This window comes from Dyadobacter sp. LHD-138, assembly GCF_030929615.1.
Classification (GTDB): Bacteria; Bacteroidota; Bacteroidia; order Cytophagales; family Spirosomataceae; genus Dyadobacter.
Genome location: NZ_JAVFVU010000007.1, coordinates 115,343 through 173,013, shown reverse-complemented (window position 1 = coordinate 173,013; position 57,671 = coordinate 115,343). Strand labels below are relative to the sequence as shown.

The following is a 57,671-nucleotide window of genomic DNA, read 5'->3' as shown; positions in this document are numbered from 1 at the left end:
AGTGTGTATGACAAAGTTTCGGCGAAAGGGAAGATCGATAAAGATTATGCCTTGTTCCAGAAAGCACGTGCCTATGTGTACATGAATAAGGAACAGGATGCCCGCCGTCAGTTTGAGCAGCTGATCAGCCAGTTTCCTGGCTCGCGTTATCTGGACGATACCTATTTCCAACTGGCCGATATCGATTTCAAAAACGGAAGTTATTCTGCTGCGGTTAAGGGTTTTACGCGTATGATCAACGAAAAACCGAAAAGTTATCTGATCCCGGCTGCTCTTTTACGCCGTGCGCAGTCCTACTATAACTTGCAGGTTTATGAGCAGGCGATCGTCGATTTCCGCAAGATCCTTTCTGAATATTCCGACTCTCCATCGGCGAGCAGCGCGTTGGAAGGTATCCAGGAAAGTTATACCGCAGTAGGCCGTCCGGAGGAATTCACGCAGATACTTGGTGTGGTTAGAAAAAATAATCCTGGTAACGACAAACTGGAAGAAGTTGAATTTGATAACGTGCGTAACCTTTATTATGCTGAAAAATACGAAAATGCAAAGCAGGCATTGCTTGAATTCCTGAACAGCTATCCATCCAGCAAACATCAGTATGATGCCCGTTATTTCGTGGCGGCTTCGTTTGACAAGACCGGAAATGTGGGAGAAGCTTTGAAGTATTACGGCAAGGTGGTTCAGGAAAACCGTTCACAATATGTGGCGGCCGCCGCGCAGCGTTCGGCAGAACTTGAAATTGGCCGTGGCAACTTTAACAATGCCGTTACCAATTTCAGAGTGCTTTTGCGTAATTCTGAAAACAAGAAGGAGCAGGCGCAGGCATGGATCGGGTTGATGGACACCTATTACAACTTAAAAAGCTACGATTCAACGCTTTATTATGCCAAAGAAGTGGTGAATGCAGGGAATGTCGTTCCGGGCGGATTGGGTAAAGCTCAACTTTATTTAGGTAAGGTTCCTTATGAAAAAGGGGATTTGAACAAAGCATTGGAAGAATTCAAGAAACTGGCGGGCAGCTCAAAAGATGAGTATGGAGCTGAAGCCAATTACATGGTTGCGACGATTTTATTTAAAAATAGGAAATATAAAGAGGCAGAAACGGCTATTCTGGACATGAGCAAGACCTTCGAGGGTTTTGATTTCTGGCGGGTTCGTTCATTTATATTGCTTGCGGATGTTTACATGGGCATGAAAGAAGTTGGGCAGGCAAAAGCAACGCTGACCTCCATTATTGAAAATTCAGATGATCAGGAAGCCGTGACCCTTGCAAAAGCGAAACTGGCCCAGTTTGAAAAACAAAAATGATAAAATCCTGTCGAAGCAAACAGCAAAAAATATTTCTTATGACGCATTCAAGAACAATTCGTACATCCATATTTTTATTGACACTGGGTTTTTCCGGTCCTTTGGCACTAGCCCAGAGAGGAGAAATCGAGAGTCAGACCTATGAAATCGTGAAGGAAAAGAGCATTGAGTTTGCCCCTGCAAACCGGCTTTTTGATAAAGTGCAGCCTTTTCCGGGAACGACTAAAGAGAAGAAAGTTAACTACCAGATCCTGGATCCGCAGATTAACATCGCTTCGCCGAAGCTGACGCCGACTGTGGCTACTTCATCTGATGAAAAAGAGCGTCAGGATAAGCCTGATGTTTTGAATAACTATATTAAACTAGGCGCCGGTAACTACGGCCGTTTCCTGGGCGAGGCCTTTGTAAGTGGAAAACGTGCAGAAGACCTGGTTTTCACGGGACAGGTAAAACATTTGTCGGCAGGCCACGGTCCGGTAGATGGTAAAAATTCAGCAAATGCCGCCACGAATATTAAGGTGGGAGGGAAATATATCATGAGCACCTACAAAGTGGACGGATCGCTCGAATATGACCGCAAGAATTATTACTTCTACGGGTACAAGCCGCAACCGGAATCTTATGTGGTAAAAAGAGACAGTCTGCGCCAGACGATCAACCAGTTTGGATTCAATCTGGGCTTTGAAAATACGGATCCTTCGGTTGCCGTAGATTATTCGGTAAAGACGAGTCTGAATACTTTGAAGGACCGTTATGAGGCTTCCGAGCTTGACTGGGGAACAACACTGCTAGCTTCTGTTCCAATCTCTGAGTCGTTTTACGCACAGCTTGAAGCCGGCGCGTTTATTTCGCAGCGCGTTGATGCTTTAACATACAACCGTAATTTATACCGTGTTAAACCGACCTTTAAATATACTTCTGACATATTTACCGTAACAGCGGGGGTGAATGCAGTAAACCAAACGGACAATCAGTTGAACATTAACAAAACCAGAGCCTATCCCGTATTGAACATTGATGTAAACCCGATCAGCGGAGTACATATCTTCGGGGGCTGGAATGGTGATGTGGTGCGTAATACGTTAAAGAGTATGCTGGGCGAAAATCAATGGCTGGGGCCTAACGTGTTGATTGTAAACACGGAAAAGACGGCTGATTTGTTTGCCGGGGTGAAGGGAGAGGTTGCCGGAGGGTTTAATTATGAAGGTAAAGTTTCTTATACCCATTATCGTAATTTTTACAACTTTAACAACGCTTTGGTTGATACGTCCAAGTTCTCGATCATCTACGATCCTGCGAAGACAAAGGTGTTAAACATTTCAGGACAAGCAGGTTATGCCTTTAATGATTTATTCAAGAGTTCGTTAAAGGTTAACTACTACGATTACGCGATGGGTTCTGTGGAAGAAGCATGGCACCGCCCGGACCTGACGTTAAACTGGTTTAACGCTTTGACGATTAGTAAAAAATTATTCGTTACCGCGGATTTTTATATGCTGAGAGGAATAAAAGCGAAAAATTTTCAGACCGGAGTTGTTACAAAATTGCCTGTAATTGCTGACCTGAATTTGAAGATTGATTATCTGTTAACCAGGAACTTCTCTGCCTTTGTAGCCATCAATAACCTGTTTGGAAAGGAGTACCAGCGTTACCAGTACTACCCGCAGCAGGGGTTGAACTTTGTTGGAGGATTGTCATTTTCTTTTTAACTTCGCTTTGTTCATCACAAAATACGCTTCATGATCGCTGTTGAAACTGTAATAAGAAAATTGGTAAGTGACTACGAATTTGTAATCATACCAGGCTTTGGGGCACTGCTTTCGCACCAGGCTCAGGCATTTTATAATGCCGAGACGGGTGTATTCTCTCCTCCTAACAAGAGGTTGGCATTCAACGAGTTCCTTAAACTGGATGATGGGTTACTGGCTAATTTCATTTCCCGCCATGAGCAGATCACCCACGCAGAAGCGGTGGCTTATGTAAGGAATTATACAGACAGGCTCCGTGCTTCTTTGCAGGCAACGGAACGTGCGATTATCGAAGGCATCGGTGAATTCAAAATGAATATTGAGGGTAAACTGGTTTTTGAGCCTAATACTGAAAAGTACTTTAAGGACGAATGGTACGGTTTCAGAAGCACAACAGCCAAACTGGCTGAGAAAAAGGCATCTGTTATCGCCATGCCGGTTGTGGACGTGCACGACGATCACGTTGAAGTACTGGAAGAAGAAGAAGTTAAAATGTTCAGAACAAACTGGATAGGATGGGCTTCTGCTGCCATGATCGCGGGTATCATGTGTTATTTTAGCTTGTTTTTTGTTTCATCGAATGGTGAAAACAAGAGTACGTTAAACCCTTTCACGAGTTTGTTTGAAAAAATGAGCTATGCTTCTGCGGAGAAAACGGTGAAAAAGGCCGCTCCTTTTGCTGAACGTAAAGTGGTGTATGTGGTTAAGAAAGCCGCTGTTCAGCCTGTCGTTGTGGAAGAGACGCCGGTAGTGAAGGAATCAGTGGCAATTGAAAAAACAGCACCGCCAGCCGAAGTTAAAAAAGAAACCGTGGCACCGATCGCAGCCGTTGCGCCGGTTGTTTCTGCCAGCAAACAGTATTTTCTGATCGCGGGAACTTTCAAAGGAAGCAGGCAAGCGAATGTATTGCTGGAAGATCTGAAGAAAAAAGGATTTACTGAGGCGGTGGTTATCGACGCAGATCAATACAGCAACAAGTACAAAGTTGCCGTTCAAAGTTTCGAGCTCGAGGGAGATGCCTACCGTGCTTCTTCAAAACTGAAAAAGGTGATTGGCGAAGAAGGCTGGGTTTTCAGAAAGAGACAATGAAAGTTTAAGATAGAAAATAGAAAGAAGGAGCCTCGAAAAGGCTCCTTCTTTTGTTATTATACGAAAATGACATAATTTTACGTTCAACACAAAATCACAAACGAATCAAATCAATGTTTGAATTACAAGCAGAAGATCGTCGGCGAATAGCAGTATCCTGGGCTATGTCTTTTGGTATTACCATTGCTTTGCTGGGTGTATTTTTCTTTATACGCCTGAGCAGCTCGGTACCGAAAGTTGAGCCGATGGAGCTTTTTGTTGAAGTTAATTATGGTACCAGTAAAGTGGGAAAAGGGGATATCCAGACCTACAACAAGCCGAGCAATTCCAAGGTGCGGGAGAATATGCGTGCGGAAGCGGAAGAGACGAAAGAAAGAAAATCTGTCGCTACGCCGAAACCAACGCCACCGACCCCACCGAAAATAGAGTCTGTTAAGCCGACTAAAACGGTTGCTGAAAAACCTGCGATCACATCGAAAGTGGAAAGCCCGGTAGAAGCGCCTGAAAAGACAGACGTGAAAAAATCGACAGGTAGTGTGTCTTCGTCGACACCGGTATCCAAACCGGCTCCCGAGAAGGCTGTTAACAAAGACGCCCTTTTTACGAAATCTTCCGGAAGCAAATCGGGGAGTAATGGCACCAACGGAACTAAAAGCGGGGTTGGCGGAAACAATAACGGCGACGATGCAGAAGGCCTTGGTGATAAAGGAGCCAAATCAGGCAGTTTATTTGCAAAAACATACAAAGGTGAAGGCGGTGGCGGTGGAACGGCTGTGGGGCTAAGTTTATCGGGCTGGAAGTGGTCCAGACGTCCGGTTGTGAATGATAAGTCTGATGCCACAGGATCAATCACTTTTAAAATCACCGTGGATAAGAATGGCCGGGTGAAAAATATCATCACGCAAAGCACTACGGTGACCGACTATGCGGTGGTTAACCAGTACCGGAGCGCAGTTCGTGAGCTTACTTTTATTTCCCAGTCATCCAATGTTCCGGAAGAGTCAACCGGCACGATCACTTTCAAAATCAGTTCGCAGTAATACGTAATGAATTATCAGGAAACAATCGACTATCTGTATAGTCGTTTACCAGTCTTTCAAAATATCGGGGCCCGTGCTTTCAAGCCGGGCCTTCATACTACCCTCCAACTCTGTAAACATCTGGGCGATCCGCAGGAAAAGTACAAAACGATTCATGTGGGCGGCACCAATGGCAAGGGCAGTACTTCGCATATGCTGGCCTCAGTTTTGCAGGAAGCCGGTTATAAGGTCGGTTTGTACACATCCCCTCATTTAAAGTCATTTACCGAACGTATAAAGATCAACGGGACCAGTATTGATGAAGATTTTATTTGCGAATTTACCGCTGTTAATAAATCTTACATCGAGCGTTTGAGTCCATCCTTCTTCGAGGTAACGGTGGCTATGGCTTTTGCTTATTTCGAAAAGTGCAATGTGGACATTGCGGTGATCGAAGTCGGGATGGGGGGCAGATTGGATTCGACCAACATTATCACACCGGTTTTATCGGTCATCACGAACGTCAGTTATGACCATACGCAGTTCCTGGGTGACACACTGGCCAAGATTGCTTTTGAAAAAGCGGGCATTATTAAACCGAACGTACCGGCGGTGATCAGCGAGCGGCAGGACGCAGAGATTACTGATGTCTTCGATCAGGCTTCTACGGAAAGAAGTTCCGGGATTCGTTACGGATCGGATCTGTTTGAAATGGTTCATGTGCATCATGATCAAGGGAAACTTTCACTGGATGTTCGGGACAAAGCAACTGGCAAGACCGTATATGAAAATGTGAAACTGGACCTGGCTGGGATTTACCAGCTGAAAAATATTGGTGGGGTGCTTGCTGCTATTGATTCGCTGCGCATGATAGGTCTTGAAATTTCAAAGGAAGCTGTTTACAATGGATTGTCTGCTGTGGTGGCCAATACCGGTTTGAAAGGCCGCTGGCAAAAGCTGCGCGAAAGCCCGCAGGTATTTTGTGATACTGCACACAATTACGCGGGTGTAAGTTATACGATGCAGCAGTTTAACAGCATCGCGGCCAATCAGAAGCGATTTGTGATCGGGTTTGTTGCGGATAAGGACATTTCAACCATTTTAAAGCTGTTTCCGGCGGATGGTAAATATTATTTTTGTCAGCCTTCCAACATGCGTGCATTAAATGCGTCAGATTTGCAACAGGAAGCACTTAAAGCCGGTTTGGAGGGGTCTGTTTATCCTGATGTCAATATCGCCCTGGAGGCGGCAATTTTAGAATCAAATCCGGATGATGCGATCTACGTAGGTGGGAGCACTTTTGTAGTGGCAGATCTGGATCAGTTATAGTTTGTTGAATTAATTTAAGATGTCGAGAAGAAAATTACACCATTACGAGTTCAGTGCCCAGGCAACCAATGTCATTGAAAGAGGGAAATCATTATATACTTCGGTTAAAGGGAAGTGGAATGAATTGTACTTTAATAACAGCAACCCCATAGTGCTCGAACTGGCTTGCGGAAAAGGCGAGTACACCATTGGCCTTGGCCAGGTTTTTCCGGATAAGAATTTTATTGGGATGGATATCAAGGGAGATCGTATTGCCAGAGGAAGCCAGTCCGCGAGTGAGGCGGGGTTGACCAATGTTGCTTTTTTAAGAGCCGGTATTCAGTATTCGGGGGAATTTTTCGAAGATAATGAACTCGATGAGATCTGGCTTATTCACCCGGACCCGCAGGTTCGTGACCGGGACGAAGCCAAGCGATTGACGAATCCGGACTTTCTAAGCAGTTATGCCAAATATTTGAAAAAGGACGGATTATTTTGTCTGAAAACCGACAGCACGTTTTTATACGAGTATAGTTTGGACACGATAGGGAATTCGGAGAAATATAAAATTGTTGAACATACGGATGACCTGTATCATTCTCCGCTGCTGGAAGAGCACCATGGCGTCAAGACACATTATGAAAAGATCTTCGTTGCAAAAGGTTACACGATCAAGTTCATTAAGTCGGTGATGATCGACTAGAATTTTACGGTTTTGATCGGGTCCTGTAAATTTGATGGGAAGCGTGATGACTACCGATAGGCTGTGAAGCAAAAAATCCCGGGTTGTCTTAGCGACGCCCGGGATTTTTTTAGCATTACTAAATACTAATTACTTACTCAAAAGAGTAGCAAAGTAGTTTACTGTACGAACCAATTGAGAAACGTAGGACATTTCGTTATCATACCAGCTCACCGTTCTTACCAACTGGGTATCTCCGATTTTCTGAACCTTTGTTTGTGTTGCATCGAATAGAGAACCGTAGCTGATGCCGATAATATCGCTGCTCACGATCTCATCTTCTGTATAACCGTAGCTTTCGTTCGCAGCAGCTTTCATCGCAGCATTGATCTCTTCTACGCTTGTTTCTTTACCCAGGATCACTGTTAATTCAGTAAGAGAACCTGTAAGAGTTGGTACACGCTGTGCTGATCCGTCCAATTTACCTTTCAATGAAGGCAATACAAGGCCGATCGCCTTTGCAGCACCAGTGCTGTTAGGTACGATGTTTTGTGCAGCAGCACGGGCTCTTCTCAAATCTCCTTTTGGATGTGGAGAATCCTGTGTATTCTGATCGTTTGTATAAGCATGGATTGTTGTCATCAATCCGTTAACGATACCAAATTTATCTTCTAAAACCTGTGCCATTGGAGCAAGACAGTTGGTTGTACAAGATGCTGCACTGATAATCGTCTCAGAACCGTCCAAAATGTTATGGTTAACATTAAATACGATTGTTTTAAGATCACCTGTTGCAGGAGCAGAGATAACAACTTTCTTAGCACCAGCTTTGATGTGTCCTTCTGCTGATTCTTTGCTTGTGAAGAACCCTGTACATTCAAGGACTACGTCAACATCATGAGATCCCCAAGGAATTAGGGTAGGGTCTTTCTGAGCATATATTACTACGTTTTCGCCGTTTACAACGATTGAATTCTCCGTAGAAGTTACTTCGGCATTGAATCTGCCTTGTGCTGTATCGTATTTAAGTAAGTGAGCTAATACTTTAGGGCTGGTTAGATCATTGATGGCTACGATATCAATGCCTTCCATGTTGTAGATTTGGCGATAAACAAGACGGCCAATACGTCCAAAACCATTGATTGCAACTTTAACTTTTGACATGTGCTTATAAGATTATGTTATTACAGGGCAATATTAAGAAAAATGAACGCGGTTTTAAAGAATTTACGAGAATAATTGCGGTTTCATAAGTAAAAGAAATAGAACTAAAAAATATAGCCTTAGGCATGAATTTTACGATTGAGTTTAGCAAATTACTAAGCTATCGGTTTTAGTAACTTTATTTTATTACTAATTTAGGTAGCTAGTAATTAGTTTATTTTCTGTTTACTTCTTTCTTGCATTCATTTTAATTACTGCGCCTAATCCTATATATTTGTGAGGATCGTTGGAAAGGTAGGGGTTTCTTATATGCTTAACAGTCTTCTTTTTAATAAAGTAGATCGTTAGAATAAAAGACCTAACTAAATTATAACTATCTATATTACAGTACTTTAAATACTTTTAATTAATTAACTACTTTAACATGAGCCTTAACACTCAGATTGAACAGTTCTGGTCAAACCGCGAATTATTGAAAGACCCGGCGAACATTGAGATCATTAAAAACATCATAGAAGAAGTTGACAAGGGGAGGCTTCGTGTAGCGGAACCCCAGGAAGATGGCTCCTGGTTAGTAAATGAGGCCTTGAAAAAAGCCATCATCTTGTATTTCCCAATCCAGCAAATGGAGGTTAGTGAAGTGGGCATTTTTGAATATCACGATAAAATGAAACTAAAAACGGGTTATGACAAGCTTGGTGTACGCGTGGTACCGCCAGCCGTTGCCCGTTATGGTGCATACATTTCAAAGGGTGTTGTATTGATGCCATCCTACGTAAACATCGGTGCCTATATAGACGAAGGAACCATGGTTGATACATGGGCGACTGTGGGGAGTTGTGCGCAGATCGGGAAGAATGTTCACCTGAGCGGCGGCGTTGGAATAGGCGGTGTTTTAGAGCCTGTACAGGCCGCTCCTGTAATCATTGAAGACGGTGCCTTCATTGGTTCCCGCTGTATCGTAGTAGAAGGCGCACATATTGGTAAAAGAGCCGTTCTTGGCGCTGGTGTAACCATCACGGGAAGCTCTAAAATAATCGATGTAACGGGTCCTGAACCAGTCGAATACAAAGGTTTTGTTCCAGCGGATTCTGTTGTTATTCCGGGAACGCTGCCTAAGCATTTCGCAGCTGGAACCTACCATGTTCCGTGCGCTTTGATCATTGGAAAGCGTAAAGCAAGTACAGATTTGAAGACTTCTTTAAACGAAGCGCTTCGTGAGAATAACGTTACAGTTTAGCTTTCTGTGTAGTATGTTAATTTTATAATTAACATTTCGATATTTAATTTATTAAAGTGCGATATCTGTTATGGGTATCGCACTTTTTTATGTTTACGTAAATAAACAGGAGATTAAATAGCTAAAATGTATTGAGTCAGATAGTTTACAATTGTAAATAGTGAAGTAAATTCACAATTGTGTTTTCTGTTTACATTTTTAAATTGTAAAATTTACTTTTATGTTGTTTACAAAAGTAAATTTATTTAGCTTTGTAAGTGCTGATTTACAAATGTGCAGCTGTTTAAGATTGTATACTATGGATCTGAATGAGAAAATAAAGCAAATACTGGTTGACAAAAATATATCGCCATCTCACTTCGCTGATGAGATCGGAATACAGCGATCCAGCATTTCTCACATCATCGCCGGTAGAAATAAACCAAGTTTGGACATTGTTCAGAAAATCATCCGAAGATTCCCGGATTTGGGTATTAATTGGATTTTGGAAGACGAAGATTTACCGGAATCCATTAGCGAAATAAAACCTTTTAAAGCAGATCATTATACCGTTTTTAATGGGCAGAAAAGCGGCATATCCAGCCACTCAGAATCGCGTAGAAATAATAGTAGCCAGCAGATTCCTACACATGAAAATCTCAGAGGCGAAAAAAATGCTCCCGGGGATGACAAAAAAGTCGAGCGAATTCTAATCTTTTATTCCGACGGAACATTCCAGGAATTCAAATAATTCCTGCGCTTTTCACAATAGAAAAATCGTCCGTTTTTTTCTGCTGACACTGTAAAATTGTTTTCCTCTTTTTTCGATATCCGTAATTCCCGCTTTGCAAAAGCCGCAGCAATGAAGCCTCACATTTTTGGAATGTCGGATAGCGGCATTACCATGTGGGATACGACTCCATCCAAATCTTTTAATTTTTAATGGATCCCTACGGAAATTAGAAGGGCTAGATTTAAACCACAGAATTTCCGATCCTGAATAATCATTTATGTATCAAAAAAGACAAACCCGATCTTCGTTAAGATCGGGTTTGTCTTTTTTGATACCGCTAGTATACCTAATTAGAGCTTAACCGCCTCTAACTCTCTCTTCACCTATAACCTTCGTTATAGATAATATCAAAAAATGCATATTTAATATCAAATGCAATATGTTTTAACATTGCACAATAACCTTACTTTGTTGTATTATAAATGAAAAATAGTTACATGCAACTGACAATCAATCCTTTATTATCATTATCCATCTCAGCAGCCAATATATCCTGAATACTCTGTAGATATTCCTTTGGGAGAACAATAAAATCGTCGGTTCATATCATGTACAAACTCTTAGCTGATGATTATAGATTTTACTAAAAACTTTGCCAGATTTCCCGCTTTACTATTTTTTGATGCTCGTTTCCCGCGTATCAGAAAATACAGTACCGGTGAAATTTATCCTTTTGAGCTCCATACGCCAACACCTTCTGATTCTGCTCAGAGTGGTGTTTTCTCATGTACAGTGAATCATGGCTGCCTATTGAAATTCATTCTCCAAGCTTTGACAGATACCGAAATCCTTCTCTGTCGGTCACTCAACTTTTGCAATAGATCCGTCGCAGGCATGGATGCTAATAAACATCCGCTTTACTAAAACCACTGCGATGATACCCGGCAAGCATTACAAATTCCATTATATAATTATTCATTTTAACCACTAACCCAGACATATGACATAAACAGAAGCAAACAAATCTGGTGTTGATTAGCCACAATTCAGCATTAGCACCTCTCTTTTTATCTACTAAAAGAACATGGTCAAAAACAGTAAAGCATGCAAGTTTTATTATTCCATCTCTTAAAATTTCATTTTCATGAAGCTAATTCGACTAAAAATGTACTTTGTCAGGCCCTGTAATCCATTCGGATCGGCGCTGTCCAGGGCATTGCTTGGTATCTTTTTATCAGCAACCAGCCTGACCAACAGCAATGCTGCCTCAAATTCAGGGCCATTGACGCATGTGTCTGCGGAAAAAAATATCACAGGAAAAGTTACCGACGACGCAGGTCAGGGACTTCCAGGGGTAAGTATTATCATCAAAGGCACCAGCACCGGAACAGTTTCTGACAGCGAAGGCGCTTATGCCATCAACGTACCGGACCAGGGAAATGCTGTTCTCGTATTCTCATTTGTTGGTTACATTTCAAAAGAAATAACGGTTGGTAGCCGGTCCACTTTGGACATACAGCTGGCCGTGGACTCCAAGGCTTTGGAAGAAGTCGTTGTCGTAGGTTATGGTACCCAGCGTAAGCGCGATATCACTTCGGCGGTTTCGGTAATCAACATGGATGATATCGGCGAAGTCCCTAAGTCAAACGTTACCAGAATGTTACAGGGACAGGCGCCAGGAGTAATCATCAAACAAAAAAGCGGAACACCGGGTCAGCAGTTTGAAGTAAAGGTGCGGGGCATCAGCTCACTTGGTGCCGGCAGTGACCCGCTTTATGTTATTGACGGTTTCCCCGTTGGTATCTCCGTTGGACAAAACCTGAACCCCAACGACATCGAGACGATTTCCATATTGAAAGATGCTGCTTCGACGGCCATTTATGGTGCAAGAGGTTCCAATGGTGTGGTTTTAATTACAACCAAAGCTGCCAAAGAAGGAAAAACCAGCCTAAATGTCTCGATCGATTATGGTATCCAGAACATACCGGATGGCAGAAAAACCCACGTTTTAAACGGCAAAGATTTTGCACAGTTTAAAAAAGAAGTTTTTATTGGCCGCTATGTACTTGCAAATGGTAAACAACCTACCAATGAGGACATTCCGGTAGATTTTCGCAATCCGGAGAATACAAAATACTCCACCAACTGGTTCGATCTCATTCTAAAAAACAACGCTCCTTACAAAGATGTGAACGTGACTTTGTCTTCCGGAAAAGGCCCTATAAAATCCGTCGTTTCGGTGGGTTATTACAAAGAAGACGGTTCGCTGCAATACACCGGATATGACCGCGCTTCCGTACGGACCAACCTGGCTGGGGACATCAACAAGTTCATAACCATGGGTTTCAATGTTGCGGGTAGTTACTCCAAATCAAATCTTGCCAGTACCGACGGACGCAGTGCGCTGGTTGGCTTGACGCTAATCGCCGATCCTAGATATCCGGCTTATGACGAAAAAGGCGAACTGATCCCTTATTACAATGGTGTTGGCGACATTTTCGGATTTCCGAATCCGTTGTTTTTACTTAAAAACCTCAAACGGACCCGGAACATTGCAGACATCCTTTCCAATGGTTATATCGAGCTGAATCTTGCCAAAGGCTTAAAGTTCAGATCTTCGTTAAATGCAAAAATCAATTACAATACCTACAAGGAATATGTACCTTCCACCATCGGGTTGGCTGTTGCTACGGGTAGTTCAGGAGCACCGCCAAGGATTGCATCAGAGCGGGACGATTCCGAAGAACTGAGAAACTATGCTGCGGATCAGCTGCTCACCTACAATACAAACTTTGGCGTGAATCATCACTTTGACGCCATGTTAGGTTATAGCGCCCAGCAGGAAACAACCAAAGGCCTGTACGGCTCTGCCAATACATTCCCGGATGACCTTGTGCCATACCTGGGCAGCGGGACAATCCGCTCATCCAATTCTATTGAAAGAAAATGGACCATGATCGCTTATCTGGCCAGGTTAAATTATTCATTCAAAGACAAATACCTGTTCTCTGCAACGATGCGTCGCGAGGGAAGTTCAAGATTCAGTGAGGGGAATAAGTATGGCAATTTCCCTGCGGCTTCGGTTGGCTGGAGAATTTCAGAAGAATCCTTTATCCCTAAAACACCCTGGCTGACCGACCTGAAACTGAGAGCGAGCTGGGGTAAAACCGGCAATAATACTTACCGTGTAAGCAGTAATAACAATTTCGGAGTGGGGCAAAATGCCGGAGACGATGGTAACTACGCAAGTTTGGCTTTCCTTGGAATAAATAACTATTTGTTTAACAATACGTTATCATCTGGAAAAACGGTATCAGGTTTTGCAAACTCTCAGCTAACCTGGGAAAAATCAGACCAATTGGATATTGGTTTCGACCTGGCCACATTCAACAACAAATTGATTTTTACGGTTGAGTATTACAAAAAAATAACCGATGATATGTTATTAGGCTACAATATTCCGGCAGTATCCGGGTTCACTTCAACCTTGAAAAATCTAGGAAAAGTACAAAACAAAGGTATCGAAGTTGCTGTGAATTACAGGATCAAAGTCGGCCAGGTTAATCTCCGAACCAACGGTAACATCACCTTTAACAGAAATAAAGTATTGGCGATTCGCGGTCAGAACGATTTCATTTTACAAGGAAGCCAATATGGAGGTTATAACATCCAGCAGGTTGGCCGACCTATCGGGATGATCTTCGGCTACCGTAAACTGGGAATTTTCAATACCCAGGATGAAATCAATGCAGCACCCAAACAGGATGGAGCGATTCCTGGTGCCATGAAATTCGCGGATTTGCATGGTGCTGCGGACGGCGGACCTGACGGAATCGTTTCATACGACACCAAAGACATGACCGAAATCGGAAACCCAAATCCTAAATTTAACTGGGCATGGAACGTTGGCGCCGACTATAAGCGCTTCGATATTAGCGTGTTATTGATGGGTGCATATAAATTTGATGTGTACCGTAACATTGAGGCCTCAACGATGAATATGGACGGCGTTTTCAACGTATTGGAAAAAGCAAAAGACAGATGGAGATCTCCTGAAAACCCGGGCTCAAACCCGAATGGCAAAAATTCTCAGGGTGGTACAGACTACTTCAAATGGTCGCGCGAAAGCAGTGAACGTTATGTGTATGACGGCACGCACATGTGGGTGAAAAACGTAACGATCGGCTATACACTTCCCAAGATCAACGGTATTTTGTCCGATGCGCGCATTTTTGTCAATGCAGCCAACTTACTGCTTGTCACCAAATACCCTGGAAACAATCCGGATGCGGGTGTGAGAGGTGGAACAGAGTTAAACAATGACGACGAGTCATATCCTGTTCCAAGAACATTTTCTGCGGGCCTTAAAGTTAACTTCTAAAAATGATGAAAATGAAAAATACAGCCATAATCGGTATCATAGTTCTGGGTCTTTTTCAGTCTTCATGCAGCGAAGATTTTCTGAATCAGACCGATCCCACGAAAGTAGGTGTTGATGTTTTTTACAAAGACGAATCTCAGCTAAAACAGGCGCTTAGCGGCGTTTACAGCCAGGTTCAGGCACTTACAAACACGGCCTATATTTTTGGAGAATTCCAGACCGACAATACCACCATTGATCTAAACCCGTCCGACCGTGGTGGTGCCGGTGGTTGGGAAGCCTTTGAATTCTCCACCGTCAACTCTGGCAACGGCGAAATCTCCAACCTCTGGAATGCGCATTATGCGGCGCTTTACAATGCCAACCTGACGCTTGAAAAAATGGCAAAAACGACGGTTGCGGATGCCCCTAAAAAGGAAATTGAGGGACAGCTTAAGTTCCTGAGAGCTTACCTGTATTTTAACCTCGTCCAGTACTTTGGTGACGTGGTTATTGTAACCTCCACCTTGACTGTTCCGGATCCAGCATTTGATCTCGTAAGATCACCACAGGCTGACGTCTGGGCTATGGTAGAAAAGGACCTCAAAGAGGCCATCGCGCTGCTTCCTGCGAAGTACGCCTCCGATGGTGACAAAGGGAGAGCGACAAAAGGTGCTGCACTTAGTTTATTAGGAAAAACCTACCTGATCAACAAGAAATATGCAGACGCAGTAACATTGTTAAAAGAAGTAACAACGTTAGGATATAGCCTTAACGCCAGCTACGCGGACAATTTCGATCCTTCCTCGTCAAAAAAGAATGGAAAGGAATCTGTTTTCGAAATCCAGTACCAAGGCGATAATGACCTGGGTGAATGGAGTAATTTCCAATATATTTTCGCCCCAAGGGTGTCGAAAGGCGCGGTTACCGGATTCTCTTCGGGGGGCAACGGCGGCAGAAATGTCCCTACCAATGATATCATGGCCGCTTACGAAACCGGCGATTTGAGGAAGGATATTTCCCTAAAACCCAGCTTCACACTGGACGGAAAAGTTTACCCGGTTCCCTTTGTAAGCAAGTACAATTATCCGCATACGATCGTTAACCGCACGAATACCAACTGGCCGATTCTTCGCTACGCGGATGTGTTATTGATGCTGGCCGAATCGATCAATGAACAGGCAGGGCCAACCGGTGAAGCACTGGGCTATCTTAACCAGATCAGAAAACGCGCCGGACTGGCGGATCTGGCAGGATTGGACAAAACTGCTTTCAGAACCGCCGTTTTAAAGGAACGCCGCCTGGAACTTGCTTTTGAGAATCAACGCTGGATTGATCTGAAACGCACGAAAACACCTGCTGAATGGGCCGCATTTATGAATGCTCACGGTGCAATGGAAAGAGCGAAACCAACGGTGGACAGGGGAAACGTTCCTTTCAATTCGACTGACTATGTTTATACGGAAAGCGAATACCTGCTACCAATTCCTGCTCCACAGATTTTGATTAATGCGAAACTGACTCAAAATCCAGGCTATTAATCCTGATTTTCGGGCAATATTGATTTAATCAATTTTAAATCAGAGAGATATGCACCTGGTTTTGTGCATATCTCTCTTTCAAATTATAAATATTAAACGAGATATTCGTTATTGATTACAATAGGTTTTGCATGAAACTGACTTATTGATAAATAATAAGTAACTCACAAATTATTTACAACCGTGCTATTACAAACAGTAGAAACATTTTGGCTTTGGCAATTCCTGGGAAGACTCCACCCCTTAATGGTGCATTTCCCCATAAGTTTACTCTGTGTTGCCCTTGTTTTAGAAATTATTGAGTGGAAAAGAAAGTCGGATAAACTCCGGGCGGGCATTTCCATATTGATCTGGATTGGAACCATCAGTGCCGTGGTTGCCGTGGCGCTGGGCTGGCTGCTTGCCAATGAAGGTGAGTACGGCGGCGACAGCTTAGAAATACACCGCTGGGCCGGCATAACCACCATGGTACTGGCATCACTGGCTTTGCTATGCCTGCACCGTAACAAGTTGCCGCTATACCGGACACTGCTCATCATTACAGTCTTTGGTGTTTCTTTTGCTGGCCATTACGGAGCCATGTTAACGCACGGAGACGATTATCTTTCCAGTGTACTACCCTTTAATCAAACACCCCAACTTGCTGCCTCTGAAACGCCGGATTTCATGTTGGCGAGCAATGGACAGGCCTTAACGCCGCAACAAGTCGAAGACCTGAATGTCGAAGTACGGACCATTCTGGCCCACAACTGTTACAGCTGCCACGGTGAAGCCAAAAAGAAAGGGGATTTAAGGCTGGACAGCAAAGATGCGATCATGAAAGGCGGTGAAAACGGCCTGGTGATTACCCCGAATCATCCGGATAAAAGTGAGTTAATCAGAAGGATCTCACTGCCTGTCGGTCATAAGGAAGCCATGCCAACCAAGGGAAAAAGATTGACCGCGCAAGAAGTTGCCGTACTCCGTTACTGGATTGAAAAAGGTGCGCAATGGCCGGCGGGTAAAATGAAATCCATTTACCGGGTCGCCGCACTGGAACCACGGACACCGGAGATTCCGGCGGTTACAGGCGATCTTACAAAACCAGTCGACTTATTTGTCAATGCTTACTTCCAAAAAAACAAACTGGCCTGGACCAAAGTCGTGGACGACCGCATATACATGCGTCGTGTCTATCTCGACATTATCGGCTTGCTTCCGCCTCCTGAAAAAATTGATGCATTTGTTCAGGATTCACGTCCGGACAAAAGAGAAATTCTGGCGAGAGAATTACTGAACAGAAACGACGACTACGCCCAGCACTGGATGTCATTTTGGAATGATGTGCTTCGCAATGATTATTCCGGTACAGGATATATCACCGGCGGACGTTTCGACATCACGAAATGGCTGTACACCTCTTTACAGGTTAACAAACCTTACAACTGGTTTGTCAAAGAACTGATAAGTCCGGGCAAAGATTCGGAAGGGTTCATCAAAGGAATCAAATGGCGCGGCACGATCAATTCCAGTCAGCGTACGGAAATGCAGGCGGCACAAAATGTATCTCAGGTTTTTCTGGGCCTTAACTTAAAATGTGCTTCCTGCCACGATAGTTTTATCAGCGACTGGAAACTTGAACAATCCTATGCCTTCGCCAATATCTTCGCAGACTCGCTGCTGGAAATAAACCACTGCGACAAACCGACCGGTAAAATGGCCGGTAGAAAAATCCTTTTCCCTGAACTTGGTGAGATCAGTGTTGACGCCAGTACTGAAAAGAGATTGCGTCAGCTTGCTGATTTTCTCGTACAACCAAAGGACGGCCGCCTGTATCGCACGGTCGTCAACCGCATCTGGGCGCAGCTTCTGGGACGTGGCATTGTGGAGCCCGTTGACATGATGGATAATGCGCCGTGGAGCGAAGATCTGCTGGACTGGCTGGCTTCGGATTTTGCAGCAAACGGGTATGATATGAAAAAACTTATTTTCACCATCGTCACCTCAAAGACCTATCAGCTGCCATCCACTTCGGTGAAAGAAGCGGGAGATATCATGGCCAACAATTACAAGTTTACGGGTATGGTACGCCGCCGACTTTCAGCAGAACAATTCTCTGATGCGATCAGCACTTCCTTCAATCCCATGTACGCTGATTCCGCCATTGTTGTCAAATTACTGACCGACGATATCAAGAAAAAACTACCTTTCGCCCGTGCCGGGTTTGTGAAAAATGATCCGTTCCTGACGGCACTTGGTCGCCCGAATCGTGAAACGGTCAGTACCAGCCGGACTTCGCAGGCCAATTTATTACAGGCCCTTGAACTAACGAACGGAGAAAAATTCACCGCAACATTAAAAAGAGGAGCCAAAGAATGGCGTGCAGCGTATCCAACTTCTGATTTACTGGTTACTGCATTATACCGAAAAGCACTGGGACGCGCACCGGTTCCGAAAGAACTGGCCGTGGCTAAGAAGATCCTGGGCGCTAATCCAAGCGAAGAAAGTATACAGGATCTGGTTTGGGCAATAGCGCTGATCCCGGAGTTTCAATTGATTTACTGAGTGTTACAATATCTATTATTATTGAACATTTAGAAAGTATAATATTTTAAATAATTAATGTATGAATATAGCATTCAGTAATTTCAATACATAATATATATTTAATATAATAAGTATTTAGTGAAAGTATAATATTTATATAAAGTACTAAGCATTTAAATTGTTTGATATTTTAAATACTATAATTAAAAATCAATAAGCTCAGTATTAATTTAAGTAATGATAAATATTAAACTTATTTAAAGAATTAAAAGCTTTAATAGTATTATAAATATTATTAGTCTGGATAGTAGGGCACAATTAAACAATACCAAAAGTCAGATACTGACGATTCTTTTAAAAAATATTAATCCCATGAATAAGAATTGGAATAGAAGAGAATTTTTACAGCGGGCCAGCGCCGCAACAATGGCCGCACTGGCGGCCGGAGCACCGGTTTCAAATATACTTTCAAGCTGTAAAGGTGTGGGCGGTTCGAATTCAAGTGCCGACACAGTGATCCTTTTATGGATGGCCGGTGGTATGGCGCATACTGAAACTTTTGACCCAAAACTTTACACGCCTTATACAACAGGCATGGAGGGAAACCGGGTGTTAAGTACCTTCAAATCGGTACCCACCATTCTGGATGGAATTCATTTTTCTGAGGGTTTGGAATCCATTGGGAAGGTGATGGACAAGGGCACTTTGATACGATCTTACGTGGCTGCCGACATGGGTCATATCCTCCACAGCCGCCATCAATACCACTGGCATACCTGTTATGAACCGCCGCAAACGGTTGCTGCGCCACATTTTGGCTCCTGGATCGCCAAGGAACTTGGACCTAAAAACCCGGTTATTCCGGCATTCATTGATATCGGGCAGCGCTTCAGCGTGGGCGAAGCGGAAGAACTGAAAGCATTTCATACGGCAGGTTTCCTTGGCAATGAATTCGGCCCGTTTTTTATCCCGGACCCTAGCCAGGGCCTGGAAAGCGTACGCCCGCCGGTGGGCATGGATGCCAAAAGATTTGAGAGAAGAAACCAGCTTTACAATGAGCTGATTAACAACAGCCCGGTTGGAGAATTCGGCAGTGATTACCAGCGCGAATCCCTGAAACGTTCGATGGAACAGGCTTATACCTTGCTGAATTCCCCCGAATCAAAGGCCTTCGACCTGAGTACAGAACCCAAAGAAAGCTACAATATCTACAACACCGGGCGTTTTGGTCTGGGTTGCCTGTTGGCCAGAAGACTAACGGAGCAAGGTGCAAGATTTATCAGCGTAACCACTGAATATGAGCCATTTAAAGGATGGGACACCCATGAAAACGGTCATACGCGTTTGAAGGATATGAAAAAGCAGATCGATGGCCCCATAGCCCAGTTGATTAAAGATCTTGACAAATCAGGGCGTCTTGACCGGACGATGGTGGTTTTAGCGAGCGAATTCAGCCGGGATATGATGGTGGAAGGACGCCCGGATCAGAAAGTTCAGGAGCAGGTGAACCAGCCGGATATTTTAAACGACCTGAAATTTTACGGCATGCACCGCCATTTTACCGACGGTTGTTCGATGCTGATGTTCGGGGGCGGGATCAAAAAAGGGTTTGTCTATGGCAAGACCGCCGATGAACGCCCTTGTAAAACGATCGAAAATCCTATTAAAATTGATCAGGTCCACCAGACCATTTATCAGGCATTGGGCATTTCTCCCGACACACAGTATGAAGTGGAAAAGCGTCCGTTTTACACGACACCGGACGGTAAAGGAAAAGCGGTGCCGGCGCTATTAGTATAACAAGACAAAGTATAAATTTTAATATTACCAGACACAGCAGGATAGTTGGAGGAGCTTTGAATGCTACTATTGTATAAATTATCTATTTAGTATAATTATTTGAAACTAAAAGGTAGTTGAACAGAATAGTATAAAGTACAGGTGTTGTACCAGTATTCAGAAAATATTTAACCCATGAGCTCATCTGCCCTTGCTGTGTCTGAAATGCAACTCATTGAAAATTTTATTCAAGGAGACAGAAGCTCGTTTACAGCGATCTATAAGGCGTATTGGTATAAACTTTTTCTTATTGCACAGAAGCGCTTAAACGATAAAGCAACCTCGGAAGAACTTGTTCAGGAAATTTTTGTCCAGCTTTGGGAAAAGCGTGCATCTCTTCAAATTCATTCACTGGAAAACTATCTGGTTCGGGCCGTAAAATATGCGGTCATTGACTACATCCGGACACAGGTTGTCAAAAACAATTACATCCATTACTATCGTTCATACATTGAACAGGAAGAATCCCAAACCGAAAATACGGTTGCGATCAACGATTTAACATCGGTGATGGAAAAAGGATTAAAAACGCTGCCCGAAAAATCACAGGAAGTGTTCAGGTTAAGCCGTATCGAGCACTGGCCTGTTACCAAAATTGCTACACACCTTCAGCTATCCGAAAAGGGGGTTGAATATCATATTACCAAATCCATCAAAACGCTTCGGGTCTATCTGAAAGATTTTGTTGTGATCCTACTGGTACTTTTTCTGATATAACTATTCAGAGAAGGTTAAACTCATTTCACAGTAAAAATATCAATATTAAAAGAATTTTCATAAACCGTCTAGGGATACATCCCGCTAAAACGACTTAGCTATATAATTCATAATTTCTCTTCTATGACCAGGTCCGATTTTGAAAAACTACTTCAACGCTACACGCGGGGCGAATGCACAGAAGAAGAGAAAATTAGTATTCAGATCTGGTTTGACCAGATTGAAACCAACCCCTTTTTCAATTTAACGGAATTCGAAAAAGCCGTAACCGAGGAAAAGTTATTAGCAAACATTGAAAATAGAATCAATGCAAACAAAATTAAAAAAGACAAAAAACCGTTCCGGGACCACCTCAATTCTTATCTGATTTATGGGGGTGTTGCAGCCTCCCTGATACTGGCTGTTTTCATGATGAGAAGCGAATGGGAGGCCATGAAACACATGATATCGCATAAGATAAATGTCGTAGGAAACACAGAAAAGAATATCATTAACAAGCTCAACAGCACCGATAAACCACAATTAGTGATTTTGGAAGACAGCAGCACAGTTCAACTCGCACCCGGCAGCTGCATTGCATATCAAGCGCATTTCGGGCATGACAAAAGAGTGGTAACACTCACCGGCACGGGCTTTTTCAGCGTCACAAAAAATAAAAAACGCCCGTTTTATGTCCTTTGTGAAGGTACAGTTACCAGAGTGCTTGGCACGAGCTTTTGGGTTAATACGGACAAAAAAACGAAATCCATTGAAATAGGCGTGAAGACGGGTCTGGTCTCCGTGATGGTTAACAAAGACGCAAAAAACGCCGAAGTAAATGCCGGACCAAAGGAAGTGTTCCTTACACCGAATCAGCGGGTTGTATTTTTTGAAGAGAAAAAAAAGGTTGAAAAAACACTTGTTGTGGAGCCGCTGTTGCTGGAAACACCGGAAGTAGCCCGGATGAAATTTGTGTATGAGGAAATGCCCTTGTCAAAAGTAATGGAGGAACTCGGACAGAGCTACGGCGTACAAATCATGATGTCCAGTGAAAAATTAAAGTTGTGCACATTCACGGGAGATTTAACAGGAATGACGTTTGACGAGAAATTCGATCTGGTTTGCGAATCAGTCGGAACAAAATATAACATCCAGGGAACCGGCATCATGCTAACAGGGCAGGGGTGTAAATAGCTTAAATTTTTTTTCATTTAAACCAGTACATATGATATAATTAGACCCAGCACATTTTTTCACAAAAAAGGCCGAAAGTGAGCCACCACTTCCGGCCCCCGATTAACACCTCGCCACTACAACAGATCATCTGCTTCCAGATGATGGCGGGTATTTTATGTTTTATTTTTTCCATCTAATAAAACCATTCAAATTTATGAATCAACCGCGACAATTACAATTGTACGCTTCGCTGTACAAAATTATGAAAATATCTCTGGCACAAGTCCTACTCGGCCTTGTCTTCGGGACCCTATCATTTGCTCATGATATGCGGGCCCAGGAGCTGCTGAACAAAAATATTTCCCTGCAAATGCAAAACGTTGACCTTAAAAATGCTCTGAATAAAATTGAAGAGCTGGCCAATGTGAAGTTCGTTTACAGTATGGAGTCAATCAAGGCCGACAGGACGGTATCCGTATCTGCTGCAAACCAGCACCTGTCGACTACGCTTGATGCGTTGCTGTCTCCACTAAAAATTTCATACCGTGTTGTTTCGGGCCGTATTTTATTACAAAACGAAACACCTGCTAATATGAACCTACCGGCAGTTACAGCAATAGCTGACCGCGCAGTAAAAGGGAAAATCACGGACGAAAAGGGAGAAGACCTTCCTGGTGTCAGCGTGGTGCTAAAAGGAACATCCACCGGTACGGTTTCCAATGAAAATGGCGCTTATTCCATTAACATGCCTGACGCGGGTGGAATACTTATCTATTCCTTTCTCGGATATGTTTCTCAGGAAGTTGCAGTGGGTACCCGTACTACTGTGGATATTAAACTTGAAGTTGATACAAAATCCCTTTCGGAAGTTGTAGTCGTTGGTTATGGTAGCCAGTTGAAAAGGGAAGTGACCGGATCTGTTCAGACCGTAAGTTCTGCTGATATCAAGGATTTGCCGGTTACGCAGGTAACCCAAAAACTTCAGGGACGTCTTGCGGGTGTACAAATTAACCAGGCGACTGGTAAACCTGGTCAGGGGATGTCGGTTCGTATCCGGGGGCAGGTATCTGTTTCTGCGGGTAGTGATCCTTTGTACGTAATCGACGGATTTCCTATAACCGGGAATATTGGTGCGATAAACCCGGATGAAATTGATCAGATTTCTATTCTTAAAGATGCGGCGTCCACTTCTCTTTATGGATCCCGGGCGGCTAATGGGGTAGTTTTGATCACGACAAAAAAAGGTAAACCAGGTGAAACGAATGTGAGTCTGAACGCTTACTACGGCTTCCAAAAGGTCCCTCAAAGGGGACGCGTAAAGATGTTGGACGCCCAGGAATTCGCTCAATTTAAAAAGGAGTACTATGAGGACATGAACCAAACTGTTCCGAAAGAGTTTGCAAACCCCTCAGATTATGCAGGTAAAAACAACGACTGGTACGATGCACTGTTAAGAACTGCGCCTATCCAAAGCTATAACCTTACTATTAGCTCAAACAAGGAGAATCTTAAAACTTCATTGGTTGCAGGTATACTAAATCAGGATGGTGTTGTTATCAACAACAACTACAAACGGTATTCACTTCGGATGAATACGGAGTACGATGTCAACAAATACGTGAAACTTGGTTTCAACATCGCCCCTCAATATGTTTATGACAATACGCCAAGAACAGATGGGGATCGTGGAACAGGGATTCTTTTCAATGCGCTGCATACCTGGCCTGTTATGCCAATTCGTGATGCCAATGGTGAATTGACGAAGTTTAATGAATTCCCTGGCAGTACTGGTAACATTTTTAAATATCCAAACTGGGTTCGTGCTGCCAATGAACTCACCAATGAGAACAGGAATACAAAATTGCTGGGTAATACTTATTTGGTGATTACTCCAATCACAGGACTTACCCTTAAAACCACGCTTAACATTGAGTATGAAAACAATAAGTTTTTCTACTTCAACCCATCTACGGCAACGAGTCAAATTAACGTTCCCATTCCGACGACTGCATCGACAACCCGTCAGAGTTTGATAAACAGTGGATGGTTAAACGAAAACTTGGCGACCTATACAAGGAGTTTTGGAGATCATAATTTTGAATTACTAGCCGGTTTTACGCAACAACGTTACCGCCAGGAATTTGAACGAATTCAGGCAAATACTTACGCTGATGACCGGTTGCCAACCATACAAGGTGCGCTGAACATTGATCGTCCAAATACAGTGAATGGAATCAATGCGTGGTCACTCACTTCGTATCTCTCTCGTTTCTCGTATAACTTCAAAGGTAAGTACCTGTTTACCGCTTCTATGAGAGCTGACGGATCGTCCCGTTTTGGTGCGGACAACCTTTGGGGTACTTTCCCGGCGGTTTCAGCAGGCTGGGTAATTTCCGATGAACAATTCCTGCAAACCGTTCCACAAGTTTCTTTTGCAAAAGTTCGTGCCAGTTATGGACTTATTGGTAACAACAACATTGGTAACTATACGCAGTATGCATTGGTTAACAATACAACCAATGCAGTGTTTGGTTCCAATGTGGCAACCGGTGCAGCTGTAATATCGCTCGCAAACAGAAATTTGAGTTGGGAAACAACCAAGCAATTTGACATAGGGCTTGATCTCGGATTGTTTAATGACCGTATCCAATTCATTTACGACTTTTACAACAAGCGTACCACAAACCTGTTGTATGCCGTACAAATACCGCAGGAAGCCGGATTCGGAAGTTTCAATGATAATATTGGTGAACTTAAATTATGGGGACATGAATTTTCCCTTACCACACGTAATCTAGACGGACAGTTGAAGTGGAAAACCAACGCCAACATTTCCTTCAACCGCAACAAGGTGATGGAACTGGCACCGGGTATTGACCGGGTATATGGTTCGTTCCATATTACACAGGTTGGTCAGCCCTTTGGTCAGTTTTATGGTTTGGTGAAGGAAGGTTTTTACATGAACAAAGAAGACCTGGCTAAGTCGCCAGTAGCTCCGGGACAGTCTGCCATTGGAACCATTAAGTTTAAAGACGTTAACAAAGATGGTAAAATAACGTATGGTGGTGATCAGGACGATCGTACCATTATTGGTAACCCATTCCCAAAATTCACTTATGGTCTTACCAATGAATTCAGCTATAAAAACTGGGATTTGTCTATATCTGGTTCCGGCTCTCATGGCAACCAGCTTTGGGTGAGACACCTTTACAGTACGGCCAACCTGGATGGTGTATTCAACATGGTTGCCGGAGTTAAAGATCGTTTCCGTGTTAAAAATGGCCCTATTGATCCTAAAACCAACCAGAGCTATGCTGAGACGGTCATTACACCTGGTAAGGGTATGTATGGTGCAACCAACAATGGTGGTACGTATACCGGTATTGAACGTGACTGGAATAGTTCACACTTCCTGGCGGATGCATCCTTCTTTACGGTCAAAAACATTACCCTTGGCTATGAAATTGGCAAAGTGAGTAAAGTATTCAAATCTGCCAGAGTTTACGGTTCTGTTCAGAACGTGTATGTTTTCACCAAATACTGGGGCGGACCTAATCCGGAAACCAGTGGTGATGGCGCCGGTACTGGCGATGGTGGTAACCTAAGTCAGGGAGTAGATTTCTCCAACTATCCAGTACCACGTACCTGGACATTGGGTATAAACCTTAACTTTTAAGCGGCATCCGTAGTCAAATTCCATTTTAAATAAAATAAGAAATGAAAGCAAAATATATAGCGGCCTGGCTTTTGGCAATGAGTCTCACCGGTTGCAGAGAAAATTTCCTTACGGTGGTTCCAGAAACCTCTCTGAGTTCGGCTACCTTTTTTGTTACAGAGGCTGATTTTGTACAAGCTGTGAATGCGGCCTATGTGCCGCTGCGAGGCATTTACAACGGTCCGGCCTGGATTTTGAAAGAGATGCACTCGGACAACTCATATTATGCGCGTAACACGCTGTATGGCGCCGTTGATGCCACCGAAAACGTGGCCAACTTTGCAGTACCAACAGCGAACGGAGTGACAGCTAATGGTAACGTTTTGTCTCAGTATCGCCAAAATTACCTGATTATTGCGCGTACCAATCAAATACTCACCTCAATTGATGCCGTGGAGTTTGGCGCCGACTCCAAGAACAATCTGAAGGGGCAGGCTTTGTTTTTAAGAGCCTTTGCCTATTTTGATCTGGTTCGTCTTTTTGGTAAAGTACCCCTGCATTTAACGCCGGTAAAAACCAGAGAAGATGCAGCGCTACCTTTATCTACCACAGAGGAAATATATGCTCAGGTGGAGAAAGATGCATTGGAGGCAAGTAAGTTGCTCCCAAACAAGGCCAAGCAAGAAGCAGGGCGCGTTACCTCCGGAGCAGCCAAAACACTTCTTGCCAATTTGTATCTGACCCAAAAGAAATGGGCGCAGGTTCAACCTTTAATGGAAGATGTTGTTAAAAATGATGGGTATAGTTTAATGCCTGATTATGATAATGCTTTTTCATTTACGGCGACTAACAAAAATAACGCCGAGTCAGTTTTCGAGGTTCAGTACATGGAAGGCCCAGCCGGGTATCAGGGAAGTTTCATTTACGCCTTTATTCCTTCACCGATTACCATTGAGGAATTGAAACCAATTACGGGTACTACAAATACTCAAGGGACTTCTCAGGAAAGTAACAACATTCCTACCCCGGATATGATTGCAGCCTTTGAAACTGGTGATAAAAGGAAAGATGTAAACATTGGGTATGTAACACTGAGCAGTAGTTTGGCGGAAAATAAAACATATCCTTATATTAAAAAATATGCCCGTGTACATACGCAGCATGGTAACACGGGGCAAAACTGGCCAGTGTATCGCTATGCGGAAGTTTTGCTATTTTTGGCAGAATCGCTTAATGAGCAAAACAAACCGGCGGAAGCCGCAGCTTACCTGAATCAGATTCGGACACGTGCTGGCTTAGCGGCTACCACAGCAGCTTCTCAGGCTGATATGCGCGAAGCTATTTTTAAGGAAAGAAGAGTAGAATTGGCGTTTGAAAACAAACGTTGGTTCGATTTGACCCGCACCGGAAGAGTGAAGGAAATTATTGAAGCTTATGGCGCCCGTGTAAAGGCTAATCCAGCGGCCTATTATTTCCCAAAAGGTTCTGCTGCACCAAGTAATGCCTTCACGATACTGGATGACTATTATGGTTTGCCAGCAGATGAAGCTGCACTTACGCCTCATTTTTAAGTGATTAAGTAACAATAACAACAGATAAGTTCGAACCAGATAAAAAGTGTAGTAAGTATCATCTTATTACACTTTTTATTTTTTAAAAAAGAATTAAATATTTAAAATGTATCAAACTTTTAATTATTAAAATACTAATTAAAAATATTATACTTTTAATTAGGTTGTTAGAATTTGCTTAATTTCGGGCATTACCCGACACAGCAGGATGGTGAGTTCACTCATTCGTTTTAAACTTGCAAATCAGACTTTTCAAAGTTTTAATTTGCTTTATTTAAGTCTGTTTTCTATTCATCATAATCTTAAAATTTATAATTACTTAAACGCTGAGCTGTAAAATGTACACAAAAAAACAATGGTCCAGACTTCCAATCACGCTTGCAGTGCTCATGGCTGTGGGTGCTTTTTGCGGGGTTTTAATAAGCAACCGGTCGGCCAAACACCGGCCGCCAGGCTCCAAGGTCGACAAACTTAAACTAGCCGACGGTTTCGTTGCAGAACATCTTTATAGCCCTTCAGAAGAAATGAACGGCTCCTGGGTGTCCATGACTTTTGACAACAAAGGCCGGATGATCACCAGTGACCAGTATGGCGGACTGTTTCGTCTTGAACTGCCAGCCATTGGATCTAATGAAAAACCTAAGGTTGAAAAGCTATTGATTGAAGGCGATACGGCCAAAGTTGCTATGGGTTACGCCCACGGTTTGCTTTATGCGTTCAACAGTCTTTATGTAATGATCAACAACCGTGAAAGCACCCGATTCCCGAAAGGCAGTGGTCTTTACCGTTTGCAGGATACCGACAACAACGACAAGTATGACAAGATCACTTTACTTAAACCATTGGTAGGCGAAGGTGAACACGGTCCGCACAGCATCGTGCTTTCTCCGGATAAAAAATCGTTGTACGTGGTAGCGGGTAACTTCACCGATCTGCCGAAAATGGATTCTTACCGTTTGATGCCAAACTGGAAAAACGATAACCTGTTTCCATGGATCAAGGATCCGCGCGGACATGCCAACGACCGGAATGCACCAGGTGGCTGGGTAGCACATACTGACCCGGAAGGAAAAACCTGGGAATTGATGGGCGCCGGTTTCCGTAACGCATACGACATTGCCTTCAACGAAACAGGCGATCTTTTCATTTATGATTCAGATATGGAATGGGATTTCGGTACACCCTGGTATCGCCCAACCCGCGTTTGTCATGTAACAAGTGGCGCCGAATACGGATGGAGAACCGGATCTGCAAACTGGTCGCCAACATTTGCCGATAACCTTCCGCCGATCATGAACATCGGACAAGGTTCTCCGACAAACCTTATTTACCTGAAAGACGCTCGTTTTCCTGCGAAGTACAAAAATACACTTCTGGCTTTTGACTGGAGTTTTGGTATCGTGCATGGTCTTCACCTGAAACCAAACGGATCAACTTACAGTGCTGATCACGAAGAATTCCTTTCAGGTGCGCCGCTTCCATTAACGGATGGTGCCATTGGCCCGGACGGCGCTTTGTATTTCTTAACTGGCGGTCGTCGTCTTGAGTCTGATCTTTACCGCGTTTATTACAAGGATTACAAAAATATCCCGGCAGGTTCTAACGCAGCAACGGTAACGATTACACCGGAACACAAGCAGCGTACGGAAATCGAACAATACCATACGAAAAAAGACCCTAAAGCAATCGATGCTGCCTGGCCATACCTGAAAAGCCCGGACCGTTTCCTTCGTTTCGCAGCACGTCTGGCGATCGAACATCAGCCGGTTGCACAATGGCAGGCAAAAGCTTTGGCTGAAAAAGATCCACAATCGCTTATCTATGCTTCACTTGCGTTGGGGCGCCAGGGCGATGTGGCTGTGAGAAGTCAGTTGTTGAAAGCGATGATGGGTATTGATCTGAAAAAATTGACGGATGCCCAGAAACAGGATTTCCTTCGCACATTTGAAGTCGTGTTCTCCCGGATGGGCCAGCCCGACGCAGCGCAAAGAGAGCAGCTTATTGCATACATCAGCCCGAACTATCCGTCAGCCAACGCAGGCCTTAACCGTTTCTACGCAAAACTTCTCGTATTCCTTGAAGCACCGAAAACTGTGGACCGTACACTAGCGCTGTTGGAAAGCAACGAGAAGTTTGTTGACAAGGACAATGAAATGGTGACTGCCTCAGCGGATCTTATCCTGAGAAACCCGCAATATGGTCTGGATCTTGCCGGACTTTTGGAAAAAATGCCCCCTGCACAGCAAATGTTCTATGCTATTTTGTTAAGTGCCGAAAAAACAGGCTGGACACCTGCAACACGCGAGAAATACTTTGCCTGGTACAAAAAAGCATTCAGCTATCAGGGTGGACGCAGCTACATTGGCTTTATTGACAAAGCGCGTCAAATGGCATTGCAAAATGTACCAAAGGACAAGTTCGAGTATTACAATAAGTTATCCGGTGCGGATCTTCTGACTAAAAACGGGAATGATCTTGTCAATTTGTACGCTCCAAAAGGGCCGGGACGTGGCTGGAAAGTTGACAATGCAGTAGCAATGGTTCAGGACAGCTTACAACACCGTGATTTTGAGCGTGGAAAACTGATTTACTCGGCCGTATTATGTAGCCGCTGTCACATGATCCAGGGCGAAGGTGCCGATGTAGGACCTGACCTGACACAGCTTGGCTCCCGTTTTTCTCCAAAAGATATGCTTGAAGCCATTATTGAACCGAACAAAACGATCTCAGATCAGTTTGGTTCTATTGCTTACGAGCTGAAAAGCGGAGAGTCAGTTGTTGGCCGTCAGGTGAATGAAGATGCTAATTTCTATTACATCTCACAAAACCCATTTGACCCGAAAACCATTCGTAAGATTTCAAAGAAACTGGTTAAATCTTCCAAAGTGTCTACCGTATCGATGATGCTTCCAGGTTTGATCAACGGTTTGAATCCTGACGAACTGAGAGATCTGGTTGCTTACCTGATGTCGGGAGGAAATAAAAATAACCCGATATACCTTGAGTCCTCAGGTTCTCAAAAGAAGACAGGTAAATAGGTTATTTTTTGAGTAGAATAAAATAATTTAAGCTTAAGTAGTGGTGTCACAGGATCGGCGTTTGGCTTTTGAAAGAAGCAAATTTCGTCGCCCGTGACACCACTTTTTTTACGCCAATTGAATAAATTAATCATGAAACGATTGAAAGTATTACACCTGTTTTTCTGGCTGGTGATCATCGGTTTAGTCTTGACCGAAGCAAAGGCTGAAACACCTTTTGCTAAAAAGATATACAAAGTACTGATCATTGATGGTCAGAATAACCACAGAAATATGGCTGACGGTACGGTCATGATGAAGAAATTTCTGGAAGAAACAGGTCTTTTCACTGCGGATGTCATAACCACGCCAAAGAAAGGAGAAAACATGGACAGCTTTAAACCTGATTTCTCCGGGTACGATGTGGTGCTATCAAATTATAACGGAGACGCCTGGCCCGAAGCAACCAACACGGCATTTGAAAAATTCGTAAAAAACGGAGGCGGATTGGTTATTGTCCATGCGGCCGATAATGCATTCCCTAAATGGCTTGCTTACAATAAGATGATCGGTCTTGGCGGCTGGGAAGGACGAAATGAAAAATCAGGCCCTTACTTGTATTTTGATGAAGCCAAAGGGAAAATGGTCAAAGATACGGCAAAAGGTGTGGGTGGAAGTCATGGTCACCAGCATGAGTTTGTCGTCACAACCAGAGACGTAAAGCATCCGATCATGAAAGGTTTACCGACGGCATGGTTGCATCAGAAAGATGAACTATATGACCGATTGAGAGGACCGGCAGAAAATGTGAATGTTTTGGCGACCGCTTACAGCCCGGTGGAGCAAAAAGGTTCAGGACGTATCGAACCGATGTTGATGACCTTGCAATATGGTAAAGGGAGAATTTTCCATACGACACTGGGACACGAAAACTACTCGCAGAAATGCGTGGGATTCATCACCACATTGCAAAGAGGAACGGAATGGGTAGCAAGCGGAAAAGTGACACAAGCCGTGCCAGCCGACTTCCCGACGGTAACAAAAGGAAGCGCACGACCTTAAATTGAATTACCAGATTAACCATAACTTATAACCCGTTAGATGAAAAGTACATCCAACAGACGTACCGCGTTGAAAAATATTGTTGCCGGAGCGGGCGCATTGAGTTTGCCACTATCCATGACCAACGTCATGGCCGCCTCCGAAAAAGCCCTGGGTACGAAACTGAATGGCAAAATCAATCACTCGGTTTGCCGCTGGTGTTATAGCAAAATTCCATTGGAAACGCTTGCGCTGGAAGCCAAGAAAATTGGACTTACCTCCATAGAACTTTGCGGACCCGAAGAATGGCCCATATTAAAACAACATGGCCTGACCTGCGCGCTTCCCTGGGGCGAAGGCCTGACGAGAAGTTTGGATAAAGGGTTTAATGACCCTAAAAACCACGAAGAACTGATCAAAGGTTTTACCGATATCATTCCCAGAGTACAGGCTGCGGGTTATACTCAGATTATCTGTTTTTCGGGAAACCGTCGCGGTATGAGTGATGTGGATGGCATGATGAATTGTGCCGTAGCACTCCGTAAACTGATGCCGCTAGCCGAAAAACACAATGTTACGCTGGTGATGGAATTGCTGAACAGCAAGGTGAATCACAAGGATTATATGTGTGATCGCACGGAATGGGGCGCAGGACTTTGCGAGATGGTTGGATCGGATAAGTTCAAATTGCTTTATGATATTTACCACATGCAGATCATGGAAGGTGACGTGATCGCCACCATCAAAAAGTATCATAAGTACATTGCGCATTACCACACAGGCGGTGTGCCGGGTAGAAATGAAATTGATGAAACGCAGGAATTGTACTATCCTGCCATTATGAAAGCCATTGCAGAAACCGGTTACAAGGGTTTTGTTGGGCAGGAATTTGTACCAAGCCGCAAGGATGATATTGCGTCTCTGAAACAGGGAGTTACCATTTGTGATATAGCTTAAATCTAGACGCTCACCGAACATGAAAACAACTACAAACAGGCGTACCATACTGAAAAAAATGGCAGCAGGAGCGGGGCTTTCCGCTTTACCACTGACCGTTACCGATATTTTTGCAGCCTCCGATAAGGCGCTAGGCCCGGAGCTTAAAGGAAAAATCAACCATTCGGTTTGCAAATGGTGTTATTCAAAAATTCCACTGGAAACTTTTGCACAGGAATGTCAGAAGATAGGTTTAAAGTCAATCGAACTGCTCGGACCTGATGAATGGCCCATTCTAAAAAAATACGGCTTAACCTGTGCGCTGCCCAATGGTGCGGGTATGGGCATAGAAAAAGGATTTAACGATCCGGCCAATCACGATGCTTTGGTAAAAAGCTACGAAGAACTTTTCCCGAAACTTCAGGCGGCGGGTTATACCACGGTCATCTGTTTTTCAGGGAACCGTCGCGGCATGTCTGATATCGACGGCATGCGCAACTGCGCCGAAGGACTGAAACGTCTGATGCCTTCAGCAGAGAAGTATAATGTAACCCTGATCATGGAATTGCTAAACAGCAAGGTCAACCACAAAGACTATATGTGCGACCATACGGCATGGGGTGCAGGACTTTGCGAAATGATCGGTTCAGAAAAATTCAAGCTGCTTTATGATATTTACCATATGCAAATTATGGAAGGCGACGTGATCGCGACCATCAAAAAATATCATAAATACATCGGTCATTACCACACGGGCGGCGTTCCCGGAAGAAATGAAATTGATGAAACGCAGGAATTGTATTATCCGGCGATCATGAAGGCCATCGTCGATACCGGATTCAAAGGTTTTGTCGCCCAGGAGTTTATCCCAAGCCGCAAAGACGATATTGCTTCTTTAAAACAAGGGGTTACGATTTGTGATATTGCTTGATAAAGCACCTCGAGTGGTAAAAACAAAACTCCCGTTTCTTGGCTTTCGCGAGAGAAACGGGGGTTTTACTTGTCAATTTATTACGTTCATTATGAAGGAATTTATTTACTACATTAATTTATATCGCCTAAAAATTCCTATCTATAATAGCTTTAAGTACTGTTTCTGATTCCTTTTTCATCTCGTTATACAGTTTTTCAAACTCGTCACACCGTCTTTTCGCAAATGGACTATTCTTTTTAATAAATCCGGCGCGCTTTCCTAGAAATTCAAATTTATCATCATAGTCCCAAAATAATTCCCAAGAACAGCCTTCTATATTGGGTAACGCTGTCTCCAAAAATGCATAATCCTTTGTTTGAAATGTAGCTCTTCCAATAAGAAGTTTTTTCAAGTGTTTTAGTTTTAAAATAGGTACAAATGTTGGAAACTGAGTTTTATTAATTATACAGCCTAATGAAAAAACTTCCAGATTTGGAAGTCCCTCTAAAAACTCAAAATCTTCAATTGGTTGATTCCAATCCAGCGTTCCATCGATATGTAAATATCTTAGACTAGTAAGGCCTTTAAGCCCATTAAAATTTGAAACACGTCGAAGGTTTTCAAAGTGTATAGATTTTATTTTTGTTAAATTTTGTAACGGTGCTAAGTCAGAAAAGCCTGATACATACTCGAGTATAATTTCTTCCAGGTTATACAACTTACCGATAAAATCGATGTCTTTTGCACGAAAAAAAGTAACTCTCAGCCTTTTAAGCTTCGTTAATTCTTGTATTGCTTGCACTTGTTCTTTACTTGGGTTGTGTAAAGTCAGTTCTTCAATATTATGACAATCCAAAACTTGTCTCCAATTTTCATGCTCCTTACTTATTGTAAGGATTTTAACAGATTTCTTGTCTTCAATTTCATTATCAGCGAAATAGGCATATCTGTCTCTGTTTGAAACCATGGTCCAGTAATCTCCCGTCCTGTCTAGTAAATCTGCAAAGTGGTGTTTCATTATTCGTTGTCATTTTGGCCAATTCTCATATAGAAGTTCGCAGTACTTTGTATGTGCTGTACTCTTTTAAGCAGCAGACTTAAGACATCTTTAAATTCTGCCTCGGCTTTTTCCGACGTCGTCCCTGTCTCCGGAGCTTATCCCGGTCAGCTGTTTTGTAATATTAAAGATAAAGTTACCAATTTTGCGTAACCAAAATTATCTAATAATGCGCTTCCAAAAGCTTTTTTCTCTTCTAATTGATACTTCAAATCTTCCTTATGAGCTGGCAGAAATTCAAGCGCTCTGCTTTCTTCTCTTAAACTCCGATCTTCTTCCTTTATTTCCCTCCCGGCTTTAAAACGATAAAAACCGCACACGAAATCGTGGCGGTTTTTATCGTGCGTTTTATTCAGGTTATTTATTCCAAATTATCATCCTCCTTCGCCACTTTTACCTTCCTGCGTTTTTCTGCCCACAGGTAAAGGGGCGGCAATAGGATGGGAGCGAAAATTAAGGTACTGGTTAATCCTCCGATGATTACCGTCGACAAAGGTCTTTGCACATCCGAGCCAATACCCGAAGAAATAGCTGCTGGCACAAGGCCAATAATCGCCACGACCAGGATCGATAACAGCGCTCTAAGCTGTTCGGTGGAAGCTGACAGCACATTGCCTCTCAAATCATTTTCGGTGTTCGAAGCGGCCCGGTTCAGTGCGGAAACAAGTAACACGCCGGCCATGACCGAAATCCCGAAAATACTCACAAAACCCACACCAGCGGAAACGTTAAAGTAGTAGCCGCGCATGAGCAGCGCAACGATACCTCCGCCCAGTGCAAAGAGTATACAGCTCATCGTCACCAGGGTATGTGACAGATTTTTGAACAGCATAAACAGGAACAGGAATACCATCACAATGGTTAGGGGAATCGTAAAAGCGAGTTGCTTGCCTGCCCGTTCGAGATTCTCATACTGACCGCCATAGACGATACTATAACCTTTGGGGACATGGATTTTTGCATCCAGTTTTTTCTGCAATTCGGCTACAAAACCACCCTGGTCGCGTCCGTGGATATTGGTCCGGACGGTTACCATTCTTTTGCTTCCGTAACGGTAAATGTTCGTTTGCCCTTCCATAAAATGGATATCGGCCAACTGGTTCATCGGGATTAACGCACCGGTCAGCGAAGGGATCTGAAGATTTTTAATCGCATCCATTGAATTTCGGTATTCCGGTAAAAAACGAACAACAATATCATAACGCTTGGTCCCATCGTACAGAGTGGAAATGGTTTTACCACCGATTGCCGCTTCGATCATATTCTGGATGTCCGCCACATTAATTCCAAAACGTGCCGCATTTTGCCGGTTGATATTGATAGCAAGCTGTTCCTGAGGGCCTTCCTGTTCAATATTCACGTTTTCTGCTCCGGCAGTTGCTTTAACAATTTTAGCAATACTGTCGGCCTTCATACGCATCATGCCCAAATCATCTCCTACGATCGATATAGCCAGATCGGCGGCGCTACCCGTCACGATTTCCATCACCTGGTCAATAATCGGTTGCCCTGATGAGAAAGCAACGGACGGCAATTGCGCTTCCAGGTCGACTTTTATTTTTTGAACCAACGCTTTCTTTGTGATTGTCTTACTCCATAGATCATAGTCTTTTAAACCAATCAGAATTTCATTCCGGTTGGCAGGAAACGGGTCAGTCCCGTCATCATTACGCCCCGACTGCGTGATCACAAACGATATCTGCGGGTACTTGGCGATGATCTTTCTAATTTTGGGCGCATAACTCGCGTTTTCCTGAATGGTGATACCGGCCGGGAAATTACCGCGTAAAAAGATCGATCCTTCATCCAGCGTAGGTAAAAATTCGGAGCCCAGCTTTGCACCAAACAGCACCAAAACCATCACGACACCAAAACCAACCAGTACCGTAGCCTTGTAATAATTCAAGAAAATCGCGGTCGTTTTTGCATATATTTTCGTCAAACCGTCCAGTACGAAATTCTTGTGCTCCTTCATTGGATTGTCCGGATTTGCCAGTTGTTTCTTGTAGGCGAAGGAAATTAACACTGGTATAAAAGTTAACGCAGCTAACATCGAGCCAATAACCGCAAAAGCAAGGGTTAAAGCCATGGGCGAGAAGAGTTTGCCTTCTACCCGTGTCATCAGTAAAATTGGCATATAAGCCAGGATGATGATGGTCACGGAGAAGAAAATCTCCCGGCCCACTTCCTGTGCAGCAAGCAAGGTGATCTTGACAATACCCTGTTGTTTTTCCCCTGCCGTCGCCGTTCTATACTTCCGGATCAGATGCTCGGCCATGACACAGGCGCCGTCCACAATGATACCAAAATCTATCGCACCAAGCGAAAGCAGGTTCGCCGGAATACCTGTCAGACGCATTAATATAAATGCAAAAAGCAAAGAGAAGGGTATGGTCAAAGCGACCACCAGCGCACTTCGGATACTTCCCAAAAAGAAAATCAAAAGAATAATGACAATCGAAATCCCTTCAAAAAGTGTATGCGCGACCGTTTCCAGGGAGTGATCGATCAGAAAACTTCTGTCATAGAGCGGCTTTAAAGTCACCCCTTCGGGTAACTCACTTCCCTGTAATTCAGTCATTTTTTCCTTCAAAACTTTCAATACCTCACTCGGATTTTCATAGCGGCGCAGCAAAATAATGCCCTCAACACCACCGCTAACATCTACACTGTCCTTGGTGATGGTATAGCCCATCACGCCACTTGGCGGCGGCGGGGTAATCTCGACAGTCGCAACATCACGAAGAAATACAGGTACACCATTTTCCGATTTCAGCACAATATTCTGAATGTCCTGTTCAGTTTTGATCGCCCCCAAACCACGTACGGCGAAACCTTGCCCGCCCCGTGAAATGATATTTCCGCCGGTATTCTGGTTATTTTTATCCACCGCATCCATTACATTTTGCAACGAAAGGCCGTATTTGACCAGTTTCTGGGGGGACGTAAGGATATGAAACTGTTTCAACGGGCCGCCAAATGTCGTAACATCTGCAACACCAGGCACTTGCAACAAGGCGGGCTTAATGACCCAATCCTGCAAATCTCTGAGTTGTGTCGGGCTGAAAGTGGGAGGGGCCTCTACCACATAACGCAGGATTTCGCCAACGGCCGTTGACAGGGGAGCCAGTTCAGGCGCTACACCGGCCGGCAGTTCCGCCGCGGCAACACGCTCCAAAACCTGTTGTCTTGCAAAATAATCATCCGTTCCGTCTTTAAAAGTAAGCTGCACAACGGACAAACCAAAAATAGTACGGCTCCTGCGGTCGAGCACATTGGGTGTATTTTGCAGGGCACGTTCGATAGGAACGGTCACCTGTTGTTCCACTTCTTCGGCGGCACGCCCGGGGTACTGGGCAATCACAATAACGTTGGTATCCGCGATATCGGGATAGGCCTCTATTTTGAGCTGGGTAAAACACCAGTAGCCAATACCCATCAATACAAAACTGATGGAAATAACCACCCATCTGTTTCGTAAACTAAAAAAAAGCAAGTTCTTAATCATCTAATTCCACTTGTCTACCTGATGTGTAATAATAAATCCGCTTTTAACTTCTTTGCGCAGTGCCGTCAAAGCTGATTTTACTTTTTCTTCTTCGTCAATGAAGGTGATCATGATGGGCGTTTCATCGAAACTGAACAAGTCAAATGGTCTGTTGATATGTTTGCTCTCATCATAGCCCAACCGGCCGATGAATACCGTAGCACCCCTGATTTGCTCTTTCATAAGCAGCTGCATCATGTATTCGTAGAGCGGCTGTTCGTGGAAAAACTGATCTTTCCCAATAAATATTTGAGCCTGTAGCATAGGTCAATTCGTTTATGTTTAAAGTAAAGTTCCTTTTAACAGGATATCTGCAATACTGAAATAAATAATCAATCCGGTTACATCAACCAATGTTGCCACAAAAGGTGCAGATGAAGCGGCAGGATCAAAACCAAACTTTTTTAAGGCGATCGGTATCATTGAGCCACTAAGTGTTCCCCACATCACAATCCCGATAAGTGAGAAAAATATCGTTGTGGCTACAAGCAAATAGTGCTCCGTGTAATTGAACCAATGTAAATTTTGCCAAAGTACAATTCTCAAAAAGCCAATCGATCCCAACAGGATACCCAGCGTAAATCCTGAAAAAAGTTCTCTCCGCATGACGTACCACCAGTCTTTGATATTCAACTCTTTCAGGGCCATTGCCCTAATAATCAACGTGGCTGCCTGCGAACCGCTATTGCCGCCACTCGAAATAATCAAAGGGATAAATAACGCCAATACAACTGCTTTGGAAATTTCGGTATCAAAGTATCCCATGGCTGTCGCTGTAAGCATTTCACCAAAGAAAAGAACGATCAACCAACCTGCCCGCTTTTTGATCAGTGAAAAAAAAGGTGTTTTGACATATGGGTAATCCAATGCTTCCAAACCTCCGAATTTTTCAATATCTTCAGTGTTTTGCTCCTCCGCCATATCCAGCACATCATCAACGGTGAGTACCCCGAGCAAAACATTATCGTCGTTTACAATGGGCAATACTTCGCGATCATATTCCTTGAATTTATGGATCGCATTTTCCTCGGTCTCATGGATATTCAAACTGACGAAAAAGCCATCCAGAATGCTTTCAATCGTCCTCAGCGGGGAGTTTAATATTAACCTCCTGATGGGTACATCATCAATAAGCCTACCGTTTTCATCGATCACATAAATCACATTGGCTGCTTCTGTATCTTTCTGATTCTGCCTTAAAAAAGCAATTGCTTCTGCAATGGTCATTTCCCTCTTGATTGTCGCAAAATCCGTATTTACCAATCGGGCGATACTTGTTTTGGGATAACCAATAAAGTCTCGTGTCTCGTTACGAACTTTATCCGAGAGGTATTCCAGAAAGGTAGATTGCTCAACAGCCGTTAACCGGGAGAAAAAGTTAAACCGGTCATCAGAAGGTAACGCATTTAGTATCCCCGCTGCCTTTTCCCTTTTTATTCCCAAAACGATTTCCTTTTGCCAGTCAAAGGATAAATAGGCAAAAGCAATGATCTGTGACTGTTCGGGAAGAGAAACAAAGGCCCTCAAGCCAGAATCCAATGGTAAAGAACTAATGAGCACGGCAACATCATTGGGGTGCACAAAATTCTTATGCGTACCCAAACCGAATAGGCCGGTGAAATCATTATTCAGAATTTTCGCTCTGATCCCTTTTATAGTCATTGCATTGGTTTTTTAATAGCCAAAAGAAAGCCCTTTCAACTGCATCACACCTTTGATCGCAACCGCGTCGCCGTTATCAAGTCCTGAAAAAACGATGATTCTGTCACCAATCTGGTCACCAATATTGACTTCCTTACGCTGGAATCCGTTTTCGCCGCTTTTCACAAAAACGTAATTTTTTCCCTGGATCGTGATCAGTGCGTCCTTATTGACACTGATATTTTTACCCTCACTTACGCCAAAACCGACCGTGCCAAACATCCCGGCTTTCAGTTTCCCGTCCGAGTTATTCATGCTGACCCTCAGTTTTACCATGCGTGTTGTCGGATCAACCATGTCCGCGACGTCATCAATCCGGCCATTGAATTTTTCGTTAGGAAAAGCCGTGAATTGCATCACACACTGACTCCCGCTTTTGATCTTACTGATATTATTCTCGGGGATATCACAGGTAACATAAGCAGTACCAACCTTTGCCCGGCGCAGCATATCAGCCTGGAAACCGCCTTCTTTAAGCTTGGTTTCGTGCTCAATAAGTGCCGCTCTTTCGTTGTTCAGATTAGTCTCCTCCATGGACATAGCAGTCTGTGCATCAAGAAGATCCTTGCCCGTAGCAGCGCCATGTTGTTGTAAATCCTGTACACGGCTCAACTCGATTTTCCTTTGTTTGATATTTACATTTTGTATCTGATTGATCATGATCAGATGCTGGATCAATTGCGTATAACTCCCGGCCAGCTCAGGATTTTGAAATAAAACGATGTTCTGTGATGCGCCTTCGTTAGACTTAATGACCGTTGCTGAAACCGTTGCCGGTGCTGCAATATCCGCCGTCAGTGTGCTGCTTCCAATTGTTTCCGTCTGAAAAAACTTAACACTTTCCGCTTTCGGGAAGTCGATTTTGACGCCGTTGTCGGTAATTTTAGGTTCAATATTCTCTACCCTGGCGGATTTCTCCTCCTTTTTCCCGCAGGAAACAAGCAGTATTCCCAAAAGCCAGCCGTACTTAAATAAATTCTTCATGGTATTATTGCGCGATTTGATTAATGATGCCGGAAGCGTATAGGAGTTTAATATAGCTCTGACGATATAATTGTAAGGTTTCGTAGTATTGCTGCTGCGTGTCAAGCCAGCTCCGTTGTGCTTCGAGGAAGTCGATAATCGTTGTACCACCACGTAGATAAGCGTATTTCACATTATTCAGAATCGTCTGAGATTGCGTGAGTAAGCCGGTAAAATTCAGCAGATTTTGTTTCTGTGTCTGATAGCTGCTGAAAGCCGTAGAAATTTCACTTTGAACCAACGATTGTGTTGCCAGCAGATCCTGTTCTGCCTGTTGCTTCAATACCTTCGACTTTCTGATCTCACCCTGATTCCTCGAAAAAATAGGAATTGCGATTGTCCCGTAAACACCCAAGTAGGGAGCGCCGTTTTGAGGATTGAAAATGGCACCCAGTTCCGGAACCGGCAAAGCCATTGATTTTTGAAGTTTGATGTTGGCGTTGGCTACATCAATGGTTGATTTCAAAGTCTGGATATCACTGCGGGACTGTAAAGCCTGTTGCAGCAGATCGTCCACGTTTGCCGGAAAAGCGAACTGAAAATTATCTGTGGTGTCTACGTTAACGTCGTCCTGAATGCCCATCAGGTATTTAAGATTTGTAATTTCGTTCTTGTAATTCTGATCCGCTGACTTCATCTGAACCTTGTACTGATTGGCCAGCAGTTCCGTTCTGGCAAGATCCGTCGTGGTAATCACCTGATTTTTCAAACGCACTTTATTGATAATCACCAGACTGTCAATATTATTTTTGGCAATATTCAAAATATCAAGCTGCTTCCGGGCTGACCACACATCCAGCCATTTACTTGCCACATCCTGAAATAAATTCCGTTCGGTTTCCTTAAATGCCTTCTGATTGAGGATCACATTCTGATTAGCAAAATCAATCTTGTTTTTCCGCAGTTGCGGCATCTCAAAAGGCTTCGTCACCTGCCACCAGACCTGGCGGTTCAGATGGTTTCCCCAACCGGTATTGTCCGGAAATTTCGATGCTTTAACCAATTGTAACGACTGATTGTTCAGGATCGGATTGGGACGTAAACTGGCTGTAACAATATCTGTTTCAGCGATATTTACGTTCAATTGTTCCTTTTTCAGCATCGGATTGTTCGTTTTAGTGGCCTGCAACGCTTGTTGCAAATTGTATTGGTTTTGGGCAGAAACCGGCTCAAAAATCCAAATCGCTGTAACGATGGCGGTGATTATTATTGCTCTGAAATGCATTGCTTTCCTATTAATTGCTAACATGATAGCAAAAGTGCATTTAGTATATAACAAGTACCGTTAGAGACCTTATAGAAAATTATTAGAAAAACATTAGAGTGCAATAAAGTGCCCTGAGCGCGTAGGGGAGTGGTTTCCTGAACTTCCGGTGTTCAACAGACTTTCACAAATGGGGGAGTGCTACCGTGAAAACAGCGCCCTTGCCAATTTCTGATTCAACGGAGATCGTGCCTCTGTGGAGAGAGATTATTTTTTGGGTAAGGGAGAGGCCAACGCCATTTCCTTCGGCAAATTTTTTATTATTTCCTCTAAAGAATGGGGTAAAAATTAATTTTAAATCTTCTTTAGATATACCAATTCCATTATCAGAAAACATTAAAATTAATTTTTCATTTTTAAAACTAATTTTAATCGTCATGGCCGGCTCCTTGGAGAACTTCCCTCCGTTCTCCAAAAGATTGGTAAATGCTACATTCAACAAGTACTCATTCCCTACCACCGATATTTCATCATCCGTATCAAATTCATTTTCGTAATGTATGTCGATCAAATAATTCGGGTGCTCCTTTTGAACTTTCTGCCGTGCGTCCAAAAGAATCTCATCGACCCTGACCTCTTTAAACCCGATCTCCGATGGGTCATAACTCGCCTTTGCAAAGTCAAGCAGACTATCCGAAAGTTTCGATAACCGGTATGCGTCAATCAAAGTATTGGATATAACTTGCTTATATTCAGCTACACTACGCTCCTTATACGTTGACAATTCAAGCTCGGCAATCAGCACGGCAAGTGGCGTCCTCACCTCGTGCGAAATGTTCGACACAAATTGTTTCTGGGCATCAAAGGAATTTTCCAGTCTGTCCAGCATCTCGTTAAATGTCGCAGCCAGCTCGGCCAACTCATCTTTTCCATCGGCATGACTTAATCTGAGATCCAGGTTCGAGGCGGTGATACTTTTTACTTTGCCAACAATTTCCGTTACCGGCAAGAGTGCTCTTTTAGAAAAAAATCTACCGGCAGCATAAATCAGGATAATGGAGCAGAAAAAGACGAGCCAGATCGTTTCACTTAAAAGTCGTAACTTACTATACCCATACTCGTCGTAAGCAGACGCAGTCAAAACATAATTCTTGCCCTGGTATGGAAACAATAACCCGACAACCTGCCAGTCTTTCTGATAAAACCGGATGTATTTTTTCGTCCAGATCCGGTTGATCATCTGTTTGGTCTCCTTCACTTCATCAATATCCGCTGCATCGTGATAGAGCAAATTGAATGACGTATCATAAATAGCCACCTGCACCTCGCTCAGTGTCTCACGATTATTTTTGTAAATTGTCTGAAGCGTATGCGCATCCACTTTGGCTTCAAAAAACAATTTCGCCTTCGTTAAGGTTTCCTGATGCAGCCGCTTGAAAAACTCACTTTCCCGGCTTTGGTATGCAGAATAATAAACCAGCCCCGCAAAAACCAAGAGTATGGCAGCGGTTAGTACCGTAAAAAGGACACTTAATTTGCTCCGGATTTTCATAGCTCAGCCGATCTTCAGTACTTTTTGCTCCCAGGTATTATCCAATTTATTCATAATAAGCAAGCCTTCCCCCGTACCCGCAAAACGCCCGGCAAGTTCTCCCGAATTTGTCCAGAAAGTGCTTTCGCCAGCTGAAAGATAATCATAGGATGGCCCACCAAAATTAGACATTAATACATTCATTGATAACTCCTTAGCATAGGATTGAAGATCACTAAGACCTTCGTCGATTCCACTTGGCGTATAAAAAATACTCGCTATGTAAAGACTGGTATCTAACGCAGAGGCTCTTGCCGGATGTATAGGATTTGTTATATCAGCACAAATAGCCAGGGAAACAATTTCATTGCCCAGACCAAATTGCAGGTCCGTATTTATACCTGGCGTAAAGTATTTTTCTTCACCGTCATGTAAAAACTGTTTGGTATAAACCATATCCGGAAATCCGGGGCGAAGTACAAACATACCAATGTGTAAATCGGTGACAAGAAGGATAGGGGCTCCCGCCAAAATAACAATGTCTTTGGCTTGTGACAGCGCTCTTAATGCAGCCAAACGTTCATCCTCAGGAACAAAGGCGAGCGATTTCGCTAACTCACGCTCGTAGCCGGTGATAGACATCTCGGGAAAAACGATAAGTTTAGCCCCATGATCCGCGGCCAGATTCGAAAGCCGGATATGGTCAGCGAGATTCGTAGGAATATTATTTCGTTTAGGAATTGTCTGGGCTGCGGCAATGGTCATGGCAATTCTTTATCTTTATTATAATGCTTCGTTTCTCAAAATAAAACCCATGCCGGACTTGGTATGAATCAGTTTCGGATCAAAATTCTTGTCAACCTTTTTTCGCAAGTAATTGATATACACATCAATAAAATTTGTTCCGGTATCGAAATGCGTGTCCCATACCTTATCCGCAATTTCCGCTCTTGACAAAACACGTTCCTTATGCTGCATCATGTATGCAAGCAGCTTAAACTCTTTGGGCGTAAGCACAATTTCTGTTCCCGAGCGTTTTACAATTTTCGTCTGGTCATTCAATTCAAGATCCGCATATTTCAGAATATAATCTTCATGTTTGGCTGTAAGGCCGCTACGTTTCGATAAGGCGCGAAGGCGTACATGTAATTCCCTGAAATCAAATGGTTTAACGAGATAATCATCGGCGCCGGCATCAAAGGCTTCAACCTTGTCGTTGGTCGTTCCCAGTGCCGTAAGCATTAAAATGGGTATATCCGGTTTCACAGCCCGGACTTCCTTACACAAATCAATTCCATTGACACCGGGTAAAATGATATCCATAATAATCAGGTCATAATCATTTTCCAGCGCAAGATATTTGCCTGTCAAACCGTCAAACGCCAGGGTAGCCGTGTAGCCATTTTCTTCCAATCCCTGCCTGACAAGGACCGCCAATCTTTCTTCGTCCTCAATGATCAGGATATTCATAAACGCAAATTTGTACCTTTTACAAACATACTACGATTTCAACTAGTAAATCGCAAATATCTGAGTTTCGGATGATCAATTTCACGCATGTTCATACTAATAAACCGACCTCACAACGATAGTTTCAATATTTCTTTGGTAAAATCCTAATATTGATTCAATATTGAAATTAAACCCGTCAGATATTGAACATTAAAACATCGACCTAAATAAATGAAACTGAATAAATTAAGCGAAAAATACCTGATTATATACCGCACGAGAATTGAACGAGTAAGTCAACCCGACCATATGACCAGTACAGACAAATCTCGTCGCATATTTTCCTGACCCATTTGTTGTATAATTTATATTATGTTAAATAAGTATTCTCACATAAAAGAAGATACCTATTTACAGGTATCTTCTTTTATTTATTGTATTCCTTTATTAACTTCTTATTCTTCTACACAAACAACTCCTTTACCAGAAAATTGTTCAAGAACGTTGTTTACGGTACCTAGGTTTTCCTTAGCATCCGCTTCGTCTTTTACCTGAATCGCTTTTTCGAAATATGGCTTAGCTTTCTTGAAACGACCACATACACGTCCTTCAACTTCTTTGCCGCGAGCCTGATAATCTGTCATGCTCATGTTATCAACTTCGCGTTTCAATTCAACAGCTTCGTTGAAGTAAAAAACACCCAGGTTATACAACGCGTCGTAGTTAGCTGCGTCAAGTTCCAAAACTTTCTTGTAAGCACCGATCGCTTCTGTGTTAGCAGTTGCCTTTTTTGCTTTCAAGTCAGCAAGTTCTTTTTCCAGTGCAGCATTGTCATTTCCTTTGGCAGCATCTTCCGCCGCTTTGATTTCAGCCTGAATTGATACCACTGCGTCAGTAGCTTCTTTTTTCTTACCCGCAGTTTCGGTTAACTGGCGTTTCAGATCAGCAGCATTTTTTGGCGCTTTCTTCAAAAGGCCTGAGATACGTTTCGTTTCACCGTCGTAGATCTCAATTTTACCTTTTTCAGCTTCCAGTTTTTTACCTAACTCAGCAGTCTTCGTTGTTCCAGATCCTAATTTACCCTGAACTTCTTTGATCTTTCCACCTAATTTGGTGTTCATGTTATCATAAAGAATACCCAGGTTAACGATGTTCTGAACATTTGTCGGGTCCGATTTCGTAAGATTCGTTAACTCTGTGATCGCCTGATCTTCTTTACCAGACGCCAACAGGATATTAACAACCTCAGATTTCAAATCCTTGTTATTTGGAGAACGCTCCAAACCTTTGTTCAAAGTAGCAACCGCTTTATCGAAGTTGTTTTCAGCACGGTACAATTGAGCAAGTCCGTAGAATACGCTTGGATCTTTCCCGCCGTTTTCCGCATATTTTTCAAATTGCGATTTTGCTTCCTCTTTCTTGTCTATTTGCTGTGCAGCGATACCACCGTACAAACTTGCCAGTGTGTCTTTCTTATTGATTTCCTGAGCTAACTGGAACATCTCCAAAGCACCACCCAGATTCTTTCCCTGGTATTTTTCGGCACCTTGTTTTACAAATGCATTGAACAAAGTAACATCTTCACCCGTTAAAAATTTCTGAGCATCTTTACCTTTTTTTGTTGGCTCAAGCTCTACTACTTTTTTATATGCTTCATAGGCAGTCTTCGCAGCACTTGAATCTATTTCAGATCCTTGAGCAGCAATGTCCGAATATGTTTTTGCACGATCCATCCAGAAACCTGCTTTTGCACTTGCTTTGGGATCAGACACCCCTTTATCGCTTTTTTCTTTATCCTTACGGAGTTGATCTACCATCGCCTTGTTAACAGCATCCTGCGAATAAGCAGAAAAGCTAAGAAGGCCAAGTGCAGAAACAAAAAACATTTTTTTCATAGATCTCAATTGGTTGTGAATGATAATTTCAAAATACAAATATTAATAATTACGCTAATTATTACAAAAATCATGCCTCTGGCGTCTCTGAATCGTCATTTTCACCATCCTCGTCATCATCATCGCTTTCAGTTGCATCTGCAATTTCATCTTCCGCCGCATCCGCATCATCGGCTTTAACGATCAGTGAGTTCGTTGTTTCATTCACGATCACATTTCCGTCTTCATCCAATTCCTCAAGTTTTTCATCCGGATCTTTAAGGATTCGGGTTACCGAAGTGATTTCGTCAGCATTATTTAAACGGATCAATTTAACGCCCTGCGTGTTACGTCCCGCCTGACGGATATCAAGAACGCTCATACGAATGGCAATACCATTGCGTGTGATAATCATCAAATCATCCTGTTCAGTTACTTCACGAATCGCTACCAGTTTACCTACTTTATCCGTTGCATTCATGGTGGAAACACCTTTACCGCCACGTTTGGTTACACGATAACTATCAATAGCTGAGCGCTTTCCAAAACCATTTTCAGAAACAACCAGCAGCTGTGCATCTTCACGGTTGATACAAACCATACCGATCACTTTATTTTCAGGATCGTTCAGATTGATACCACGAACACCGGCCGCTGTTCTTCCCATTGGCCTCACTCCTTTTTCGTTGAAGCGAACCGCGCGTCCTGCGCTTGAAGCAATCACAATATCATTGTCTCCATTCGTCAAAGCTACATCCAGCAGACGGTCGCCTTCGTTAATCGAGATGGCTATGATACCATTGGTACGCGGACGAGAATAAGCTTCGAGCAAAGTTTTCTTAATGGTACCCTGCTCAGTACACATAATGAGGTAATTATTGTTGATATAATCCTCATTTGTCAAAGTACGCACATTAATTACAGAACGGATCGAATCTCCGTTTTCAAGGCTGATCAGATTTTGGATCGGTCTGCCTTTCGAAGTTTTGCTTCCTTCCGGTACTTCGTACACTTTCATCCAGAACAACTTACCAAATTCGGTAAAGATGAGCAGATAGTTAAGCATTGTGGCCGAGAACAAGTGCTCGGTAAAGTCGGTATCCTTGGTCTTCACACCACGCGAACCTACCCCACCCCTTGTTTGTGTCCGGTACTCTGCCAACGGTGTACGTTTGATATAACCTTCATGAGAAATGGTAATAAGCATTTCTTCATCCGGAATCATATCTTCGTCACTGAATTCTTCAGCAGCGAATTCAATTTGCGTACGACGGGCATCACCGTAGCGGTCTTTAATGTCTGTAAGTTCGGTTTTGATAATTTCGAACTTACGGTATTCGTTTGCAAGAATATCCTTCAAGTCAGCGATGACAAGCATGATCTCTTCAAATTCTTTAACAATCTTGTCTCTTTCAAGACCTGTCAGTCTTTGCAGACGAAGCTCAAGAATGGCTTTGGCTTGAATTTCGCTCAAAGCGAAATTTTCCATCAAACCGTTTTTCGCAATCTCCGGATCACGCGCACTACGGATCAAAGCAATTACAGCATCAAGATTATCCAGTGCAATAATCAAACCTTGCAAGATGTGCGCTCTTTTCTCCGCTTCACGCAATTCATATTCCGTACGACGTGTAATGACGATGATACGGTGGTCGATAAAATGCTTGATAAGGTCTTTCAGGTTCAACATCACCGGACGGCCTTTTACAAGCGCCACGTTGTTTACACTGAAAGATGACTGAAGCGGCGTGTACTTATAAAGGTGATTCAGTACGATATTAGGAATCGCATCTTTTTTCAAATCGAAAACGATACGCATCCCGTCTCTATCCGATTCATCACGGATATCCGAAATTCCGTCCAGTTTCTTGTTGTTGATCAAACCGGCGATACCTTCAATCATGGCCGCCTTGTTGGTCATGTAAGGAATCTCGGTCACAATAATTTGCTCGCGACCCGTTTTTGTAACGTCAAAAGAAGCTTTTGCACGCACAACGATCCGTCCACGGCCTGTTTCCATGGCTGACCTTACACCCTGATAACCGTAGATGGTACCACCTGTCGGGAAATCCGGCGCCTTGATATGCTGCATCAACTCAGGAATCGTAATCTCATTATTGTCGATATACGCCATGACACCGTCCACCACTTCTGACAAGTTATGAGGCGCCATGTTTGTGGCCATACCAACGGCAATACCAGAAGAACCGTTTACAAGTAAATTGGGGAATTTGGCCGGAAGAACGGTTGGCTCTTGCAAAGAATCATCAAAGTTGGGCTGGAAATCAACGGTATCCTTACCCAAATCATTTAACAATTCATCGGCAAGACGTTTCAATCTTGCCTCAGTATAACGCATCGCCGCGGGTGAGTCACCATCGACAGATCCAAAGTTTCCTTGACCGTCTACCAGCATATAACGCAGCGACCATGGCTGAGCCATACGCACCATGGTGTTATACACCGAAGCATCACCATGCGGGTGATATTTACCTAAAACCTCCCCTACTATACGAGCCGATTTTTTGTGTGATTTATTGTAATTCACGCCCAAATCGGACATCCCATACAACACGCGTCTGTGCACCGGTTTCAAACCATCGCGAACGTCGGGTAAAGCGCGGGAAATAATAACTGACATCGAGTAATCGATGTATGCTCCTCGCATTTCATCCTCAATATTAATGGGGATAATGTTTTCACCTGAAGATTCTGCCATAAAGAATTAGAAAAGAATCAAAAATTTAAAATGAGAGATTGATTTTATACAAATACTCACTGGATTATTACAATACTGTAACTACCAAAAAGTCAAATTTCGCTATTTTTAGGCATTCTAACAAACTTCTTGGAGCCTTATTACGCACAGACTTCCTATCAGCGTGATACTGCGGAATTTAGATGTTGTTTTTTTCCCATACCGGTGGTATGGGTTAAGATATTTCAGCCTTTCAGGCTGTTTCCGTGCACTTGTTTTGGGCTATTGAAGTACTGATGGCCGAATAAATTTCAAAACAAATCCGGTTCTATCGTTAAATTTACCGTTCTGCATCCTTATAACCTAAAAACCTCATTTCCTAAATTTCTCTCTATGCCATTATTACTGACTTTCCTTTCCATTTTGTGTCTGATCTTACTGATTGCATGGCTTAAAATTGATACATTCATTTCCTTCCTGCTGGTTTCCATCGGACTTGGACTTGCCAGCGGCCTCGATGTCGTAACGGTAAGCAAGGCGATTCAAAAAGGTGTTGGGGGTACTTTGGGTGATTTGGTACTCATTGTCGGTTTTGGAGCAATGTTGGGAAAACTGGTCGCTGACAGTGGCGGTGCCCAGCGAATAACCGACGCGCTCATTGGTATTTTTGGACAAAAGTACATTCAGTGGGGAATGGCCCTTGCGGGATTTGTAATCGGGATTCCACTTTTTTATAACGCCGGCTTCGTCATTGTTATTCCTTTAATATTTATGATTAGTGCCACAGCACGTATACCATTGTTATACATCGGCATACCCATGCTTTCTGCACTTTCGGTTGCACACGGCTATTTACCGCCTCACCCCTCGCCTGCTGCCATCGCCAGTCAGCTAAATGCAGATCTTGGAAAAACACTATTTTACGGATTGATTGTTTCTATCCCCGCAATCGCGGTGGCCGGTCCTATATTTGGCAGCACTTTAAAAAGATTTACGCCCAAACCCGACGAAAATCTGTTCAACGTTAAACCCAGACCAACTTCCGAATTGCCTGGTTTGGGGATAAGTGTCATCACGGCTTTACTTCCTGTTTTCCTGCTGACAACTATGTCGGCCGTTAAGAATCTTTACCCTGACAATCAACTTATTGTTTTACTTGCAGAACCCTATTTTGGCATGCTGATCTCTGTACTTTTCGCGGCATATGCACTGGGTATCAAGAGAGGATTAAACATGAAAGCCGTTAGCAAATCTATGGAAGAAGCTTTCAAAGGGGTATCGGTTATCCTTTTGATTATTGCGGGTGCAGGTGTTTTTAAAGAAATTATGACCGCTAGCGGTGTCAGCACCTACATCGCTGAAAGGCTGGTTGGAATTGATATTTCACCCATTGTTTTAAGCTGGGGAATCGCCGCGATTATCCGCGTTTGTGTAGGTTCTGCAACCGTTGCCGGCCTGACGACGGTCGGCATACTTTCTCCCCTGCTGATTCATTCTCCCGTCCCGCCCGAATTAATCGTACTATCCATTGGTTCAGGAAGTTTGATGTTCTCCCACTTAAACGACGGCGGGTTCTGGCTCTTTAAAGAGTACTTCAATTTAAGCATAAAAGATACGCTGCTGACCTGGTCGGTTATGGAAACAATTGTATCAGTAATGGGTTTGTTGGGTGTTTTAGTATTAAATTTGTTCTTGTAAGAGTAACACAGAAATACTTTTGCATCTTTCAAAAACAGTATCTTTTTATCATTCTTATCTGATTATTACATGACTCCTGAATCCAATTTCCAAGCACTGGGACTTAATTTGCCACCTGCACCAAAACCGGTGGGTGTTTATAAACCATATCTTATCGTTGACAACCGCTGGGTTTATGTTTCCGGACATGGAACCGTTCAGGATGACGGAAGTCTGATCATCGGCCGGATCGGAAAAGATCTTGACGTCGAAGAAGGCAAACTTGCTGCACGTCAGGTTGGTTTGGCTATCTTGTCAACCCTGAAAACCAACCTAGGGAGCCTTAACCGCATCAAACGGGTGATCAAGGTTTTAGGTATGGTGAATGGAACAACTGATTTCGAACGCCATCCTTACGTTATCAACGGATGCAGCGAATTATTTGCCAAAGTTTGGGGGGAAGAAAATGGTATCGGTGTGAGAAGTGCCGTGGGCATGGGAACCTTACCGGACAATATCCCTGTTGAAATTGAAGCAATGTTCGAACTCGAAGAAAACTAATAAGTCTTTGTGATTGCTGGTTTGATTTGCTCCTTTTGTAAAAAAGGCGATTCAGACCAGCAATCTTCATTTTCATTAATCAAAAATCAAAAAACGATGTGGTATCTGCTCAACAAACCAGAAGAAGTCATTTCCCCTTCTCTTCTTTTTTATAAAGATAGAATCGAAAATAATATTCGTAGTATGGTTCATATGGCTGGCGATGTAAACCGGCTTGTGCCACATGTTAAAACCCATAAAACGGCTGAAATTGTAAAAATGCAGCTGGCAGTAGGCGTAAACAAATTCAAATGTGCCACCATCGCCGAAGCCGAAATGCTGGCTGACGCAGGTGCCAAGTGGGTTCTACTCGCCTATCAAATGACTGGTGCAAATGTTCCCCGATTGTTTGCACTCAGAAAAAAATACCCGGAAACAACCTTTTCTTCACTGGTTGATAACGAACAATCCGCGCAGGCGCTGCAAGATTTTTCGGTGGCCGAAGATGTGGTTTCAACCATCTTTATTGATATCAATAACGGCATGAACCGCTCGGGTCATCCAACCAACGGCTTGCTTCTTTCATTGTACCGTTTTTTTAGTGGTCTTTCCAATGTCGAGGTTTCCGGCGTTCATGTTTACGACGGACATATCAGAAACGCTGAATTTTCGGAACGGAAAGCTGAAAGTGACGCGGCCTATGAAAAAGTATATCCTTTGCTCGACCTGATACGGGAAGATATTGGCACAGAACCTGTCGTTATTGCCGGGGGCTCTCCAACTTTTACGGTGCATCTCCTCCGGCCAGATGTGCTCCTGAGCCCGGGAACCAACGTACTCTGGGATTGGGGTTATGGCGATCAGTTCGACGACCAGCCATTTCTTCACGCAGCACTGATCTTAACCCGTGTCGTATCAAAACCTTCCTGCGGAGTTATCACGATCGACCTTGGACATAAAGCGATTTCCGCCGAAAATCCTGTGGACAAAAGATTCAGGATATTAAACCTAAATGGTTATACCGTAACCGGCCAGAGTGAAGAACATGGTGTTTTACAAATTGGAGAAGATGTTTGGGAAAATATCCAGATTGGGGACGTTTATTACGCCTTGCCCTATCACATTTGCCCCTCCGTTGCCTTACACGAATACGCATCCGTTATCGAAAATGGCGAAGTTACCGACGAATGGAAAATCGTATCAAGAAACCGAAGACTTACTGTGTAAATGATAGAATTTTGAATGAGTGAATGATAGCATGATGCGCTACCGATTGCCCTATTCACTCATTCTATCATTCAAAATTCGCTCACTATTCCCCATTCCATCATTCAAAATTCACCCATTCCTAAATCTATGTTTCTTTTTGATGCTCACCTGGACCTTTCCATGAATGCCGTGGAATGGAACCGGGACTTAACCCAGGACCTTCTGGCTATTCGCGATCGTGAAAAAAAATTAACCGACAAGCCGGATCGCGGCCTTGGCGTAGTCAGTTTTCCTGAAATGCGCAAAGGTAATATCGGCATTTGCGTGGCCACGCAAATTGCCCGTTTCGTAAAACCGGACAGCAAAATTCCCGGCTGGCATTCACAGGCGCAGGCATGGGCACAAACCCAGGCGCAAATTGCCTGGTACAAAGCTATGGAAGAAGCCGGAGAAATGATTCAGATCACCGACCTGCCAGGTTTACATAAGCAACTTGCACTTTGGAAAAATAGCCAATCGACTGAAAATCTCCCGATTGGCTATATCCTTAGTCTGGAAGGTGCCGACTCGCTTATCAGCTTAAAAAATCTCGAAATCGCCTATAATTATGGCCTCCGCGCCGTTGGGCCTGCGCATTACGGTCCGGGTGTATATGCTTACGGAACCGATTCTGATCAGCCTTTATCTCAAAAAGGGAAAGATTTACTGGTTGAAATGGATCGTCTGGATATGATTCTGGACGCAACCCATTTGTGCGACAGTGCGTTCTGGGATGCCATGAAAATATATAAAGGCCCTGTTTGGGCTAGTCATAACCTGACCCGGGAAATAACACCGCATAACCGTCAGTTTTCCGATGAAATGATCACCGAACTGATTGGGCGAAAAGCTGTGATCGGCATGGCATTTGACGCCTGGATGATGATTCCGGGCTGGGTACGCGGAAAATCCACACCGCAAAAAACCGGTTTGGTAATCGAACACATTGCCGAGCATATTGATCATATTTGTCAATTGGCGGGCAATGCTTCCCATGTAGGAATCGGATCGGACCTTGACGGTGCTTTCGGAAAAGAACAGGCTCCAGGCGATATGGATTCCATCGCCGATCTGCAATCCATTACCGGCATATTAAGCAAAAGAGGTTATTCAGAACAGGATATTGAACAAATCATGTGGAAAAACTGGGTCGACTTTTTAGAAAGAGCCTGGGCTTAAAAGCCATGATCGATTTTACATGAGAATATTAGTAGTTGAAGACGATTCCCGTATCAGCAGCTTCCTCTGGAAAGGTCTGGAGGAAGCCGGGTACATTGTGCAGCTGGCCAGCGACGGCTACGAAGCAAGGGACCTGATAACGGCGGAGCAATGGGATCTGTTTATTCTGGATGTCATGCTTCCCGATATTGACGGACTACAACTGGCACAGCTCATTCGTTATAAAAAGATAGACACACCTGTCTTGATGCTCAGTGCGCTTGGGGAAGCCGAGGATAAAATAAAAGCGCTTGACATCGGCGCTGATGATTATCTGGTAAAACCCTTTCATTTTCCTGAGCTGTTATCCCGCATCAAAGCCCTGCGCCGCCGATATGCCTTGCATTATGCGCCCGATGAGACTTTACAATGTGCCGACCTGACGGTGAACATGGATACCAATTTGGTCCAAAGAAATGGTAACGAAATCCAGTTATCAGCCAAAGAGTTTAAGCTTCTGGTTTATTTGCTTGAAAATAAAAACAAGATCGTCTCCCGTACGCAGATCCTGAACACGGTTTGGAATACCAATATGGATACTTTTACCAATGTTGTGGACGTTTACATTTCGTATCTGCGAAACAAAATCGATAACAATTTTCCAGACAAACTCATTAAAACCGTCAAAGGTCGTGGTTATATGATCGCGGGTGATAAATGAAAATCCAACACAAACTAACGCTAAATTCCTCACTGGTTTTCGGTCTGGTTTTTACAATTTCCTCCGTTCTTATCTATCTGAATTTCGTAAGATCCGCGGAGCGGATTTTCTTTGAAGAACTCGCCAGGACGGCTTCCCTTACTGCCATGTTTTATCTTGAAGAAGATGAACTGACAACAAAGGAATACAGCAGGATCGAGAAAAAATTTCTGACTGCAAGCGCCAACCAGGAAATTCGCCTTTACGATAAAACGGGGCATATCCATTATGGAGAGGCCGATCCGGACACCAACATTACGGCAAAAATCCTCAAAACCATCCGCGCCAACAACCATTACAGCTTTAAGGTTGGTAACGCTTTTTATTACGCCATTTACTACCGTGACAATCAGGGCTCTTTCAGCATTATCATTAGAGCAAATAACCCAATACTGGAAACGCAGGAAAGTGAATTTGTCCGAATTTTGCTTATTGCGCTCCTCCTTGGCATTCTCGTTATAGTAACACTCAGTTACACGTTATCGAAAATAGCCTACACCCCTGTCAGACAGATCATTGAGCAGGTCAAAAATATTGACATGACCGGACAGAAACATCAGCTGACTTATCCCCGAACGAAGGACGAGCTTGAAGACTTGTTTGAGGAATTTAACTCCATTCTTGAAAAGGTTTATCAGAACATTCAAATCCAGAAAAACTTCATCAGCCACGCATCCCACGAATTAAGAAGTCCGCTCTCCTCCATTGTCGGCGACCTGGAAGTACTGCTTCAAAAAGACCGGGATATGATGGAATATAAAAATGTGAGCGAGAACGTTTTAAACGACGCCGAACGCCTCGAAAAAATACTTGAAAACTTATTGATGCTGTCCGGATTGGAGCAGAAAAACCGGCAAGAAACGCAACCGGAACGAATTGATGAAATCCTGTGGGAAGTACTGGATAAGCTTGCTGCGGAATACCCAACAACAAAGATCAACCTGCATTGGGATCTTCCCGAGGAAACGAGTGATTTACTTCAATACAACTGCGTTAAAACACAGGTATACATGGCCTTATACAATCTGATCGAAAATGCAGCAAAGTTTTCGGAACAAAAACCGGTTGATATTACCTTAAAAAAGGTCGAAAACAAACTCGTCATCGAAATTCAGGATCATGGAATCGGGATCAGTGCACAAGATATCCAGCACATTTCCGAACCCTTTTACCGGGGACAAAATACCGGAAAAATAAAGGGAAACGGTCTAGGCATGACCATAGCCTATAAGATTTTCACCAATCACAGCATCGGAATTTCCATCAAATCGGAGCAAAATAACGGAACACGCATCCGTCTTGACTTTTAAATTTCCTCTCATTTACTTTTAATGTTGCACCCATCATTTTCTAATTTACCTCAAAGAACGCTCTAATCCTGCCGTTTTAATTTTGTGCCTTCATCAACTATTGATTTTGTGAAGGCATTCATTGCATTAAGTTTCTCCCTCCTCTTAAACCATTGCTGTTTAGCGGCCGCACCTGTTTTACAGGATACGCTGGTCATTAACCAGAAAGAAGCCGAGGGTTTGTTTCTAAATAACAACCTGGACCTTATCGTTCAGAAACTGAATATTAACCAGGCCGAAGCGCAGGTTATCCAGGCTAAACTATGGCCTAATCCCGAGTTCAGTGTGGATGAAGTTAACCTTTGGGCAACAAAAAACCAGCTTTCCTCGGGCGAAAAGCTGCCACCTATCATCGGGAACTTCGGCAAAAACCAGCAGTTTTCGGCCGCACTGGAACAACGCATTGAAACCGCGGGAAAGCGAAAAAAACGGATTGCACTGGAATCGGTTTCCAGAGAAATCGCGGCAGAGTATTATTCCGAACTACTGAGAAACCTAAAAACGGAGCTCCGTAAAAACATCTTTGCACTTTCCTATAAACAAACTTTCCTGACCGTTCTGAACAATCAGAATGCGGCTTTGGCAAAACTACTTGCTGCTTTTGAAAATCAATTCAATCAGAATAACATCAGCAAGGTTGAGATTTTCCGGTTAAAGGCTTTGAAACTAGAACTCGGACAGCAAATCCTTGAAAACCGTAACGAAATGCACGGCGTTCAAAAGGAGCTGTCGGTGCTTTTGAACATTCCCTCTCAGCGTTACATACAGGCAGATATTCCGATCGCGGTAAACCTGACCGGGCTAAATTCCAGGTCACTTGACAACCTTCAATTCACAGCCGTAACAAACCGACCAGACGGAAAGATCAGTTTTTTGAAAGAAACGCTTGCCAGTAAAAAATATGATCTGGAATACGCACAAAGAAAACCGGACCTTACACTCGGTGCCAATTACGACCGTGGCGGAAATTTTCTGCTCAACTTTATCGGTTTCGGTTTCAAGATGGATCTGCCGGTTTTTAACAGAAATCAGGGAAACATTCTGGAAAGTAAAATAGGTATTGAAAAGTCAAAAGTACTTTCCGAGCAAAAAACGAAAGGTATTGAAACGGAAGTAACCCAGGTTTTCCGTACCCTTCAAAACAGTCTTCAGGCTTATCAGGCGCTGGATCTTGATTATGTGCGTGACCTCGATCAGGTGTTTCAAACCTACACCGACTATTTCATGCAGCGACGTATCAACATGATCGAATACCTGGACTTCTTCGACGCTTACCTATCCAATAAACGAACGATCCTAACCACGACGAAA

Annotated in this window: 40 protein-coding genes (2 of these 40 running past the window's edge); 27 read left to right on the top strand and 13 right to left on the bottom strand. The window is 43.4% G+C overall.

The annotated features are described in order from the left end of the window. From RB622_RS07365 to trmB, 6 genes are all read left to right on the top strand, one after another. A protein-coding gene (locus tag RB622_RS07365; protein ID WP_308045912.1) for a tetratricopeptide repeat protein crosses the window boundary here: on the top strand, positions 1–1,308 show its end. 1,710 nt of this gene lie to the left of the window's left edge; only the last 1,308 of its 3,018 coding nucleotides appear in the window; its start codon lies off the left edge, out of view; its stop codon occupies positions 1,306–1,308. Between the two features lie 38 nt (positions 1,309–1,346). Then, on the top strand, positions 1,347–3,017 hold the full coding sequence (locus RB622_RS07360) for a TonB-dependent receptor (RefSeq protein WP_308045911.1): 1,671 nt from the start codon (positions 1,347–1,349) through the stop codon (positions 3,015–3,017). Between the two features lie 30 nt (positions 3,018–3,047). After that, positions 3,048–4,145 (top strand): SPOR domain-containing protein, encoded by a 1,098-nt coding sequence (locus RB622_RS07355; RefSeq protein WP_308045910.1) that lies wholly within the window; start codon positions 3,048–3,050, stop codon positions 4,143–4,145. Between the two features lie 113 nt (positions 4,146–4,258). Then, positions 4,259–5,185 (top strand): hypothetical protein, encoded by a 927-nt coding sequence (locus RB622_RS07350; RefSeq protein WP_308045909.1) that lies wholly within the window; start codon positions 4,259–4,261, stop codon positions 5,183–5,185. 6 nt (positions 5,186–5,191) lie between these two features. Continuing rightward, the gene (locus tag RB622_RS07345) at positions 5,192–6,493 is read left to right on the top strand and encodes a folylpolyglutamate synthase/dihydrofolate synthase family protein (protein ID WP_308045908.1); all 1,302 of its coding nucleotides are present in this window, start codon (positions 5,192–5,194) and stop codon (positions 6,491–6,493) included. A gap of 19 nt (positions 6,494–6,512) precedes the next feature. Continuing rightward, positions 6,513–7,175 (top strand): tRNA (guanosine(46)-N7)-methyltransferase TrmB, encoded by a 663-nt coding sequence (gene trmB, locus RB622_RS07340; RefSeq protein WP_308045907.1) that lies wholly within the window; start codon positions 6,513–6,515, stop codon positions 7,173–7,175. A gap of 129 nt (positions 7,176–7,304) precedes the next feature. Here trmB and gap read toward each other — a convergent pair whose 3' ends face one another. Beyond that, positions 7,305–8,318 carry a type I glyceraldehyde-3-phosphate dehydrogenase gene (gene gap / locus RB622_RS07335; RefSeq protein WP_308045906.1) on the bottom strand — a complete coding sequence of 338 codons (1,014 nt, stop codon included), beginning with the start codon at positions 8,316–8,318 and terminating at the stop codon, positions 7,305–7,307. A gap of 424 nt (positions 8,319–8,742) precedes the next feature. On the opposite strand from gap, the gene RB622_RS07330 reads away from it, so the two are divergent. The 14 genes from RB622_RS07330 to RB622_RS07265 all read left to right on the top strand — a co-directional run bounded on the left by RB622_RS07330 (position 8,743) and on the right by RB622_RS07265 (position 33,559). Continuing rightward, the gene (locus RB622_RS07330; protein ID WP_308045905.1) at positions 8,743–9,558 is read left to right on the top strand and encodes a 2,3,4,5-tetrahydropyridine-2,6-dicarboxylate N-succinyltransferase; all 816 of its coding nucleotides are present in this window, start codon (positions 8,743–8,745) and stop codon (positions 9,556–9,558) included. A 298-nt stretch (positions 9,559–9,856) separates the two neighbouring features. Continuing rightward, the gene (locus RB622_RS07325) at positions 9,857–10,288 is read left to right on the top strand and encodes a helix-turn-helix transcriptional regulator (protein WP_308045904.1); all 432 of its coding nucleotides are present in this window, start codon (positions 9,857–9,859) and stop codon (positions 10,286–10,288) included. 1,126 nt (positions 10,289–11,414) lie between these two features. Continuing rightward, entirely contained in the window at positions 11,415–14,651 is a 3,237-nt protein-coding gene (locus RB622_RS07320; protein ID WP_308045903.1) for a TonB-dependent receptor, read from the top strand. An 11-nt stretch (positions 14,652–14,662) separates the two neighbouring features. Continuing rightward, positions 14,663–16,171, top strand: coding sequence for a RagB/SusD family nutrient uptake outer membrane protein (locus RB622_RS07315; RefSeq protein WP_308045902.1), 1,509 nt, complete (start codon positions 14,663–14,665; stop codon positions 16,169–16,171). A 246-nt stretch (positions 16,172–16,417) separates the two neighbouring features. After that, positions 16,418–18,715: a DUF1549 domain-containing protein gene (locus RB622_RS07310; RefSeq protein ID WP_308045978.1), complete on the top strand. Its 2,298-nt coding sequence runs from the start codon at positions 16,418–16,420 to the stop codon at positions 18,713–18,715. Between the two features lie 354 nt (positions 18,716–19,069). Beyond that, positions 19,070–20,497: a DUF1501 domain-containing protein gene (locus tag RB622_RS07305; protein WP_308045901.1), complete on the top strand. Its 1,428-nt coding sequence runs from the start codon at positions 19,070–19,072 to the stop codon at positions 20,495–20,497. A 174-nt stretch (positions 20,498–20,671) separates the two neighbouring features. Further along, positions 20,672–21,253 carry an RNA polymerase sigma-70 factor gene (locus RB622_RS07300; protein ID WP_308045900.1) on the top strand — a complete coding sequence of 194 codons (582 nt, stop codon included), beginning with the start codon at positions 20,672–20,674 and terminating at the stop codon, positions 21,251–21,253. 123 nt (positions 21,254–21,376) lie between these two features. Beyond that, the gene (locus tag RB622_RS07295; RefSeq protein WP_308045899.1) at positions 21,377–22,426 is read left to right on the top strand and encodes a FecR family protein; all 1,050 of its coding nucleotides are present in this window, start codon (positions 21,377–21,379) and stop codon (positions 22,424–22,426) included. Between the two features lie 574 nt (positions 22,427–23,000). After that, positions 23,001–26,084: a SusC/RagA family TonB-linked outer membrane protein gene (locus tag RB622_RS07290; protein WP_409021419.1), complete on the top strand. Its 3,084-nt coding sequence runs from the start codon at positions 23,001–23,003 to the stop codon at positions 26,082–26,084. A gap of 41 nt (positions 26,085–26,125) precedes the next feature. Next, positions 26,126–27,634 carry a RagB/SusD family nutrient uptake outer membrane protein gene (locus RB622_RS07285; protein ID WP_308045897.1) on the top strand — a complete coding sequence of 503 codons (1,509 nt, stop codon included), beginning with the start codon at positions 26,126–26,128 and terminating at the stop codon, positions 27,632–27,634. 338 nt (positions 27,635–27,972) lie between these two features. Beyond that, complete coding sequence (locus tag RB622_RS07280; protein ID WP_308045896.1) at positions 27,973–30,672, top strand: c-type cytochrome; 2,700 nt, start codon at positions 27,973–27,975, stop codon at positions 30,670–30,672. Positions 30,673–30,804: 132 nt separating this feature from the next. Next, positions 30,805–31,713, top strand: a complete 909-nt coding sequence (locus RB622_RS07275) for a ThuA domain-containing protein (RefSeq protein WP_308045895.1) — start codon at positions 30,805–30,807, stop codon at positions 31,711–31,713. Between the two features lie 39 nt (positions 31,714–31,752). After that, positions 31,753–32,649: a TIM barrel protein gene (locus RB622_RS07270; protein ID WP_308045894.1), complete on the top strand. Its 897-nt coding sequence runs from the start codon at positions 31,753–31,755 to the stop codon at positions 32,647–32,649. A 19-nt stretch (positions 32,650–32,668) separates the two neighbouring features. Continuing rightward, the gene (locus RB622_RS07265) at positions 32,669–33,559 is read left to right on the top strand and encodes a TIM barrel protein (protein ID WP_308045893.1); all 891 of its coding nucleotides are present in this window, start codon (positions 32,669–32,671) and stop codon (positions 33,557–33,559) included. 127 nt (positions 33,560–33,686) lie between these two features. Here RB622_RS07265 and RB622_RS07260 read toward each other — a convergent pair whose 3' ends face one another. From RB622_RS07260 to gyrA, 12 genes are all read right to left on the bottom strand, one after another. Then, positions 33,687–34,559 carry a hypothetical protein gene (locus tag RB622_RS07260; RefSeq protein ID WP_308045892.1) on the bottom strand — a complete coding sequence of 291 codons (873 nt, stop codon included), beginning with the start codon at positions 34,557–34,559 and terminating at the stop codon, positions 33,687–33,689. Positions 34,560–34,705: 146 nt separating this feature from the next. After that, the gene (locus tag RB622_RS07255) at positions 34,706–34,918 is read right to left on the bottom strand and encodes a hypothetical protein (RefSeq protein ID WP_308045891.1); all 213 of its coding nucleotides are present in this window, start codon (positions 34,916–34,918) and stop codon (positions 34,706–34,708) included. Positions 34,919–34,959: 41 nt separating this feature from the next. Then, the gene (locus RB622_RS07250) at positions 34,960–38,106 is read right to left on the bottom strand and encodes a CusA/CzcA family heavy metal efflux RND transporter (protein ID WP_308045890.1); all 3,147 of its coding nucleotides are present in this window, start codon (positions 38,104–38,106) and stop codon (positions 34,960–34,962) included. Continuing rightward, entirely contained in the window at positions 38,107–38,409 is a 303-nt protein-coding gene (locus RB622_RS07245; protein WP_308045889.1) for a DUF190 domain-containing protein, read from the bottom strand. Positions 38,410–38,427: 18 nt separating this feature from the next. After that, the gene (mgtE, locus tag RB622_RS07240) at positions 38,428–39,807 is read right to left on the bottom strand and encodes a magnesium transporter (protein WP_308045888.1); all 1,380 of its coding nucleotides are present in this window, start codon (positions 39,805–39,807) and stop codon (positions 38,428–38,430) included. A 12-nt stretch (positions 39,808–39,819) separates the two neighbouring features. After that, positions 39,820–40,830 (bottom strand): efflux RND transporter periplasmic adaptor subunit, encoded by a 1,011-nt coding sequence (locus RB622_RS07235; protein WP_308045887.1) that lies wholly within the window; start codon positions 40,828–40,830, stop codon positions 39,820–39,822. Positions 40,831–40,834: 4 nt separating this feature from the next. After that, positions 40,835–42,118: a TolC family protein gene (locus RB622_RS07230; protein WP_308045886.1), complete on the bottom strand. Its 1,284-nt coding sequence runs from the start codon at positions 42,116–42,118 to the stop codon at positions 40,835–40,837. A gap of 139 nt (positions 42,119–42,257) precedes the next feature. Beyond that, complete coding sequence (locus tag RB622_RS07225) at positions 42,258–43,625, bottom strand: HAMP domain-containing sensor histidine kinase (RefSeq protein WP_308045885.1); 1,368 nt, start codon at positions 43,623–43,625, stop codon at positions 42,258–42,260. A gap of 3 nt (positions 43,626–43,628) precedes the next feature. Then, positions 43,629–44,369, bottom strand: a complete 741-nt coding sequence (locus RB622_RS07220; protein WP_308045884.1) for a carbon-nitrogen hydrolase family protein — start codon at positions 44,367–44,369, stop codon at positions 43,629–43,631. 18 nt (positions 44,370–44,387) lie between these two features. Further along, complete coding sequence (locus RB622_RS07215) at positions 44,388–45,074, bottom strand: response regulator transcription factor (protein ID WP_308045883.1); 687 nt, start codon at positions 45,072–45,074, stop codon at positions 44,388–44,390. 437 nt (positions 45,075–45,511) lie between these two features. Next, positions 45,512–46,951: a tetratricopeptide repeat protein gene (locus tag RB622_RS07210; RefSeq protein WP_308045882.1), complete on the bottom strand. Its 1,440-nt coding sequence runs from the start codon at positions 46,949–46,951 to the stop codon at positions 45,512–45,514. A gap of 70 nt (positions 46,952–47,021) precedes the next feature. Further along, on the bottom strand, positions 47,022–49,649 hold the full coding sequence (gene gyrA, locus RB622_RS07205) for a DNA gyrase subunit A (protein ID WP_308045881.1): 2,628 nt from the start codon (positions 49,647–49,649) through the stop codon (positions 47,022–47,024). A gap of 372 nt (positions 49,650–50,021) precedes the next feature. Between gyrA and RB622_RS07200 the strand changes: the two genes are divergently transcribed. The 7 genes from RB622_RS07200 to RB622_RS07170 all read left to right on the top strand — a co-directional run. Beyond that, positions 50,022–51,326 carry a gluconate:H+ symporter gene (locus tag RB622_RS07200; RefSeq protein ID WP_308045880.1) on the top strand — a complete coding sequence of 435 codons (1,305 nt, stop codon included), beginning with the start codon at positions 50,022–50,024 and terminating at the stop codon, positions 51,324–51,326. A gap of 69 nt (positions 51,327–51,395) precedes the next feature. Further along, the gene (locus RB622_RS07195; RefSeq protein WP_308045879.1) at positions 51,396–51,866 is read left to right on the top strand and encodes a RidA family protein; all 471 of its coding nucleotides are present in this window, start codon (positions 51,396–51,398) and stop codon (positions 51,864–51,866) included. A gap of 96 nt (positions 51,867–51,962) precedes the next feature. Then, the gene (locus tag RB622_RS07190; RefSeq protein WP_308045878.1) at positions 51,963–53,072 is read left to right on the top strand and encodes a D-TA family PLP-dependent enzyme; all 1,110 of its coding nucleotides are present in this window, start codon (positions 51,963–51,965) and stop codon (positions 53,070–53,072) included. Positions 53,073–53,201: 129 nt separating this feature from the next. Further along, complete coding sequence (locus RB622_RS07185) at positions 53,202–54,272, top strand: membrane dipeptidase (RefSeq protein ID WP_308045877.1); 1,071 nt, start codon at positions 53,202–53,204, stop codon at positions 54,270–54,272. Positions 54,273–54,291: 19 nt separating this feature from the next. Beyond that, entirely contained in the window at positions 54,292–54,972 is a 681-nt protein-coding gene (locus RB622_RS07180) for a response regulator transcription factor (protein ID WP_308045876.1), read from the top strand. After that, a complete protein-coding gene (locus RB622_RS07175; protein WP_308045875.1) occupies positions 54,969–56,321 on the top strand; it encodes a HAMP domain-containing sensor histidine kinase in 1,353 nt (450 codons plus the stop codon). The genes RB622_RS07180 and RB622_RS07175 overlap by 4 nt, the downstream gene beginning before the upstream one ends. Positions 56,322–56,405: 84 nt before the next feature. After that, a protein-coding gene (locus RB622_RS07170; protein ID WP_308045874.1) for a TolC family protein crosses the window boundary here: on the top strand, positions 56,406–57,671 show its 5' portion. It continues 57 nt past the right edge of the window; only the first 1,266 of its 1,323 coding nucleotides appear in the window; it begins with the start codon at positions 56,406–56,408; its stop codon lies beyond the right edge, outside the window.

Excerpts from the sequence above, each read along its gene's own strand:
- gap (WP_308045906.1), bottom strand. The coding sequence starts at position 8,318 with ATGTCAAAAGTTAAAGTTGCAATCAATGGTTTTGGACGTATTGGCCGT.
- RB622_RS07200 (WP_308045880.1), top strand. The coding sequence starts at position 50,022 with ATGCCATTATTACTGACTTTCCTTTCCATTTTGTGTCTGATCTTACTG.
- RB622_RS07195 (WP_308045879.1), top strand. The coding sequence starts at position 51,396 with ATGACTCCTGAATCCAATTTCCAAGCACTGGGACTTAATTTGCCACCT.
- RB622_RS07285 (WP_308045897.1), top strand. The coding sequence starts at position 26,126 with ATGAAAGCAAAATATATAGCGGCCTGGCTTTTGGCAATGAGTCTCACC.
- RB622_RS07230 (WP_308045886.1), bottom strand. The coding sequence starts at position 42,118 with ATGTTAGCAATTAATAGGAAAGCAATGCATTTCAGAGCAATAATAATC.
- RB622_RS07315 (WP_308045902.1), top strand. The coding sequence starts at position 14,663 with ATGAAAAATACAGCCATAATCGGTATCATAGTTCTGGGTCTTTTTCAG.
- RB622_RS07280 (WP_308045896.1), top strand. The coding sequence starts at position 27,973 with ATGTACACAAAAAAACAATGGTCCAGACTTCCAATCACGCTTGCAGTG.
- RB622_RS07180 (WP_308045876.1), top strand. The coding sequence starts at position 54,292 with ATGAGAATATTAGTAGTTGAAGACGATTCCCGTATCAGCAGCTTCCTC.
- RB622_RS07235 (WP_308045887.1), bottom strand. The coding sequence starts at position 40,830 with ATGAAGAATTTATTTAAGTACGGCTGGCTTTTGGGAATACTGCTTGTT.
- RB622_RS07350 (WP_308045909.1), top strand. The coding sequence starts at position 4,259 with ATGTTTGAATTACAAGCAGAAGATCGTCGGCGAATAGCAGTATCCTGG.
- RB622_RS07175 (WP_308045875.1), top strand. The coding sequence starts at position 54,969 with ATGAAAATCCAACACAAACTAACGCTAAATTCCTCACTGGTTTTCGGT.
- mgtE (WP_308045888.1), bottom strand. The coding sequence starts at position 39,807 with ATGACTATAAAAGGGATCAGAGCGAAAATTCTGAATAATGATTTCACC.
- RB622_RS07265 (WP_308045893.1), top strand. The coding sequence starts at position 32,669 with ATGAAAACAACTACAAACAGGCGTACCATACTGAAAAAAATGGCAGCA.
- RB622_RS07355 (WP_308045910.1), top strand. The coding sequence starts at position 3,048 with ATGATCGCTGTTGAAACTGTAATAAGAAAATTGGTAAGTGACTACGAA.
- RB622_RS07345 (WP_308045908.1), top strand. The coding sequence starts at position 5,192 with ATGAATTATCAGGAAACAATCGACTATCTGTATAGTCGTTTACCAGTC.
- RB622_RS07325 (WP_308045904.1), top strand. The coding sequence starts at position 9,857 with ATGGATCTGAATGAGAAAATAAAGCAAATACTGGTTGACAAAAATATA.
- RB622_RS07360 (WP_308045911.1), top strand. The coding sequence starts at position 1,347 with ATGACGCATTCAAGAACAATTCGTACATCCATATTTTTATTGACACTG.
- RB622_RS07185 (WP_308045877.1), top strand. The coding sequence starts at position 53,202 with ATGTTTCTTTTTGATGCTCACCTGGACCTTTCCATGAATGCCGTGGAA.
- RB622_RS07305 (WP_308045901.1), top strand. The coding sequence starts at position 19,070 with ATGAATAAGAATTGGAATAGAAGAGAATTTTTACAGCGGGCCAGCGCC.
- RB622_RS07220 (WP_308045884.1), bottom strand. The coding sequence starts at position 44,369 with ATGACCATTGCCGCAGCCCAGACAATTCCTAAACGAAATAATATTCCT.
- RB622_RS07225 (WP_308045885.1), bottom strand. The coding sequence starts at position 43,625 with ATGAAAATCCGGAGCAAATTAAGTGTCCTTTTTACGGTACTAACCGCT.
- gyrA (WP_308045881.1), bottom strand. The coding sequence starts at position 49,649 with ATGGCAGAATCTTCAGGTGAAAACATTATCCCCATTAATATTGAGGAT.
- RB622_RS07290 (WP_409021419.1), top strand. The coding sequence starts at position 23,001 with ATGAACCTACCGGCAGTTACAGCAATAGCTGACCGCGCAGTAAAAGGG.
- RB622_RS07275 (WP_308045895.1), top strand. The coding sequence starts at position 30,805 with ATGAAACGATTGAAAGTATTACACCTGTTTTTCTGGCTGGTGATCATC.
- RB622_RS07300 (WP_308045900.1), top strand. The coding sequence starts at position 20,672 with ATGAGCTCATCTGCCCTTGCTGTGTCTGAAATGCAACTCATTGAAAAT.
- RB622_RS07270 (WP_308045894.1), top strand. The coding sequence starts at position 31,753 with ATGAAAAGTACATCCAACAGACGTACCGCGTTGAAAAATATTGTTGCC.
- RB622_RS07320 (WP_308045903.1), top strand. The coding sequence starts at position 11,415 with ATGAAGCTAATTCGACTAAAAATGTACTTTGTCAGGCCCTGTAATCCA.
- RB622_RS07330 (WP_308045905.1), top strand. The coding sequence starts at position 8,743 with ATGAGCCTTAACACTCAGATTGAACAGTTCTGGTCAAACCGCGAATTA.
- RB622_RS07250 (WP_308045890.1), bottom strand. The coding sequence starts at position 38,106 with ATGATTAAGAACTTGCTTTTTTTTAGTTTACGAAACAGATGGGTGGTT.
- RB622_RS07260 (WP_308045892.1), bottom strand. The coding sequence starts at position 34,559 with ATGAAACACCACTTTGCAGATTTACTAGACAGGACGGGAGATTACTGG.
- trmB (WP_308045907.1), top strand. The coding sequence starts at position 6,513 with ATGTCGAGAAGAAAATTACACCATTACGAGTTCAGTGCCCAGGCAACC.
- RB622_RS07190 (WP_308045878.1), top strand. The coding sequence starts at position 51,963 with ATGTGGTATCTGCTCAACAAACCAGAAGAAGTCATTTCCCCTTCTCTT.
- RB622_RS07215 (WP_308045883.1), bottom strand. The coding sequence starts at position 45,074 with ATGAATATCCTGATCATTGAGGACGAAGAAAGATTGGCGGTCCTTGTC.
- RB622_RS07245 (WP_308045889.1), bottom strand. The coding sequence starts at position 38,409 with ATGCTACAGGCTCAAATATTTATTGGGAAAGATCAGTTTTTCCACGAA.
- RB622_RS07210 (WP_308045882.1), bottom strand. The coding sequence starts at position 46,951 with ATGAAAAAAATGTTTTTTGTTTCTGCACTTGGCCTTCTTAGCTTTTCT.
- RB622_RS07295 (WP_308045899.1), top strand. The coding sequence starts at position 21,377 with ATGACCAGGTCCGATTTTGAAAAACTACTTCAACGCTACACGCGGGGC.
- RB622_RS07310 (WP_308045978.1), top strand. The coding sequence starts at position 16,418 with ATGGTGCATTTCCCCATAAGTTTACTCTGTGTTGCCCTTGTTTTAGAA.